Origin of the sequence: Caballeronia sp. LZ028, from assembly GCF_031451415.1 — a bacterium.
Lineage (GTDB): Bacteria > Pseudomonadota > Gammaproteobacteria > Burkholderiales > Burkholderiaceae > Caballeronia > Caballeronia zhejiangensis.
In genome coordinates, this window is the sequence record NZ_JARUXN010000003.1 from 301,163 (window position 1) to 358,833 (window position 57,671).

General features: G+C 64.0%; 44 protein-coding genes (2 of these 44 running past the window's edge). 28 read left to right on the forward strand and 16 right to left on the reverse strand.

Going from position 1 to position 57,671, the window contains the following annotated elements; genetic code table 11:
• Together QCE58_RS19005 and QCE58_RS19010 are read left to right on the forward strand one after the other, a co-directional pair.
• Positions 1 to 251 carry the 3' end of a lipocalin-like domain-containing protein gene (locus tag QCE58_RS19005; protein WP_250522225.1) on the forward strand. 835 nt of this gene lie to the left of the window's left edge, so the window shows 251 of its 1,086 coding nt (coding positions 836-1,086); its start codon lies beyond the left edge, outside the window; its stop codon occupies positions 249 to 251.
• Positions 252 to 537: 286 nt separating this feature from the next.
• Entirely contained in the window at positions 538 to 1,515 is a 978-nt protein-coding gene (locus tag QCE58_RS19010; RefSeq protein ID WP_081851927.1) for a M23 family metallopeptidase, read from the forward strand.
• Positions 1,516 to 1,518: 3 nt separating this feature from the next.
• Here the strand turns inward: QCE58_RS19010 and QCE58_RS19015 are convergent, their stop codons facing one another.
• Positions 1,519 to 2,664 carry a GGDEF domain-containing protein gene (locus tag QCE58_RS19015; RefSeq protein WP_250522226.1) on the reverse strand — a complete coding sequence of 382 codons (1,146 nt, stop codon included), beginning with the start codon at positions 2,662 to 2,664 and terminating at the stop codon, positions 1,519 to 1,521.
• 297 nt (positions 2,665 to 2,961) lie between these two features.
• On the opposite strand from QCE58_RS19015, the gene QCE58_RS19020 reads away from it, so the two are divergent.
• The 7 genes from QCE58_RS19020 (at position 2,962) to QCE58_RS19050 (ending at position 9,632) form a co-directional block, all read left to right on the forward strand.
• Positions 2,962 to 3,657 carry an RNA polymerase factor sigma-70 gene (locus QCE58_RS19020; RefSeq protein WP_250522227.1) on the forward strand — a complete coding sequence of 232 codons (696 nt, stop codon included), beginning with the start codon at positions 2,962 to 2,964 and terminating at the stop codon, positions 3,655 to 3,657.
• A 35-nt stretch (positions 3,658 to 3,692) separates the two neighbouring features.
• Complete coding sequence (locus QCE58_RS19025) at positions 3,693 to 3,938, forward strand: MbtH family NRPS accessory protein (protein WP_008347630.1); 246 nt, start codon at positions 3,693 to 3,695, stop codon at positions 3,936 to 3,938.
• Positions 3,938 to 4,936, forward strand: coding sequence for a TauD/TfdA family dioxygenase (locus QCE58_RS19030; RefSeq protein WP_250522228.1), 999 nt, complete (start codon positions 3,938 to 3,940; stop codon positions 4,934 to 4,936). The genes QCE58_RS19025 and QCE58_RS19030 overlap by 1 nt, the downstream gene beginning before the upstream one ends.
• Positions 4,933 to 5,748 carry an ABC transporter ATP-binding protein gene (locus QCE58_RS19035; RefSeq protein ID WP_008347635.1) on the forward strand — a complete coding sequence of 272 codons (816 nt, stop codon included), beginning with the start codon at positions 4,933 to 4,935 and terminating at the stop codon, positions 5,746 to 5,748. Before QCE58_RS19030 ends, QCE58_RS19035 begins: the two co-directional genes overlap by 4 nt.
• Positions 5,749 to 5,842: 94 nt before the next feature.
• Entirely contained in the window at positions 5,843 to 7,927 is a 2,085-nt protein-coding gene (gene fhuB / locus QCE58_RS19040; RefSeq protein WP_250522229.1) for a Fe(3+)-hydroxamate ABC transporter permease FhuB, read from the forward strand.
• Positions 7,924 to 8,682, forward strand: a complete 759-nt coding sequence (fhuF, locus tag QCE58_RS19045) for a siderophore-iron reductase FhuF (protein ID WP_250522230.1) — start codon at positions 7,924 to 7,926, stop codon at positions 8,680 to 8,682. The genes fhuB and fhuF overlap by 4 nt, the downstream gene beginning before the upstream one ends.
• Positions 8,679 to 9,632, forward strand: coding sequence for an iron-siderophore ABC transporter substrate-binding protein (locus QCE58_RS19050; RefSeq protein WP_051996440.1), 954 nt, complete (start codon positions 8,679 to 8,681; stop codon positions 9,630 to 9,632). The genes fhuF and QCE58_RS19050 overlap by 4 nt, the downstream gene beginning before the upstream one ends.
• Positions 9,633 to 9,662: 30 nt before the next feature.
• Here QCE58_RS19050 and QCE58_RS19055 read toward each other — a convergent pair whose 3' ends face one another.
• A complete protein-coding gene (locus QCE58_RS19055; protein ID WP_250522231.1) occupies positions 9,663 to 11,405 on the reverse strand; it encodes a cyclic peptide export ABC transporter in 1,743 nt (580 codons plus the stop codon).
• Positions 11,406 to 11,614: 209 nt separating this feature from the next.
• Here QCE58_RS19055 and QCE58_RS19060 point away from each other — a divergent pair, with 209 nt between their 5' ends.
• The 10 genes from QCE58_RS19060 (at position 11,615) to QCE58_RS19105 (ending at position 33,650) form a co-directional block, all read left to right on the forward strand.
• Positions 11,615 to 21,157 carry a non-ribosomal peptide synthetase gene (locus tag QCE58_RS19060; protein WP_309780058.1) on the forward strand — a complete coding sequence of 3,181 codons (9,543 nt, stop codon included), beginning with the start codon at positions 11,615 to 11,617 and terminating at the stop codon, positions 21,155 to 21,157.
• A 25-nt stretch (positions 21,158 to 21,182) separates the two neighbouring features.
• Positions 21,183 to 26,144 (forward strand): non-ribosomal peptide synthetase, encoded by a 4,962-nt coding sequence (locus tag QCE58_RS19065; protein ID WP_250522233.1) that lies wholly within the window; start codon positions 21,183 to 21,185, stop codon positions 26,142 to 26,144.
• Between the two features lie 13 nt (positions 26,145 to 26,157).
• Positions 26,158 to 27,504, forward strand: coding sequence for a lysine N(6)-hydroxylase/L-ornithine N(5)-oxygenase family protein (locus tag QCE58_RS19070; protein WP_250458679.1), 1,347 nt, complete (start codon positions 26,158 to 26,160; stop codon positions 27,502 to 27,504).
• Between the two features lie 38 nt (positions 27,505 to 27,542).
• Positions 27,543 to 28,403: a N(5)-hydroxyornithine transformylase PvdF gene (locus tag QCE58_RS19075; RefSeq protein ID WP_250437164.1), complete on the forward strand. Its 861-nt coding sequence runs from the start codon at positions 27,543 to 27,545 to the stop codon at positions 28,401 to 28,403.
• A gap of 738 nt (positions 28,404 to 29,141) precedes the next feature.
• On the forward strand, positions 29,142 to 30,089 hold the full coding sequence (locus QCE58_RS19080; RefSeq protein ID WP_250522235.1) for a GNAT family N-acetyltransferase: 948 nt from the start codon (positions 29,142 to 29,144) through the stop codon (positions 30,087 to 30,089).
• Positions 30,090 to 30,180: 91 nt separating this feature from the next.
• Positions 30,181 to 31,320, forward strand: a complete 1,140-nt coding sequence (locus QCE58_RS19085) for an iron-containing alcohol dehydrogenase (RefSeq protein ID WP_250522236.1) — start codon at positions 30,181 to 30,183, stop codon at positions 31,318 to 31,320.
• Between the two features lie 112 nt (positions 31,321 to 31,432).
• Positions 31,433 to 31,639, forward strand: coding sequence for a hypothetical protein (locus QCE58_RS19090; RefSeq protein WP_008347655.1), 207 nt, complete (start codon positions 31,433 to 31,435; stop codon positions 31,637 to 31,639).
• 132 nt (positions 31,640 to 31,771) lie between these two features.
• A complete protein-coding gene (locus QCE58_RS19095) occupies positions 31,772 to 32,683 on the forward strand; it encodes an urea transporter (protein ID WP_250522237.1) in 912 nt (303 codons plus the stop codon).
• Positions 32,661 to 33,437: a class II aldolase/adducin family protein gene (locus QCE58_RS19100; protein ID WP_250522238.1), complete on the forward strand. Its 777-nt coding sequence runs from the start codon at positions 32,661 to 32,663 to the stop codon at positions 33,435 to 33,437. Before QCE58_RS19095 ends, QCE58_RS19100 begins: the two co-directional genes overlap by 23 nt.
• A 27-nt stretch (positions 33,438 to 33,464) precedes the next feature.
• A complete protein-coding gene (locus QCE58_RS19105) occupies positions 33,465 to 33,650 on the forward strand; it encodes a 4-oxalocrotonate tautomerase (protein WP_008347661.1) in 186 nt (61 codons plus the stop codon).
• A gap of 42 nt (positions 33,651 to 33,692) precedes the next feature.
• On the opposite strand, the gene QCE58_RS19110 is transcribed toward QCE58_RS19105, so the two are convergent.
• The 5 genes from QCE58_RS19110 to QCE58_RS19130 form a co-directional block, all read right to left on the reverse strand.
• Positions 33,693 to 35,870, reverse strand: coding sequence for a malate synthase G (locus tag QCE58_RS19110; protein WP_250522239.1), 2,178 nt, complete (start codon positions 35,868 to 35,870; stop codon positions 33,693 to 33,695).
• A 250-nt stretch (positions 35,871 to 36,120) separates the two neighbouring features.
• Positions 36,121 to 38,352, reverse strand: coding sequence for a xanthine dehydrogenase family protein molybdopterin-binding subunit (locus QCE58_RS19115; protein ID WP_008347664.1), 2,232 nt, complete (start codon positions 38,350 to 38,352; stop codon positions 36,121 to 36,123).
• Positions 38,353 to 38,362: 10 nt separating this feature from the next.
• A complete protein-coding gene (locus tag QCE58_RS19120) occupies positions 38,363 to 39,370 on the reverse strand; it encodes a xanthine dehydrogenase family protein subunit M (protein ID WP_008347665.1) in 1,008 nt (335 codons plus the stop codon).
• A 10-nt stretch (positions 39,371 to 39,380) separates the two neighbouring features.
• The gene (locus QCE58_RS19125; protein ID WP_008347667.1) at positions 39,381 to 39,839 is read right to left on the reverse strand and encodes a (2Fe-2S)-binding protein; all 459 of its coding nucleotides are present in this window, start codon (positions 39,837 to 39,839) and stop codon (positions 39,381 to 39,383) included.
• A gap of 657 nt (positions 39,840 to 40,496) precedes the next feature.
• Positions 40,497 to 41,813 (reverse strand): MFS transporter, encoded by a 1,317-nt coding sequence (locus tag QCE58_RS19130; RefSeq protein ID WP_250522241.1) that lies wholly within the window; start codon positions 41,811 to 41,813, stop codon positions 40,497 to 40,499.
• Between the two features lie 180 nt (positions 41,814 to 41,993).
• On the opposite strand from QCE58_RS19130, the gene QCE58_RS19135 reads away from it, so the two are divergent.
• The 3 genes from QCE58_RS19135 (at position 41,994) to QCE58_RS19145 (ending at position 45,256) form a co-directional block, all read left to right on the forward strand.
• The gene (locus QCE58_RS19135; protein WP_008347672.1) at positions 41,994 to 42,890 is read left to right on the forward strand and encodes a LysR substrate-binding domain-containing protein; all 897 of its coding nucleotides are present in this window, start codon (positions 41,994 to 41,996) and stop codon (positions 42,888 to 42,890) included.
• A gap of 95 nt (positions 42,891 to 42,985) precedes the next feature.
• Entirely contained in the window at positions 42,986 to 44,179 is a 1,194-nt protein-coding gene (locus tag QCE58_RS19140; protein WP_250522242.1) for a M20 aminoacylase family protein, read from the forward strand.
• 9 nt (positions 44,180 to 44,188) lie between these two features.
• Positions 44,189 to 45,256, forward strand: a complete 1,068-nt coding sequence (locus tag QCE58_RS19145; protein ID WP_250522243.1) for a M14 family metallopeptidase — start codon at positions 44,189 to 44,191, stop codon at positions 45,254 to 45,256.
• Here QCE58_RS19145 and QCE58_RS19150 read toward each other — a convergent pair.
• Complete coding sequence (locus QCE58_RS19150; RefSeq protein ID WP_008347677.1) at positions 45,253 to 46,125, reverse strand: endonuclease/exonuclease/phosphatase family protein; 873 nt, start codon at positions 46,123 to 46,125, stop codon at positions 45,253 to 45,255. The genes QCE58_RS19145 and QCE58_RS19150 overlap by 4 nt on opposite strands.
• Positions 46,126 to 46,298: 173 nt before the next feature.
• Here QCE58_RS19150 and QCE58_RS19155 point away from each other — a divergent pair, with 173 nt between their 5' ends.
• Positions 46,299 to 46,784: a DUF4019 domain-containing protein gene (locus tag QCE58_RS19155; protein WP_175980585.1), complete on the forward strand. Its 486-nt coding sequence runs from the start codon at positions 46,299 to 46,301 to the stop codon at positions 46,782 to 46,784.
• A 7-nt stretch (positions 46,785 to 46,791) separates the two neighbouring features.
• Here the strand turns inward: QCE58_RS19155 and QCE58_RS19160 are convergent, their stop codons facing one another.
• Positions 46,792 to 47,097 carry a high-potential iron-sulfur protein gene (locus QCE58_RS19160; protein ID WP_250457178.1) on the reverse strand — a complete coding sequence of 102 codons (306 nt, stop codon included), beginning with the start codon at positions 47,095 to 47,097 and terminating at the stop codon, positions 46,792 to 46,794.
• A gap of 383 nt (positions 47,098 to 47,480) precedes the next feature.
• Between QCE58_RS19160 and QCE58_RS19165 the strand changes: the two genes are divergently transcribed.
• Positions 47,481 to 47,624 carry a type II toxin-antitoxin system ParD family antitoxin gene (locus QCE58_RS19165; protein ID WP_250437175.1) on the forward strand — a complete coding sequence of 48 codons (144 nt, stop codon included), beginning with the start codon at positions 47,481 to 47,483 and terminating at the stop codon, positions 47,622 to 47,624.
• The gene (locus tag QCE58_RS19170) at positions 47,621 to 47,920 is read left to right on the forward strand and encodes a type II toxin-antitoxin system RelE/ParE family toxin (RefSeq protein ID WP_250522244.1); all 300 of its coding nucleotides are present in this window, start codon (positions 47,621 to 47,623) and stop codon (positions 47,918 to 47,920) included. Before QCE58_RS19165 ends, QCE58_RS19170 begins: the two co-directional genes overlap by 4 nt.
• Before the next feature lie 82 nt (positions 47,921 to 48,002).
• Here the strand turns inward: QCE58_RS19170 and QCE58_RS19175 are convergent, their stop codons facing one another.
• Together QCE58_RS19175 and QCE58_RS19180 are read right to left on the reverse strand one after the other, a co-directional pair.
• Complete coding sequence (locus QCE58_RS19175) at positions 48,003 to 48,140, reverse strand: hypothetical protein (RefSeq protein ID WP_008347687.1); 138 nt, start codon at positions 48,138 to 48,140, stop codon at positions 48,003 to 48,005.
• 21 nt (positions 48,141 to 48,161) lie between these two features.
• On the reverse strand, positions 48,162 to 49,559 hold the full coding sequence (locus QCE58_RS19180; RefSeq protein ID WP_008347689.1) for an OFA family MFS transporter: 1,398 nt from the start codon (positions 49,557 to 49,559) through the stop codon (positions 48,162 to 48,164).
• 552 nt (positions 49,560 to 50,111) lie between these two features.
• On the opposite strand from QCE58_RS19180, the gene adh reads away from it, so the two are divergent.
• Together adh and QCE58_RS19190 are read left to right on the forward strand one after the other, a co-directional pair.
• Positions 50,112 to 51,632, forward strand: a complete 1,521-nt coding sequence (adh, locus tag QCE58_RS19185; RefSeq protein ID WP_250437177.1) for an aldehyde dehydrogenase — start codon at positions 50,112 to 50,114, stop codon at positions 51,630 to 51,632.
• Between the two features lie 56 nt (positions 51,633 to 51,688).
• Positions 51,689 to 52,078, forward strand: coding sequence for a DUF779 domain-containing protein (locus QCE58_RS19190; RefSeq protein ID WP_250522245.1), 390 nt, complete (start codon positions 51,689 to 51,691; stop codon positions 52,076 to 52,078).
• 3 nt (positions 52,079 to 52,081) lie between these two features.
• On the opposite strand, the gene QCE58_RS19195 is transcribed toward QCE58_RS19190, so the two are convergent.
• The 5 genes from QCE58_RS19195 to QCE58_RS19215 all read right to left on the reverse strand — a co-directional run bounded on the left by QCE58_RS19195 (position 52,082) and on the right by QCE58_RS19215 (position 56,753).
• Complete coding sequence (locus QCE58_RS19195) at positions 52,082 to 52,861, reverse strand: enoyl-CoA hydratase (RefSeq protein ID WP_250522246.1); 780 nt, start codon at positions 52,859 to 52,861, stop codon at positions 52,082 to 52,084.
• Between the two features lie 14 nt (positions 52,862 to 52,875).
• Positions 52,876 to 54,519 carry an acyl-CoA synthetase gene (locus tag QCE58_RS19200; RefSeq protein ID WP_250522247.1) on the reverse strand — a complete coding sequence of 548 codons (1,644 nt, stop codon included), beginning with the start codon at positions 54,517 to 54,519 and terminating at the stop codon, positions 52,876 to 52,878.
• Positions 54,520 to 54,639: 120 nt separating this feature from the next.
• On the reverse strand, positions 54,640 to 55,275 hold the full coding sequence (locus tag QCE58_RS19205) for a glutathione S-transferase family protein (protein WP_175980593.1): 636 nt from the start codon (positions 55,273 to 55,275) through the stop codon (positions 54,640 to 54,642).
• A 15-nt stretch (positions 55,276 to 55,290) separates the two neighbouring features.
• On the reverse strand, positions 55,291 to 55,917 hold the full coding sequence (locus QCE58_RS19210) for a glutathione S-transferase family protein (protein WP_250522248.1): 627 nt from the start codon (positions 55,915 to 55,917) through the stop codon (positions 55,291 to 55,293).
• 59 nt (positions 55,918 to 55,976) lie between these two features.
• Positions 55,977 to 56,753, reverse strand: a complete 777-nt coding sequence (locus QCE58_RS19215) for an NAD(P)H-dependent oxidoreductase (RefSeq protein ID WP_250457183.1) — start codon at positions 56,751 to 56,753, stop codon at positions 55,977 to 55,979.
• A 92-nt stretch (positions 56,754 to 56,845) separates the two neighbouring features.
• On the opposite strand from QCE58_RS19215, the gene QCE58_RS19220 reads away from it, so the two are divergent.
• Positions 56,846 to 57,671, forward strand: the 5' portion of a protein-coding gene (locus QCE58_RS19220) for a LysR family transcriptional regulator (protein ID WP_008347704.1). 71 nt of this gene lie beyond the right edge of the window; only the first 826 of its 897 coding nucleotides appear in the window; its start codon is at positions 56,846 to 56,848; the stop codon falls past the right edge of the window.

Consider the following 57,671-nt stretch of genomic DNA (forward strand, 5'->3'; position numbering starts at 1 on the left):
AATTCACGCCCGAGCGCGAGTGGCGCTCGCCACGCACGAACACGACGTATCCGGTGGCGATGAACCTGCGCGTCGGCGGAATGCGCTGGCGGCTGACTCCGCTCATCGACGATCAGGAACTCGACTCGCGCGATTCGACCGGCGCGCTGTACTGGGAAGGCGCGGTCACGCTCGACGGCGACGGCGGAAAAGGACGCGGATATCTCGAACTGACGGGATACGCAAAGACGATCGAGATCGAAAAGCGGTGAAGTGGCGGCATCCTCGTGCAACTGTAGCGAAACTTCGTACAAAAGCGTAAAAAGGGGCAGCTTAAGCTTCGTTTAAGAAAAGTCTCATAGTCTCGCTCGACACGCCTCCGCCGTCTCGCCTTTCCATGTCAGCGCGCCTTTTTGTCCAAAGATCCCCGACGATTTACCCGCTTTCGCGGCAGATCGAATGACGCGCGCGTTTTCCCGACGCTCGCGGCCCGCGCCGCGCCTTCTGATCCCTCGACCGATGCGCCCAAAGCGCGCGTCGCTCGATCCGCCTCCGCCGATGCCTTTATCTTCTTCCAACGCCTTGCCCGGCAAGGCAGGCCGACTGCTTTTCACTTGCGCGATCGGTTCCATCTGTACGGTCGTGATCTGCAACGCGCTGCATCGTCCGACCGCGCCTTCGGCCGATAAGGACTACACGCCCGCCGTATCGCTGCCCCAACGCGCCGCGCCGAAAACGCCGCCCGCGCCGACACGCACCACTGAAAGCGCGACCGTCGACGAGACGTTCTCCGATGCCGCGCAAAGCCTCGGCATCGACCAAGGGACGATCGCGACGCTCACCGAAGCGTTCGCGAGCAACGTCGACATGCGGCGCGATCTCAGAAAGGGCGACACGCTCAGCGTGGTCTATGACCGTCCGCAAGGCAGCGCAACCGCCGATGACCCGCCACTCGCCGTGCGTCTGACGACCGGATCGTCATCGCACGACGTGTTCCTTTATCGCGATCCGAACGGCGAAACGCGCTATTACGCGAAGGACGGCAAGAGCACAAAACCCGCGTTCTCGCGCTATCCGGTTGCGTTCACGCGGGTATCGTCGGACTTCTCGCTGCGAAGGTTCGATCCGGTCGTGCATCGCTGGCAAAGTCACGACGGCGTCGATCTCGCCGCGCCCATCGGGACGCCGGTGCACGCGACGGCGCAGGGCAAGGTGACGTTTGTCGGCAGGCAGACGGGTTACGGCAAGGTCGTCATGCTGGAAAATCCGCCGCCGTATTCGACCGTCTACGCGCATCTTTCGCGTTTCGCGAAAGGCATCAGGACTGGCGGAACGGTGCAGCGCGGGCAGGTGATCGGCTATGTCGGCGAAACGGGTTGGGCGACCGGACCGCATCTGCACTACGAAGTGCACGTCGATGACGTCGCGATGGATCCGCTCACCGTCGATCTTCCCGGCGACGATCGTCTGCACGGCGAAGAACGCCAGCGATTCGCGAGGGAAGCGGAAGCGCTGAGCGCCGAGCTCAACGGCTGACGTTCAGACGGCGAGACCGGCCGATTCCCGCACGCCCGCCAGAACGCGGCGGCTCTTGCCTGCGCGCTTGGCTTCGTAGAGCGCGTTGTCGGCGTCGCGCAGCACGCCGTCGAGTTCGTCGTGATGATGATCGAACATCGCGACGCCGATGCTCACGCCGATCTCCAGCATCGCGCCGGCATCGGTGACGAAGGGCTTCGACAACTCGCGCACGATGACATCCGCGAGCGCGAGCGGATCGGCCTGCGGCGGCGTGACGATCACGAACTCGTCGCCGCCGAGCCGCGCGACCAGCGATCCTTCGCCCGACAGATGCCGCAAACGGCGCGCGACCAGCGCGAGCAGCGTATCGCCGATTTCGTGGCCGTGGGCGTCGTTGATGGCCTTGAAGCCGTCGAGATCGAGATAGAGCAGGGCGGTGTGCTCTGGCGCGCTCGACCGGACCGCCCGGAAAAGACCCGCGCGGTTGAGGAGCCCGGTCAGTTCGTCGTGGCGCGCGCGGCGATCGTTTTCCTGTTCGGCTTTCATCGTGGAGACGAGCATGCCGTTCAGACGCCACGCGGCGGCGCTCATCGCAAAAAGATAAAACGGGATTTGCAAAAGCGTGAGCCAGAGCGTCGGCTCGCCCGAGAGCACCGCGCCGATGCAGCACGGCCCGAGCGACAAAAAGATCATCACCGCGACGAGACGCGGCGCGCCGAAATTGCGGAAGCAGATGCCGCCGACCATCGCGGCGGCGGACAGAAACGACAGCGTCGCGGCGACCCAGTCGCCCGACAGCACGGAGACCAGCGCGCCGTAGCCGACGGTTGCGCCCCAAAGCGGCGCGAGAAGCACGTAGGTATCCGTCAGCGTCGATTTGCGCTCGCGCGCGCGGCGTCGCGCGACGACGAGCACGACGAGCCGCACGAGACACACGGCGATTTCGAGCGCGAGCCAGATGTGGAAAGCGGGCGTCGGATGGCGGCCGTCCAGCACCCACGCGACGGCGACCGTGTTCAGCACGCCGCCCGCGAATATCGGCAGCGTGCCGAACAGGCTTCCGACGAGGGCGACGCGGATCGCGCGGGGAATGTCGGCTCCCGCGTGCAGCAACCACGTCGCCGCACGTCCGCGCGGCAGGGTGAACACCTCAGTTTGTTGTTCCATATCGGGCTTTTCGCGTCACGGTCGGGCCGGACCACACTGCGGATAACGGTCGTTCGCATCGAAACTTTAGTAGGCCACCGCTTAACAACGGCGTGCAATCGGTTGGGAACAGGCGATAAAAAATAGTTATTCGCGGCGTGTTCTTGACTTTTTGTCCGCTTCGCGCGCGCCCATATCCGCTCGGGGAATCCGTCCGAATCGCGCGAAACCTTACGACCTGCTGTCATGTAGGGCTTTATTGAGAACGATTCGCGTTTACGTTAGCTTCGCGACTCCTACGGAAGTGGAGCACGATTTATGGCTTACATGCACATACAGCCGGCATCGTCGAAGCGTTCTTCGACCTCGCCGCCGCCTTCGAATCTGCCTCTCGATGCTTACTGGCATCGGCGCGAACCCGCCGTCGCGCGTCCGGCGCCGCCCGAGCGCGAAGCCACCGGGCGCAGCCTGCTCGATCTCGCCATCGCCAACCGGCAGATGCTCGTGAACATGGCGCGCGGCGTCGTCGGTTGCGCGAGCCGTGCCGAGGACGTGGTGCATGACGTCTTCGTCAGTCTCATCGACTTGCCGCAGCAGGACGCCGTGCGTCAGCCGATGGGCTACATCGCGCGCATGGTGCGCAATGCGTCGATCGACGCGTGCAGGCGGCAAAGCCTCGAAAACATCTATCGCGCGGACGAGGAGGACGGCCTCGACGTGCCCTCGCACGAACTCTCGCCCGAAGCGCGCGCGCAGGCCCGCGATACGCTGCACCGCGTCTGCGATGCGCTCGCGCAGTTGCCCGAGCGCAATCGCGCCGCCTTCGAAATGGTGCGGCTGCGCGACGAGACGCTGCAAAGCGCGGCGCGCGCGCTGAACGTCTCGCAGACGCTCGTGCACTTCATGGTGCGCGACGCCCAGCAGCATTGCGCCGCTTGCGTCGACGCGCGCGAACGCAATGTCGCGTGTCCGGCGTTCGTCGGCGGTAAAAAAGCGCGCCGCTCATCCGTCTAGTCGATATAGGCCAACTCGCAGAGAGAGACATCACCATGTCGCAACAGCAGAACCACGCAGCCGACGATCTCGTCTACACGGTCGTCATCAACGACGAAGAGCAGTATTCGATCTGGCCGACGTTCCGCGACGTGCCCGCGGGCTGGCGCGAAGCCGGCAAGCGCGGCGCGAAGGCCGATTGCCTCGCGTACATCGAACAGGTCTGGACCGACATGCGCCCCGCGAGCCTGCGCCGTCACATGGACGCCATCGCCACACAAGCCCGCGCGAGCCTGAACTGATGAGCGCGCTCTCCGTGACCGCGCCCGCGCTCGCCGATCTGCGGATCGAGCCGGGCTTGCCGGTCGTCGTATCGCCGCGCGCGGGCGTCGATCTGTCGCTCGCCGATGCCGCGCCGCTGCTGCATTCGATCGTCGCGGAATCGCTCGAACGCGCGGGCGGCGTGCGCTTCACCGGCTTTCCCGTCGAGTCGATCGAGGCGTTCCAGCAATTCGCCGCGTCGTTCGGCGATCCGCTGATCGGCTACGAATTCGCCTCGACGCCGCGCAGCCAGGTCGAGGGCGCGGTGTACACGTCGACGGAATATCCGCCGCATCGCTCGATTCCGCTGCACAACGAGCAGTCGTACACGCGCGAATGGCCGATGCGCATCTGGTTCCACTGCGCGCTCGCGGCGCGTGCGGGCGGTGCGACGCCGATCGCCGACAGCCGCGCGGTGTATCGCGCGCTCGGTCCGGCGCTCGTCGAACGCTTCGCGAAGCGCGAGCTGCTGTACGTGCGCAACTTCGGGCAAGGACTCGATCTGCCGTGGCAGAACGCGTTCGGCACGGAAAATCCGCGCGAGGTCGAGCGCATCTGCGCGGCGCGCGGGATTGCGTGCGCGTGGCGCGACAGCGACGACGGCGAACTGCTGCTGCGCACGGAAGAGCGTTGTCAGGCGGTCGCGCGGCATCCGCGCACGGGCGACATGGTCTGGTTCAATCAGGCGAATCTCTTTCATCTTTCCGCGCTCGACGACGACATGCAGGAAGCGCTCGTCGATGCCGTCGGATTGGAAAACGTGCCGCGCAACGTCTTTTACGGCGACGGCGCGCCGCTCGAAGCCGATGCGCTCGCCGAGATCCGCGCGGTGCTCGACGAAAAGCGCATCGCATTTCCGTGGCTCACCGGCGACGTGCTGATGCTCGACAACATGCTGACCGCGCACGCGCGCGATCCGTTCGAAGGACCGCGCCGCGTCGTCGTGGCGATGGCGCAGAGTTACCGCGAGGCGCGATGACATTGTCCGTGGCGCTGCGCGCGCGTTCGTTGACGGTCGCCTATCGCGACGACGTCGTGCTGGAAAACCTCGACATCGATATCGCCGAAGGGCGCGTCACCGCGTTATGCGGACCGAACGGCTGCGGCAAGAGCACGTTGTTGCGCACGCTCGCCGGTTTGCAGGCGGCGCGCGCGGGATCGGTCGACGTGAACGGCAAGCCGCTCGCATCGATGCGCCGCCGCGCGCTCGCCCGCACGCTCACCATGCTCGCGCAGTTCAATCAGATTCCGGCGGGACTCACGGTGCGCGAACTCGTCGCCTACGGACGCTACGCGCACGGCGGCTGGATGCGCGGTCTCACGCGCGCGGACCACGCGGCGATCGATGCGGCGCTCGACGCGAGCGGACTCGTCGACGATGCCGCGCGCGATGTCGCCGCGCTTTCCGGCGGCGAGCGTCAGCGTGCGTGGATCGCGATGGCGCTCGCGCAGGAAGCGCCGATCGTGCTGCTCGACGAGCCGACGACGTACCTCGACATCCATCATCAGCTCGACATCCTGCGGGAATTGCGGCGGCTCAATCGCGAGCGCGGACTCACGATCGTCTGGGTGCTGCACGACCTGAATCAGGCGGCGGCGTTCTCCGACGAAATCGTGCTGATGCGCGCGGGGCGTATCGTCGCGCAAGGCTCGCCCGAAGCGATGATCGATCCGCGTCATTTGCTGGAGACTTTCGGCGTTCGCATGCTGCGCGTCACGCATCCGCAGACGGGCGCGCCGATGTGCGTGCCCGCTTACGATGGCGTCGAAGAACGGAGCATCGCCGCATGACGACGCTCGCGACTCGCCGCCGCCTGCATCGCGCGCATTCGTTCTGGGCGCGCGTGTCGCTCGTCATCGATCTGATCGCCGGACGCCGAACGACATGACGACGCTCGCCACGGCAAACGCATCGCGGCATCGCGTGGCCGCGCCGAATCGCGCGGGCGCGATCGCGTGTGCGTTGATCGCGCTGATTCTCGCGCTGGCCGCGCTGCGTCTCTATCCCGAACTGCGCGCGTGGCTCGATGCGCCATCGGGCACGGATGCCGCGCGTCTCGCGCATGTCTTTCTCTTCGATCTGGGCGCGCCGCGCGTGGCCGCCGCGCTCGTCGCGGGCGGCTGTCTCGCGGTCGCGGGCACGCTCTTTCAGGCGCTGACGCGCAATCCGCTCGCCGCGCCCGATCTGCTCGGCATCACCGGCGGCGCGCAGCTCGGGCTGCTCGCGGCGATGATCGCGCCGGAGGTGGTCGGCGCGGCGTCGGTGCCGTTGCTGTTCGTCTGCGGGCTCGCGGCGGCGGGTTGCGTCGCGGCCGCGGCGGGCGGCTGGCGCGCGACGCCCTTGCGCCTCGTGCTCGCGGGCAGCGTGTGCATGCTGCTTTTTTCCGCGATCTCGACGCTCTTGCTCGCGTTCTTCGAGCAGACGGTCGTCGGCGCGTCGCTGTGGGCGAGCGGCAGTCTGTATCAGCCCGGCGCGACGGGATTGATGTCGGCGCTGCGCTGGCTCGTGTTGCCGCTTCTCGCGCTGCCGTTCGTGATGCGCCCGCTCGATCCGTTCGCGCTCGGCGACGATGCCGCTGCCGCCGCCGGCGTGAACGTCGATGCGACGCGTCTCTTCGCGATGACGGTCGCGGTCGGCTTCGCGAGCGTCGCGGTGGCGATCGCGGGGCCGCTGTCGTACGTCGGGCTGATCGCGCCGAATCTGCTGCGTCACCTGCGCGGCGCCAAAGCGTCGAAGCTCGCGGCGCTCGTGCCGCTCTCCGCGCTCGCGGGCGGCGCGCTCGTGCTCGCGACCGACAGCGCCGTGCTCGCGCTCGATCTCGATTCGACCTTGTCGACGGGCGTCGCGATCGCATTTGTCGGCACGCCGCTGATGCTCGCGATGATCAGGAGCGGCGCGGCGTGGTCCGGCGCGCTGCACGCGGGCCAGGCGCGCGAATCGGCGCGGCGCGGCATGGGCGCGGTGCGGGCGTTGTCCGCGTGGCCGTCGCCTGCGCTCGCCGCTTTGCTCCTCGCCATCGGATGCGCGGTGCTCGCGATCGGCGCATCCATCGGTCCGACGATGCTCGGCCCCGCGCGCTGGATCGATGCGCTCGCGCACCGCGACGACATCGCCCGCATGCTGCTCGAACTGCGCGTGCCGCGTCTTTTGTGCGCGTTGCTCGCGGGCGCGCTGCTCGCATCGAGCGGCGTGCTGATGCAGAGCATCGTGCGCAATCCGCTCGCCGGACCGGAAGTGCTCGGCGTGACGCAAGGCGCGGGTCTCGCGACGCTCGCCGCGCTGATGATCTGGCCGCTCGCCGGGCATCTCTTTCTCGCGGCGGCCGCGTTGACCGGCGGCGGCGCGACGCTCGGCATCACGCTGCTTTTCAATCGGCGGCATCGATACGCGCCGCTCGCGGTGGCGCTGACGGGCATCGTCATCGGCACGTTATGCACGACGCTCGCGCAATGGCTCATCACGCAGCAGAGCGTGCAGCCGGCGCGTTTTGTCGTGTGGCTCGTCGGCGGCACGTATGGGCGAAGCTGGGGCGAAGTCGCGACGATCCTGCCGTGGTGCGCGCTCGCGCTGCCGGTGCTGGCGTTGCTCGCGCGTCCGCTCGATCTGCTCGCGCTCGGCGACGAACAGGCGCTGGCGCTCGGCCTGCCGATCGCGCTCCTGCGTCCGCTCGTGCTCACGGTCGCGACGCTCGCCGCGTGCGCGGCGGTGGCGGCGGTCGGGCCGGTCGGCTTCATCGGCCTGATGGCGCCGCATCTCGCGACGATGCTCGGCGCGCGCACGCACGGCACGCGGCTCTGGCTCGCGGCATTGCTGGGCGCGCTCGTGCTCGCCGCCGCCGATCTCGCCGCGCGCACCCTGCTCGCGCCGCGCGAGATTCCGGCGGGCGTTCTGACCGCGCTGATCGGCGCGCCTTACATGCTGGCGCTGCTCGTCATCGAAACGCGTCGCGAGAAGGGCCGCGCGCGATGACAGAGCAAGCGCGTTCCTTCGCTGTATTCGCGCCGCCCGAGCTTGCGCCGTATCTGCAGAACGTGTGGCTCGGCAAGCCGGACGACGATGCACAACGCATCGCGCTGACATCGCTCGCCGATCATCGCGATGCATTGCTCGCCGCGATGATCGCGCTCTATGGCGGCGATGCCGCGCTTCATGCGCGCGCGCTGCTGTCGCAATGGAGCAAGTACTACTTCGGCCTCGCGGCGCCCGCGGGCGTGGCGGCGGCGAGGCTGCTCGGGCGTCCGCTCGATATGTCGCCCGAACGCACGCATCTCGTGCTGAAAGAGGGCATGCCCGCCGCGCTTCATTTCGATGCCGATGCATTGCGCGCACCCGATGCCGATCCCGCGCGCCGCTATGCGAGTCTCGTCGCGCATCTGGACCGCGTGATCGGCATGATCGCGGGCATGACGAAGATCGCACCGCGCGTGCTGTGGAGCAACGCGGGCAACGTGCTGGACTATTTGCTCGCGAATTGCCGGTCGATTTTCAGCGATGCCGATATCGACGCGGCCTGGCTCTTTCGCGCCGGCGATGCGAATCCGCTGCGCACGCCGATCCGCGATGCGACGCCGCGATCGACGCTTCTGCCCAACCCGTTTCGCGCGCGCCGCGTATGCTGCGTGCGCTATGAGATTCCCGGAGAGACGCAACTGTGCGCAAGCTGCCCGCTGCTTTTGACGATGCGCGACGAAGAACTCGCTTTGCAAGACGCCATCTCTCGATAGCGCTTGGAGCGTGTCTGTGCATCGCGTTCTCCGGTCAGCGCGCGCTCGCCTGCGCGCCGCTCGCCGGCAATCCGACCGTGTCGCAATTCAGCAAGACGATGCCTGCGCGCCCGTTGCGCATCGTCGTGCTCGAATTCATGTTCGCCGAAGACGTGGCCGCGCTCGACATGACGCCCGTCGGTGTCGTCGATCCCGAGTATTACGACGGCTGGATCGGCTACGACAGCGCGCGCTTCGAAGGCGTGCCGGCGGTCGGCACGCGTCAGGAACCGAGTCTGGAAGCGATCGCATCGACGCGGCCGGATCTGATCATCGGCGTGGGTTATCGACATGCGCCGATTTTCGCGGCGCTGGATCGCATCGCGCCGACGGTGCTGTTTCAATTCAGCCCGGATGTGCAGAACGGCAAAGCCGACGGCGCGCGCACGCAGCTCGAATGGACGCGCAGCATCTTTCACACGATCGCGTGCATGACAGGACGCGAAGAGCAGGCGCGCATCGCCGATGCCAAGCTCGATGCGGGACTGGCTCGCGATGCCGCGCGTCTGAAGGAAGCGGGTTTGACGGGCACGCGCTTCGCGCTGTTGCAAGACCTCGGCCTGCCCGACCGATACTGGGCTTATACGGGTAACAGCACGGCGGCGGGCGTCGCGCGTGCGCTCGGCGTTCATCTGTGGCCTGAAAAGCCCACGCGCGAAGGCACCGTGTATGTGACGTCGGCGGACTTCCTGAAGCGGCCGGATGTGGCCGTGCTGTTCGTGACGACATCGAATGCGGCGACGTCCGTCGATGCCACACTCGATTCGCCGATATGGCGCTTCGTGCCCGCGAAGAAGGCACAGCGCGTGACGCTCGTCGAACCGAATATCTGGGGATTCGGCGGGCCGATGTCGGCGTTGAAGCTCGGCGACATGATTACCGAAAAGCTGCTTGCGTTGCCGAAGCATTGAAAAAACGGGGCCTTGCGCCCCGTTCATCGTTCAACCCGATGTGCCATTCGCCTGAACGTCGAGCGTTGCCGCTCTCACGCCGCCGCCGCGCGTCTCGTTCACGACCATTCCGTTCTCCAGCTTCAGCACGCGATCCGCGATGTAGAAATAGCGGTCGTCATGCGTCACGACGATGACAGTCTTGCCACGCGCACGCAACTCCGGCAACAACTGCTCGTAGAACACCGCTTTGAATGCCGGGTCCTGATCGGCGGCCCATTCATCGAAGAGATAGAGCGGACGGTCTTCGAGATACGCGACCACCAGCGCAAGCCGTTTGCGCTGACCTGTGGAAAGCGAGCGCGTCGAGAACGCGCCATCGACGACCTTCACCTTGTGGTCCAGCGACAGCTTCGCGACGAGCGCATTCGCGCGGGCATCCGCGGCCGCGCGCGATGCATCGTTCGGATCGACGATGCCGAGCAGCGCATCGAACAGATGGAAGTCGTTGAACACGGCAGTGAAACGCTCGCGATATGCAGCGCGATTCGTTGCATCGACCGCGACGCCATCGACTTCGATCACGCCCGATTCAGGCTCATAAAGCCCTGTAAGCACTTTCGCAAGCGTGGTCTTGCCGCTGCCGTTTCCGCCGACGATGAACACGAGTTCACCCGGCCTGAACGTCAGATCGACGGGACCGATGCGGAACATGCGCTCGTCGCGTTCATGGAAATACGAGTGCCCGACGCCGCGCATGGTGAGCGTGTGAAAGCCCGCATCATCGGCGGAGGAAACAGAAACAGAAGACACGCGCAGACTGCCGAACTCCGCCATCACCTTCTCGATGCGCGCCAGCGAAACGCGCGCCGCGTTCAGCGTGGGAATGTTGTTGAGCAGACCATCGAGCGGCACCAGCATGAACAGAAACACGACAACGTAGCCTGCTGTCGCGCCCGCATCCGCGCGCACGCCGAGCGATGGCCAGAACGCCGCAGCACCGAGAAAGCCGTAGAACAGAAAGATGATCCAGCCCACGCCGATCGCATAGGCGCTGAACGCGCGCCGCCGATGATCGCGCACTTCGCCGATTGCCGCGCCGAGTTGTCCATCGACGAACTGCTGCGAGCGCGCGCGATGCAGCTTCAATTCCTTCGCGCCCGCAAAGAGCGCGCCGAGATAGCCGAACAGCTTGTCCTGCGATTGCCCGGCCGCTTCGAGCGAAGCGATCGCGCGCTTGTCGCCGAGGTGATAGCCGAGCGATCCGGTGATGATCGCCGCGAGCGCGAGCAGGCAAACCGGCCACGACAGCCACGCGAGATAGCCGAGGCAGCCGAACACGATCGATCCGTGCATCACGATGTTCGGCAACGCGAAGAAGAGCATGGAGACATTGGTGGCGTCGTCGGTCAATACGGACTGAACGGGCGCCGCGCCGATGCGCTCGACATCGCGCAACTCCGCCGCCACCACGCGCCGCGCGACATGCTCGCGCAGTTGCGCCATCGTGTCCTGCGAGAGCCGCGCGAACAGCACGCCCGATACGACGCGCGTGAAGAGCGCGATGACCGCGCACAACGCAAAGCGCCAGGCGAGCGCGCCATCGGCGGATGAAGGCGTCGATAGCGCGCGATTGAGCGTCGCGACGAGCATCACGCTCGCGATGCCGTTCATCACGCAGGCGACGAGCGCCACCGCGAATGCGCCGCGCGAGCGCTTGAGCAGCGCGAGGATGAGGCGCGCAGCGGGCTTCTGCGTGGCGGAAGAATCTAAAGGCTCGTGGATAGCAGTCATTGGCAGGGCATCACTGAACTGAAGTCGGAAAGCGGCGCTGAACGCACCTCTACATAGAGACGTTTCAGCACGACGAATCTTTAGCGCATGAAAAGCGGTAAAAATTTTTTCGCGCGAATCGTCATCCCGAATGAAGCCGCATTTTCAGCGGCCCACGTTCGTGCCGCAGCTTTTCCCGATGCGGCCGGAACCCGAAGGAATTCATGCCGATGACGAGTTTTCCGACCGCGCTGCATCTTCGTATCAAGGCACTCGCGCGCCTTCAACCGGATGCGCCCGCCCTCGCATTCAATGCACATGACGACGCACGTCTCACACGCGGCGAACTGGATGCCCGCGCGTCGCGGCTCGCGGCGCGTCTGCGCGCTGCGGGCGTCGGCGCTGAAGTGCGCGTCGGCGTATGCGTCGAGCGTTCTTGTGAATTGTTCGTCGCGCTGCTTGCCGTGTTGAAGGCGGGCGGCGTATTCGTGCCGCTCGATCCGCATCATCCTGCCGCGCGTCTCGACTGGATCGCGAACGATGCGCGCCTCGCGCACGGCATCGTCGATCGACACGCCGACGATGCGATGCGCGCGCGCTTCACGCGATGCTTCGACGCAGAGCAAGACATCGCCGATGCGCCCGCGCTCAACGACGCTGCGCCCGTGCATCCGCGCGCAGCCGCGTACATGATTTACACGTCGGGATCGACGGGCGCGCCGAAGGCCGTCGTCGTCGAACATGGCCCGCTCGCCGCGCATTGCGATGCACTTGTGGCGGCGCTCGGCATCGGCGAGGGCGACAGCTTGCTGCACTTCGCATCGGTGAACTTCGATGCGGCGCACGAATGCTGGCTCGCGCCGCTGGCCGTGGGGGCGCGCGTCGTCATCACGGCGCCGCCGCCGTTCGCGCCCGAAGCAGCGCATACGTTGATCGAACGCGAACGCGTGAATGTGGCCGCGTTTCCGCCTGCTTATCTGCGCGAATTCGCTTCCGTTGCCGAGCGCAAAGGCGTGCCGGCCTCGTTGCGCGTGCTCGCGTTCGGCGGCGAGGCGCTGTCGCGTGAAGCGTTCGCGCGCGTGCGTCGTGTATTCGCGGCGCAGCGCCTCATCAACGGATATGGTCCGACGGAAGCCGTCATCTCGCCGATGCTCTGGCCCGTCGAGCCGCACGTCACGCCCGATCTCGACGATGCCGATGCGTATGCGTCGCTGCCCATCGGACGCGTGATCGGTCCGCGTGTCGCGCGCATCGACGATGGCGAGTTGCTGCTCGGCGGCGCGTGCATCGCGCGCGGCTATCACGGTCGCGCTGCGCTCACGGCGGAGCGTTTCGTGCCCGATGCTTCCGGCGAGCCGGGCGCGCGCATCTATCGCACGGGCGACCTCGCGCGCGAACGTGCCGATGGCGCTTACGACTATCTCGGCCGCATCGATGACCAAGTGCAGGTTCGCGGCGTGCGCGTCGAGCCTGCGGAAATCGCCGCGTGTTTGCGCGCGCATCCATCCATTCGCGACGCAGCCGTGCTCGCCGATTCGACGAACGGACGCGTGCAACTAACCGCCTGTTTCGCGCCCGCACATGAAGCTGTAAGCGATGCCGCGTTGAAGGCATATCTCGCGGAACATTTGCCCGCAGCCTGGCAGCCGCATCGGTATGTGAGGCTCGCGCGCCTGCCGTATACGTTGAACGGCAAGCTCGATCGCGATGCGTTGAAGAAGCAGGCGGATCGCGCAACGTCGATGTCGTGCGACGCGGATTACATCGAGCCGGCGACCGATACCGAACGCCGTCTCGCGCAAACGTGGCAGCGCATTCTCGACCATGCCGCGCCCATCGGACGTGCTGATCGCTTCTTCGGACGCGGCGGCGATTCGCTCGCGGCGATGCAGTTGCAGGCGGCGATCCGCATCGACTGGCGCGTGAATCTGCGGCTCGATACGATCTTCGGCGATCCGCCGCTGCAAGCACTGGCCGCATCGATCGATGCGAGCGAGAAGGAGGCGAGCGATCCGGTCATCGTGAGAAGCGTGGTTTCGTCGGATGCGCCTTATGTCGATCGCGCGGCATCGTTCGCGCAGCAGCGCTTCTGGGTGCTCGCGCAAACGCGCGACGCGGGCGCAGCGTATCACGTCGCGGGTCGTTGGGACATCAGCGGCAGGCTGGATGCAAACGCATTGCAACGCGCGCTGGATCATTTGATCGAACGCCACGAGGCATGGCGCACGACGCTCGTCGAGAACGAAGACGGCGTCGTCATGCAGCGCATTCACAAGTCCTTGCCGGTGACGATTCAGCGTGTGAATCACAGTTCGAATGCTGATGAAGAACGTCACGCGAGCGAAGCGTTCGACTTGTCGAATGGTCCGCTGTTGCGCGCGACGCTCGCATCGTCCGGCGATGAATCGCACCGGCTGATGCTGGCGGCGCACCACGCGATCACGGATGGCTATAGCTCGCGCATCGTCTTCGATGAACTCGCGCATGTTTATAGCGCGTACGCGCAAGGCCAAACGCCTTCGCTTGCCGCGTTGCCGATTCAATACGCGGATTACGCGCAGTGGCAGCGCGAACTCGTCGCGGGTGAAGAGGGCGCGCGTCAGCTTCGCTTCTGGCGCAAGGCGCTCGATGCCGCGCCTGAACCGCTCGCGCTTCCTTTGGATCGCGCGCGTCCAGCCGAACGCGATCATCGCGGGCAACGCGTAACGTTGCGCTTGTCCGCCGATACGTCGAACGCATTGCGTCAGCTTGCACGCACGAAGCACGCATCGCCGTTCGTGGTGTTGCTGAGCGCGTTCGACGCGTGGCTTCATCGGCTTACGGGCGCAAACGATTTCGTTGTTGCGACGCCGGTCGCGCATCGGCAGCGTCCCGAGACGGCGGCGCTCATCGGCCTGTGCCTGAACACGCTGGCGTTGCGTGCGCGCGTCGATGCGGCTCAAACGTTTTCCGATCTGATGGAAGCGACGCGCATTCATGCGCTCGATGCGTTCGCGCATCAGGACGTGCCGTTCGATCGCGTGCTCGATGCAGTGAAGCCGCCCGTCGCGCGTGGCGACGAGTGGCTGCGCGTGAAGCTCGCGCAGCAGTTCGATGCAGCGTTGACATCGACGTTGCCGAACGCATCGGCGATTGCAACGCCCGGCCCCGATCTCGCGGCGCGTTTCGATTTCGCGCTCGACTTCACCGACGATGTTCGCGGCATTGAACTCGTCGCGGCTTACGCGTGCGATTGCATCGATGAAGCCACCGCGCGCGCATGGCTTGCGAGCTTCGCGACGCTCGTCGCGGATGCGGTGCGCGATCCGTCGCGCCCGATCGCATCGCTCGATTGCGTGCCTCAGCGCGACGTGCAACGAGGCCGCGCACTGAATTTCGAAGCCGACGATATCCTCGCGTTGATCGCGCATCACGCAAGCGCCACGCCGCATCGCATCGCGCTTGCGGACGCGCATACGCAGATCAGTTACGCCGAACTCGACGACGCATCGAACCGCATCGCGCTCGCGTTGCGTCATAAAGGCGCGAAGGCGGAGCAGGCGGTCGCGGTGTGCATCGAACGTTCGGTGCGCTTCGTCGTTGCGTTGATCGGCGCGATGAAGTCGGGTGCTTATGCGGTGCCGCTCGATCCGTCGATGCCGCACGCGCGCATCGATGCCGCGATCGACGCATGCGGCGCGCGTTTCGCGCTCGTCGCGATGAACGACGACAACGCGCCGCGCGCGCTCGGCAATGCTCAACTGCTCGATGTCGATACGCTCGCGCACGATGCATCGCTCGCGAATGCCGCCGTGCAGCGCGTGCAGCTTGCGCCTGCGCAGACCGCTTATGTCATCTTCACGTCGGGCTCGACGGGCACGCCGAAGGGCGTAGCGGTGCCGCATCGCGCGCTCGCCGACTACGTGCAAGGCATGCTCGATGAACTCGCGTTCGCGCCTGGCGCATCGATGGCGATGGTCTCGACGGTCGCCGCCGATCTCGGTCATACGACGCTCTTCGGCGCATTGTGTTCGGGACGCACGCTGCATCTGTTGCCTGCTCGATGCGCGTTCGATCCGGATCGCTTTGCCGCAGAAATGCGCGTGCGCGAAGTGGGCGTGCTGAAGATCGTGCCGAGTCATCTGCACGCGCTGCTCGAAGCGCAGCATCCTGCCGATGTGTTGCCGTCGCATGCGCTCGTGACGGGCGGCGAGTCGTTGCCGTGGGCGCTGGTCGATCGCGTGAAGGCGTTGAAGCCTTCGTGCCGCGTCATCAATCACTATGGTCCGACGGAAGCGACTGTCGGCGCCATTGCGTGCGAAGCGTCTGCATTCGCCGACGATGAACGCAATGCGCAGAGCGTGCCGCTCGGACGCCCAATGCCCAATGCCGAGGCTTATGTTCTCGATACATCCGGCGCGTGCGTGCCGCCGGGCGGCATCGGCGAGTTGCATATCGGCGGGCCGGGCGTTGCGCGCGGTTATCTCGGACGCGCCGCGGCGACAGCGGAGCGCTTCATGCCGCACCCGTTCGTGCGCGGCGAACGCCTTTATCGGACCGGCGATCGCGTTCGTCTGCTCGCGGATGGACGTATCGCCTTCCTCGGCCGTCTCGACGATCAGGTGAAAATTCGCGGTTATCGTGTCGAGCCGGGCGAAGTGAGCGCGGCATTGCGCGCGATCGAAGGCGTGGCTCAGGCCGAAACATTGCCCGTCGATCGCGATGGGCGTCTTCAGCTTGTCTCGTTCGTGACCGGTTCCGCGCAAGACGATTCGACGTTGCGCGATGCGCTCGGCGCGCGCCTTCCCGACTACATGCTGCCCGCGACGATCGTCATGCTCCACGCGTTGCCGATGACCGCCAACGGCAAGATCGATCGTGCAGCATTGCGCAGCATCGCATCGAAGCCGGTCGAATCCGTCGTAACGAGCGATACGCCGCGCGGCGACACCGAGGAAGCCATCGCCTCAGTATGGCAGGACGTGTTGAAGGCGAAGCACGTCGGGCTCGATGACAACTTCTTCGAGCTTGGCGGCGATTCGATTCTCGTGCTGCAAGTAATCGCGCGTCTGCGCAAGCGAGGCCTTCGCGTCACGCCGAAACAGGTTTTCGATAACGCGACAGTTGCGCAACTCGCGCTAGTCGCGAAGCCTGTCGACACGAACGAAGCGAAAGCGCCTGTCGTCGCGACGAAACAGGCGGATGAAAGCGCAGCGTTGACGCCCGCGCAATTGCGCTTCTTCGCACTCGACATTCCGCAGCGCGGGCATTGGAATCAATCGGTGGAATTCGACGCGAATGCATCGTTCGATCTCGACGCCTTTGCGCGCGCGTTGGATGCGCTGCTTACGCATCACGCTATCTTCAGGCAACGCTTCGAGCGCGATGGCACGACTAACGCATGGCGCATCGTGCAGGCATCGAAGGCATTCGATACGCTGCCGCTCGCAGCCGTCGCCGCGAACGATGAAACGGATGCGCTTGCGCAGTTCGATGCGATTCAGCGCACGCTCGACATTTCGCACGGGCCGCTCGCATGCGCGCTCGTTGCATCGCTTGCGGACGGGCGCACGAAGCTCTATCTGGCAATTCATCATCTGATCGTCGATGGCGTGTCGTGGCGCATCCTGCTCGACGATCTGTCGAGCGCATATCAAGCGGCGCAGTCGCGCGGCACCGCGAGTCTTGCGCGTACCGGCGCGACGGCGTCGCAATGGGCCGCGCGCCTTGCGGCAGCCGCGCGTGACACACACTCTCCCTTCGCAGACGAGGCGAAATACTGGATCACCACACTCGCTGCGGGCGATGACCTGCGTCTCGATCATCCGCAAGCGAAGGCAACGAACGCAGACGCCGCGGTCATCGAACAGACGCTCGAAGTCGATCTCGCGCGTGCCGTGCTCGCCGATGCCAACCTCGCCTATCGCACGCAGACGATCGAACTGCTGATCGCGGCGCTTGCTCATGCGACCGGCGCGACGTGCCGCATGGAGCTGGAAGGACATGGCCGCGAACCGCTCTTCGACGATATCGACGCAAGCCGCACGCTCGGATGGCTGACGAGTCACTATCCGGTTTCGATTCCGGTGCTGGCATCGCCGATCGAAACGCTCGCAGCCGCGAAAGACACGCTGCGCGCAGTGCCGAACAAAGGTCTCGGCTTCGGCGTGCTGCGCCATTTCGGCGACGATGCGACGCGCGCTTCGCTCGAAGCATTGCCGCGGCCGCGCGTGACCTTCAACTACCTCGGTCAGTTCGATTCGCTCGATTCGCGCGACGCAGCGTTCACGCCGCGCTTCGGCGGCGCGGGTTGCGAGCGCGATCCTTCCGGTCCGCTCGGCAACGCGCTCGCGATTCACGCTTATGTCGCCGATGGAGCGGAGCGCACGCTCAGGCTGCATTGGGTCTACGGCGCGACGCAATTCGAACGCGCGACGATCGAGGCGCTTGCGCAGCGATTCGAGGGCACGCTCGCCGATATCGTCGCTGCATGCGCCGGGCGCATCGCGATGAAAGGCGCAGGCGCGACGCCGGGCGATTTCCCGCTCGCCCGCGACGGCGGTTTGACGCAAGCGGCGCTCGAACGCCTGCCTGTGGATCTGCGCAGCATCGCCGATATCTATCCCCTCTCGCCGATGCAGCAGGGCATCCTGTTCCACTCGCTGTTCGCGCCTGAGCAGTCGACGTATGTGAATCAGTTTGCCGCAACGTTGATCGCGCCCGATGTAGACCGCCTGCGCGCGGCCTTCGAGGCTTCCGTGCCGCGTCACGACATCCTGCGCACAGGCTTTACCGCCGATGAAGCCGCGCCGATGCAGATCGTGCATCGCCAGGCGCGCTTGCCTTTCGATGTGATCGACTGGCGCGAACGTAGCGATGCATCGGCCGCCTTTGAAACGTGGCTCGCCGACGATCGCGCGCGCGGCTTCGATCTTGCCGCGCCGCCCCTGATGCGCGTCACGCTGATTCGCGTCACCGACGATGAATGGCGCATCGTGTGGACGCGTCATCATCTGCTGCTCGATGGCTGGAGCACGGCCCGCATGTTCGCGGATGTCCTGCGCGACTACATCGAGCCGCCGCGCGCGCAGCCGTTCGTCGCGCACGCGAAGGCGCGTTATCGCGACTTCATCGAATGGCTCGCGACACGCGATGCGCAAGCCGACCAAGCGTTCTGGACCGACCGTCTCGCACGCCTCGGCGAACCGACGCGCATCGCGCAGCGCGAAGCGAGCAAGGCGCCGACACTCGACGATCATCGCTCGTGGCGCGCGTCGCTCGACCCTGCGATGACCGCGCGTCTCACCGACGCCGCGCGCCATCTGCGCGTGACGCTCAACACGCTCGTGCAAGGCGCGTGGGCGCTCGTGTTGCAGCGCATGACGCATCAGGCGAGCGTGGCGTACGGCGCGACGGTCGCAGGCCGCCCGGACTCCCTCGCCGATATCGACGGCGTACTGGGACTCTTCATCAACACGTTGCCGGTGATCGCCGAGCCGCTGCCGCAACGCGCCGCGTCCGCATGGCTGCGCGAATTGCAAGCGGATAACGCCGCAGCCCACGAACACGCTCACACGCCGCTCGCGGATATTCAACGCTGGGCAGGTCAAGGCGGCGGTGCGTTGTTCGACACGCTCGTCGTATTCGAGAACTATCCCGTCGATGAAGCATGGGCCGGCCGCGACGAACGCGCGCTAAAAATGCGCGCGTTGCGCAACATCGAAGCGACCGACTTCGCGTTGACGCTCGTCGTGGAGGCGGGCGAAGCTATCGTCATCGACTATGGATACGACGCGGCGCGTCTGGATGAATCGCGTGTGGCGGCACTGCATCGCGCGCTATCCACATGTCTCGACGCATTTGCGACGAACCCCGATGTGCCGCTCGGCACGATCGCGCTCGCGGATGACGTCGCGCGTTTCAATGCGACAGCGCGCGCATGGAGCGATATCGAAAGCCTGCCACTGCATCGGCAATTCGAACGCATGGCGAACGCCGCGCCCGATGCCATCGCGCTTGAGATGATCGCGGTCGACGGCATTGTGAATCGCATCACGTATGCGCAGTTGAACGAGCGCGCGAATCGCGTTGCCGCTGCGTTGCTTGCAGCGGGCGTCGCGCACGACACGGCGGTCGCGCTGTGCGTCGAGCGTTCGTTCGACATGGTCGTTGCACTGTTCGGCGTGTTGAAGGCGGGCGCGGCGTATCTGCCGATCGATCCGGATTACCCGGCGGATCGCATCGCCTATCTGCTCGACGATGCGAAACCCGCTGTCGTGTTGACGCAAACGCACTTGCGTGCGCGCGTGGAGTCGGTTGCTTCGACGGCGCGCGTGTTCGATGTCGATGCGCTCATGCAAGGCGACGCGACGCTCACTGCGTCCATCGACGTCACCGATGCGCATCTCGCGTATCTCATCTACACGTCCGGCTCGACCGGCAAGCCCAAAGGCGCGGGCAACACGCATGGCGCGCTGGCGAACCGTATTGCGTGGATGCAGGACGCCTATCGCCTGACGCGCGACGACGTCGTGCTTCACAAGACGCCGTTCGGTTTCGACGTTTCCGTATGGGAGTTCGTATGGCCGCTCGCGACGGGCGCGAAGCTCGCTATCGCCGCGCCCGGCGATCATCGCGATCCGGCGCGGCTCGTCGCAGCCATTGAGGCGCATCGCGTGAGCACGCTGCATTTCGTGCCGTCGATGCTCGCGGCGTTCGTCGCGCATATCGACGAGTTCGGCGATGCGAAGCGCTGCGCGAGCATCGAGCGAATCGTCGCGAGCGGTGAAGCGCTTGTGCCCGAGCTCGTCGCGCGCGTCGCGAGGCTCTTGCCGAACGCGCGGCTCTACAACCTCTATGGTCCGACCGAAGCCGCCATCGACGTATCGCACTGGACGTGCAGCGCGGACGATATCGAATCCGCTTCCGTACCTATCGGTCATCCGATCGCGAACCTGCAACTGCATGTGCTCGATGCAGCGCTGCATCCGGTGGCCGCGGGCGGCATCGGCGAACTCTATCTCGGCGGTGCGGGACTCGCGCGCGGCTATCTCGGACGGCCGTCGCTGACAGCGGAGCGCTTCGTGCCCGACCCGTTCGTCGCGGGCGCGCGACTGTATCGCACGGGCGATCTTGCGCGCCGCCGCGACGATGGCGCGCTCGACTATCTCGGCCGCATCGACACGCAAGTGAAGCTGCGCGGACAACGAATCGAGCCGGGCGAGATCGAAGCGCTGCTGCGCGCCGAGCCGGATGTGCGCGATGCGGTCGTGATCGTGCGCGACGAGCAGTTGATCGGCTACGTCTCATGCGCGGCATCGGAGACCTTCGATGAAAGCGCCGTGCTGAATTCGTTGCGTTCGCAACTACCTGCGTACATGGTGCCCGCGCGTGTGATGGCACTCGACGCGTTGCCGGTCACGCCGAATGGCAAATGCGACCGCAACGCGCTGCCGGCCCCGGCGCGAACGCAACGCATCGTGACGGCGGCGCGAACGCAGACGGAACGCGAACTCGCCGCAATCTGGCAGCGCGTGCTGCGAGTGGAGGCCATCGGCCGCGACGACGATTTCTTCACGCTCGGCGGCCACTCGCTGCTCGCGACGCAAGCGAACGCTCAGGCCAATCTGCACTGGTCGCTCACGTTGCCGCTGCGCACGCTGTTCGATGAACGCACGCTTGCGCGCTGCGCCGCCGCGATCGACGCCGCGCAGGCTTCACGCGATGAAAAGGGCGGCGCGCATGACGCCGCGAGCGTCATCGATGCCTTGCTCGATGAACTGGAGACGCAATGAAAACCGCAAGTCAAAGAGGACACGCATGACGCAGGCCAAACCCGATCTGCTTTCGCTCGCGACGCGCTTCGCGCAGTTGCCCGATGCGCAGCGCAAGGTGTTCGTCGCGCGACTCGCCGATGCAGGCATCGACTTTCGTACGCTGCCGATTCCGCCGCGCACGCGAGGCGATGCGTGCGAAGCGAGCGTGCCGGCATCGTTCGCGCAGACGCGTCTGTGGCTGCATGCGCGCATGATCGACGAGCCCGCGGCGTATCACATCACCGAGCGCCTTCAGCTCGATGGCGCACTCGATGCGAATGCGCTGCGCCTTTCATGCGATGCGTTGATCGCGCGTCACGAAGCGCTGCGTACTACGTTCAGCGAGGGCGCGGACGGCGTGCTGCAAACCGTGCACGCGCCCATGCGCTGTCCGTGGCATTCGGTGAACCTCGAGCATCTTCCGGTCGCCGAGCGTGAGGCACGCGCCACGGCGCTCGCGCTCACCGATGAATCGCGTCCCTTCGATCTCGCTCACGCCCCGCTCGTGCGCGCGCATCTGATCAGACTCGATGCGAACACGCACTGGCTTTCTCTGACGACGCATCACATCGTGTCGGACGGGTGGTCCGCCGATATCGCGCTTGCCGAGCTTGCTTCGTTCTATCGCGCGTATGCGTGCGGCGAAGCGGTGTCAGTTGCGCCGTTGCCCATTCAATACGCGGATTTCGCGCTTTGGCAGCGGCGCTGGCTCGATGCGGGCGAGCGCGAACGTCAACTGGACTTCTGGCGCGCACGGCTCGATCCATCGCGCGACGTATTCATGCTGCCCGGCGCGGCAGCGCGTCCCGGCGAGCGCAGCGCGTGCGGTGCGCGCCATCTTTTCACGCTCGATGCAGCGCTTGCGGCGCGATTGCGTGTCATCGCAAGCGAATATCGCGCGACGCCTTTCGCCGTTTTGCTCGCCGCGTTGAGCGCGCTCTTCGCGCGCGCATCGGGCGAGGCGCATATACAAATCGGCGTGCCCGCGGCGAACCGCGAGCGTGCTGAAACGGCAGGACTGGTCGGCTTCTTCGTCAACACGCTGACGCTCGCTTCGCGCGTCGATGCAACGCAGTCGTTCTCGATGCTCGTCGATACAACGCAAGCCGCGCTCGTCGATGCGCAGTCGCATCAGGATGTGCCGTTCGAGCAGGTCGTGGAAGCGCTCGGCGTCGTGCGCAGTGCGAGTCATCATCCGTTGTTTCAGGTCATGGCGGCATATGGCGCGCGCCGCATGTTGCCTTCGTTCGCCGATGTGCGCGTGACCGAATTACCTTCGGGCGCGCCGTTCGCGAAGTTCGATCTGACCGCGAACTTCGAGGAACGCGCGGACGGATCGCTTGCGGCCGCTTTCGTCTACGCGCTCGATCTCTTCGAAGCCGATGCCATTGAACGCCTCGCGCGCCGCTTCGTCGAGTTGTTGAGCAATGCACTCGACGCACCGCCAACGCTCGTCGGCGATCTGCAATGGTTGCCGCAAGACGAACGGATGCAGCTCGACGCATGGAATCGCCATGCGCCTGAACATGCGCCCGAATTCGTCTCGGTGCATGAACGTATCGCACGCCATGCGCGTGCGCGACCGGATGCGCGCGGCGTCGCGGATATGGAGCGCGCCTTCACGCGCAGCGAAGTGGATGCACGCGCGACGCGCATCGCGCAGCGTCTCATCGATGCGGGCGTGCGCGCTGAAATGCGTGTGGGCGTCGCGTTGAGCCGTTCGGTCGATCTGCTCGTCGGCCTGATCGCGGCGCTCAAGTCGGGCGGCGCATTCGTGCCGCTCGATCCGAGTCATCCGCGCGAACGTCTCGCGCAGATTCTCGACGATGCGCGCATCGAGCACATCATCACCGAGCGCGCGAGCATCGATGCGTTGCCCCTTCCAGCGAGCGCACGCGTCCTGCTTCTCGACGATGAAACCCTCTACGCCGACGATGCAACATCGCGCATCGCATTGCCCGATGTCGTCGCGGAGCAAGCGGCGTATGCGATCTACACGTCGGGTTCGACGGGCAAGCCCAAGGGCGTGATCGTCGATCATGGATCGTTCGCGCGCCATTGCGTCGCCATCGCGCAACGTTATGGCGCGACCGAGCGCGACACGTTCATGCTGTTCCAGTCGGTTAATTTCGACGGCGCGCACGAAGGCTGGTTCTCGCAGTACATCAGCGGCGCGGGGGTCGCGATCACCACCGATACGCTATGGCCACCCGCGCTGACCTGCAAGCTCATGCGCAGAGAGGGCGTGACGATGACCTACGTGCCGCCCGGTTGCGCGACGCAGCTTGCGGAATGGGCGCTCGTGCACGGCGCGCCGCCGACGTTGAAGTCGATCACGGTGGGCGGCGAAGCGACATCGCGTGAAGCCTTCGCGTTGATGCGCCGCGCGTTTCCTAATGCGCGCATCGTCAACGGATATGGTCCGACGGAGACCGTCATCACGCCGATGCTGTGGATGTTCAATCCCGGCGACGATCCCGCGAAGCTCGCGGATTGCGCCTATCTTCCGATCGGCACGCTTGTCGGCGCGCGCACCGCGCATGTGCTTGATGAGCGCTTGAATCCGCTGCCCGTCGGCGTGATCGGCGAACTGTATCTCGGCGGCGAAGGCGTGGGCGTCGCGCGCGGCTATCTCGATCGTCCTGCATTGACTGCCGAGCGCTTCGTGCCCGATCCGTATGGCGAGCCGGGCGCGCGTCTGTATCGCACCGGCGATCTCGTGCGGCGTCGCGCCGATGGCGTGTTCGATTTCATCGGCCGCGTCGATCATCAGGTGAAGCTGCGCGGCTTGCGTATCGAACTCGGCGAGATCGAAGCGCAACTCGCCGCACACGACGATGTGCGCGAAGCGTGCGCGGTCGTGCGTGGCAAGGGCGCGCACACCGCGCTCGTTGCCTATGTCGAATTGAAAGCCGATGCACGCGAACGCGCCGCGCTGGGCCGCGCCGCCGATGCCGCCGAACTCGATGCGCATCTGCGCCGCACGCTGCCCGATTACATGGTGCCGGCGCATATTGTCGTGCTCGATGCGTTGCCGCGCAACGCAAACAGCAAGGTCGATCGTGCGGTGCTTCCCGAACCGCCGAAGAAGGAGCGCATCCACGAAGCGCCCGCTGCGGGCACGGAAGCCGCGCTCGCCAAGATCTGGCGCGACGTGCTCGATGTCGAACGCGTGGGCCGCGGCGATCACTTCTTCGAACTGGGCGGGCATTCGCTCGCGGCCGTGCGTGTGGTGACGCGCATCGCCGAAATGCTCGGGCGCGATGTGCCCGTGCGCGCATTGTTCGAAACGCCGGTGTTGTCGCAGTACGCAAAACGCGTGTTGCAGGCGGGGCTGTGCGAGGGCGCATCCGATGCAGGCCAAAGCGTATTCGAGGCCGACGAACACGGCGTGTGGCCGCTTTCCGCGGCGCAACTCGGCCTCTGGTTCTTATGGCGCGCGCAGCCGAAAAGCGCCGCATACAACATTCCGGTCGCGTTGCGGCTGCACGGATCGCTCGATTCCGATGCGTTGCGCGAAGCGCTTGCGCAAGCTGCCGCGCGTCATCCGGCGTTGCGCACACGACTGGTCGAACGCGATGGCGCGTTGCCGGGTCAGCGCATCGTGCCGATGTGGCGCTTCGAGTTGCCTGTGATCGATGTTGCCGGCAGCATCGACGAAGCGAAGCGCATCACCGATGAAGACGCGCTCACGCCGTTCGATCTCGCCAGTGCGAAGCAACTCTGGCGCGCGCGTCTCGTGCGTCTCGCCGATGACGATCATGTGCTCTCGCTCGTCGTGCATCACATCGTCTCCGATGGCACTTCGATCGATCTCTGGCTCGACGATATCCGCGCAACGTATGTCGCTTTGCGCAAGGGCGCATCGGTTGCAAAGCGCGCATCGAATGCGCTGGTGCTGCCTTCATCGGCGACGGGCGCGCGGCTCGCGTACTGGCGCGATGCGCTGAAGGATCTGACGGCGATTGCATTGCCCGCGCCGTCAGCGGGCCGTATCGAGAATCCGCAATGGCTCGCGAGCCGCATCGGATTCGATCTCGATGATGCGCTCATCGAACGCGCCCGCGCGCTCGCCGTGGAATGCCATGCCACGCTGCCGATGCTGCTGCACGCCGCACTCAACGCGGCGTTGCATCGCGTGACCGGCGTGCGCGATCAGCCGGTCGGCGTGCTCGCATCGACACGCGAATCGACGGGCGACAGCGCGCGCGATGCACTCGGACTCTTCATCAACGCAGTCGTCGTGCGCACCCGCATGACGCATGACGATACGCCCGCGACTTTGCTCGCGACCGTGCGCGATGCGGCGCTCGCCGCCTACGCACACGCCGACGTGCCGTTCGCCGATGTCGTGTCCGCGTTGAACGCGCAGCGTTCCGGCGCGGGCAATCCGCTATTCCAGGTGATGTTCAACTATCTGCGCCCCGCCGCGATGGCGACGCGCGACTGGGCCGGCCTCGCGATCGAAGGTTTCGACGATGTGCGTCATCGCGTCGTGTTCGACCTCGAACTGGACGTGACGGAGTATCCGGATGGCCGCGTGAGTTGCGCGTTCTCTTATGCGAACGAGCGCGTGGATGGGGCGTTCGTCGAAACGCTCGTTACTCGTTTTCTCGCGACTGTAGAGCTGTTTGCGCACGCGCCGCATGAGGTATTCGACTCATGCGACGCCGCGTTCGAAAAGGCTGAAGGACTCGCGGCATCGATGGCATCGGATGAAGAGACCGATGAAGCGCGAGCGCTCGCGAGCCTATGGAGCGAACTCTTCGACGGCCAGACGCCCGCGCTGCACGACGATCTCTTCGCGGCGGGCGCGACGTCGTTCGCGGTCGTGCGTTTCGTCGATGCGGCGCGCAAAGCGGGCTTCGACATCGTTATTCATGACGTTTTCGCCACGCCGCATTTCGCCGGCCTCGGCGCGACGCTCGCACGCCGCGTCTCGCTTGCATCGATCAATGACATCTGAGAGACACAGGGAAATGAAAAAAGAAACCGTATTCGATCTGATCGGCGTGGGCTTTGGGCCGTCGAATCTGTCGCTTGCCGTGCGTCTTGCCGAAGAGCGCGGCGCGTCGAACATGACGCATTGCTATATCGAACGGCAAGCGGAATTCGGCTGGCATCGCGACATGCTGCTCGACGATTGCCGTATGCAGATTTCCTTCCTGAAGGATCTCGTCACGCAGCGCGATCCGACGAGCCGCTTCACGTTCATCAACTATCTGTTCGAGCGCGGACGTCTGAACGAATTCGTGAACCTGAAGAACTTCTATCCGACGCGCGTCGAGTTTCACGACTATCTGAGCTGGGTCGCGCAAGCCTTCGATGATCGCGTGCATTACGGGCAGAGCGTGACGGCGATCGAACCCGTGCTCGAAGCGAATGGCGATGTGAGCGCGCTGCGCGTCGTATCGCAGGAAGCGGATGGGCGCGAGTGGCGTCGCGTGACGAAGGCATTGTCGGTCGGCGTCGGCGGCGCGGCGCGTGTGCCTGAGCCGTTCGCATCGCTCGGGCCGCATAACGTGATTCATTCGTCGGCGTATCTGAGTTCGATCGAGCGCGTCGCGGGCGATGGTCGCAACGGCAAGAAGCGCATCGCGATCATCGGTGCGGGGCAGAGCGCGGCCGAAGTTTTCGCTGATGTCACGCGGCGTTTTCCGCATGTCGATGCGACGCTCGTGATTCGCGCGAGCGCGCTCAAACCGGCCGACGATACGCCCTTCGTCAACGAGATCTTCAGTCCGGAGTTCACCGATATCGTCTTTGCGCAATCGGAAGATGGGCGGCGCTCGCTGATCGAGCGTTTCCGCGATACGAATTACGCGGTCGTCGATCGTCCGTTGATCGAGCAGATCTACGAAATGCTCTATTTGCAGAAGGTTTCCGATGAAGCGCGACATCGTTTGCTGGCGAATACGCTCATCGAAAATGCGGCGCGTTGCGCGAATGGCGAGATCGAGTTGACGATGCGCGACGTGCTGACAGGTCACGCGCGCGCCGAGCGCTTCGATGCGCTCGTGCTCGCGACGGGTTATCGGCGCGACACGCATCTCGCGCTGCTCGACGGCCTTGCGCCGCATCTGGGCGACGCGCTCGCGCAGCGCAATGTCGGCCGCGATTATCGGCTTGTCACGCCTTCGAACTTCAGGCCGCGCATCTATTTGCAAGGCTGCTGCGAAGACAGCCACGGTCTTTCCGACACCTTGCTTTCGGTGTTGGCCGTGCGCTCGGACGAGATCGCGGCATCGCTTGCCGATGCCGGACAGGACCACGCCGTGAAGCAAGCGGCGGAGACGAGCGGCAGCCGCATGGCCGTCGCGCTTTGACGACTATTACTAGCGATGTTTGAAACGAGCGGCAATCAATGACGAAGCTAAAACTGGTCTACATCATGTCCTTGCGCAACGCGGCGGCGGATCGCGCGGGACAGCATATCGAATACAAGGGCGGCACGCGGTATATGAAGTCGCCGCTGGAGTATCTCGTCGAGCAACTCAATGGATCGCCGTTGGGCGATCTCTATTCGCTCGAAGGCGTGATCTACGACGATGACGAAGGCTCGCCGCGGGATCGCGAAAAACTGGCTGGATATGGTTTTCGTTATGCGCCGGGAGGGCAGTGGATTCATCCGCCGGGGCTCGCGGTGCGGGGCGTGCCGGTGACGAGTCTTCTTCATGCGATTCCTTCTTCTTATCGGCGGTTGGCTTTGGATGCGGTGAGCGAGCGGGCGGCGCAGAAGAGCGCGTTCGAGAAGCGTTTGCTGGAGAAGCTGCGTGCGCTCGATGCGGACTTCGTCGTGCTCGACGGGCTGCTCGTGATTCTCGATGAACTCGTTCGGCCCGGTGCGGAATATTGCCGGCGTATTGCGAATATTCATCCTGGGATTACGCGGCTTGGTTCGCCGTTTGAACGGCGAGGGGCTTATGCGACGCTCGATGCCTTGCATGGGGCGCGTGGCGAGCGCGTAGTCGATTGGAACGCGATGCGCGTTGAACCGGCGCCGGTGATCGACCGGACAGGCGCTTCGTTTCATTACGTCGATAACGGGATCGATTCTGGTGAAGTCATCTTTGATGTGCTTGGCACTAGCATCGATCCTTTAGATTCCATTCTCGAACTGCGCTGGAATAATTTTCAGCGGAGTCTGTTTCCTGCTTTGGACGGCGGGCTGCTTGCCATGGCCGGGGTGTTGGCGCCGGATCCCGATTACGTGTCGGTTTGTTAGCGTTGCCCCTTTGCGGGGCGGCACCTGCTTTCTTTGCTGTAGTCGCCGGATCCCGTATTCGCGTCGGTCTATTAGCGTTGCCCCTGTGCGGGGCGGCACTCACTTTCTTTGCTGCTGCAAAGAAAGTAAGCAAAGAATGCAGCTTTTCAAGCCCGCGGTCACACGCAATTTGGGTAGTTCTCTCGTCCTCGATGGCACTCGCCTAAAGAGTGCCCTCAAAGGACCAATCGGGCTTGGCTCGCGCACGGTCCGCCGCCCGAAAACGCTGAGGACACTGGTTCAGCACGAAAGAGCTTCGGCACAGCGCTACGCGCTGCCGCCAGGTATGCAAGGGAAACCAACGGGCGGCGAAGGCGGCGAGATCGAGGCGTTAGTAGGGAAGCACACGCGGTCCCGATTGACCGGTCGGCCGCGAAGCGGGCTGGAGCTATTTGGTGCTGAACCAGTTTGTTGTGTGGTGCGATGAGACGGACCGTGCGCGAGCCAAGCCCGGTTGGGCCTATGAGGGCACTCGTTAGGCAGCCCACGAACGACGAGAGGACTACCCAAATTGCGTGTGACCGCGGGCGTATCAGTAGCTGCTTTCTTTGCTTACTTTCTTTGCAGCAGCAAAGAAAGTGAGTGCCGCCCCGCACAGGGGCAGTGCTAATAGACCGACACGATTACAGGATTCCACGAAAGCACAAGCGAAACCAGAAGCGAAAGCCGAATACTTGAAGCAAATCCGGAGACTCACCGATGAACATACGTTTCGATCCCGAAGTAGCGGCGACTGTCGAACAATCGCCTGACCGCACGCTGACAGCGTGTCACACCGACGCGTTACTGACGGCCCTATGCGAAATCTACTGCAACGACCCTGAGCGCCGCACGGCAACGATCGCACTTCCACACGTTTCCAACAAAGCCCACCGCACAAGAACCTTCATCGCGCAAGCGCGAAACGAGAACCTGATCGACATCGCACAGCAGCACGAAGATCACCTTCTCCTGACGACATCACGCAAAACGTTCTGGCAAATCGCGCGCCCATGGCTCAAGGCGCCCGCATCGAGCGACACGCTGCTGCGCTATACACAAACCAACGGCGTCACACATCCGCAAAGACCAACGAACGCCGAAGGCACGATCTACGAACGTCACTTCCCGCAGATCGACATGACCTTCAGCCTGCGCACAGCTGACCCCGACGCCGATTCCGAAGTCTTCAGCGAATGGATGAATCTCGATCGCGTCGCATACTTCTGGGATCAGCGCGGCACGCGCGCCGAACACGCCGCTTATCTCGCGGAACGCCGCGAAGATCCGCACATGCATCCGATGATCGGCTATTTCGACGACAAGCCCTTCGGCTACTTCGAGTTCTATTGGGCGAAAGAAGATCGCCTGGGCCCGTTCTATGATGCAGGCGACTTCGATCGCGGACTGCATCTGCTTATCGGCGATGCGCAGTTCCAGAGCGCAGGCAAGCTCAAGGCATGGTGGAGCGGCGTGCTGCACTACATGTTCATCGACGATCCGCGCACGGAACGCCTCGTTGGCGAACCGCGCGTCGATCATGTGCGGCATATCGCTTACATGCATCGCATGGGCTTTTATACGCTGAAGGAATTCGACTTTCCGCACAAGCGCGCCGCGCTCACCGTGATGGAACGCGAAAAGTTCTTCGACGATTTTCGCTTTTGACCGGCGTCGAGGGAAAGTTGTACCGGTAACAGCGCGCTCTTATACTGACGTCACCGCGCTGCCTCCGACCCTAACTTTCCCTCAGACACCCATGCCCCTCATCAACTACATCACGCAGATTCAATTCGATTTCGGCGCGGTGCGCCTGCTTGCGGGCGAGTGCGAACGCATCGGCATTCATCGTCCGCTGATCGTGACCGATGCCGGCATCCGCGCGGCCGGCCTGCTCGACAAGGTGCTCGGCGCGCTCGGTTCATCGTCGGCCGTACCCGTGTTCGATTCGACGCCGCCCAATCCGAACGAAGCCGCCGTGCGCGAAGCCGTCGCGATGTACAAGGAGAATCAATGCGACGGCGTGATCGCGGCGGGCGGCGGTTCATCGATCGATCTCGCGAAGGGCGTGGCCGTGTGCGCGACGCACGACGGTCCGCTACAAGGCTTCGCGGTCATCGAAGGCGGCCTCGCGCGCATCACGGCGAAGACAGCCCCCGTCATCGCCATTCCGACGACCGCGGGCACCGGCAGCGAAGTGGGCCGCGGCGCGATCCTGATTCTCGACGATGGCCGCAAGGTCGGCGTGATCTCGCCGCACGTCGTGCCGAAGGTCGCGATCTGCGATCCGGAACTGACGCTCGGCCTGCCGCCGATGCTTACCGCCGCGACCGGCATGGATGCCATCGCGCATTGCCTCGAAACGTTCATGGCGCCCGCGTTCAACGCACCCGCCGATGGCATCGCGCTCGACGGATTGTGGCGCGCGTGGCGGCACATCGAGCGCGCGACGCGGCACGGCTCCGATCGCACCGCGCGCTGGAACATGATGAGCGCATCGATGCAGGGCGCGCTCGCGTTCCAGAAGGGCCTCGGTTGCGTGCATAGCCTGAGCCACTCGCTCGGCGGCATCAATCCGAAACTGCATCACGGCACGCTCAACGCAATCTTTTTGCCGGCGGTGATCGCGTTCAACAGCAGCGCGCCGACGATGCGCGAAGAAGGCAAGCTCGACCGCATCGCGCAGGCAATGGGCCTGAAGTCCGGCGATGAAGTCGGCGGTGCGCTGCGCTCGATGACCGCGACGCTCGGCCTGCCACGTGGCCTCGCTGAACTCGGCGTGACGCGCGAGATGTATCCGCGCATCATCGCGGGCGCGCTCAAGGATCACAGTCATAAGACGAATCCGCGCGAGGCGTCGAGCGCGGATTACGAGGCGATGCTCGAAACGTCGATGTGAAAAGGGCCGGAGCGCAACGACAGTAACGGCGCGTGATTTGCGGCATTGCAACAGTGAGATAGGGGAAAACCCTTAAGTCTGTTACAATGTCGCAAAGTTTGAGGAACAAATCATGCGCCGCCGCTACGAAGTGCTCGAAAAAATCGCTTTCGCCTTGCTTACGCTTTCCGCTGTCATGGACGCCAGCTACATCACCTGGGAAAAACATCCGAATTTCCGCGAAAACGTCACGGAGATCGTGAAGATCAGCGCCGATCTGTCTTTGGCGAACCCGGGTGTAGGCGATTCGACGCCGCTCGTCCCGATGGCGTTCAACTAAGTTTCGGTTTTACCCGGCGCGACACTCGTCGCGCCTTCTGCGTCAAGCCACATACAGGTTATTCGGCCCGCCGCCGCACGGCGTGCGCCGGCTGCTTTATGCTGGCGGCTTTCCATGCCGTCGCCGTCCAGCATGTCCACCGCTCTCCAATCGAACGCCGCCTTCGGCGATCAACTCCGCAGCTTCGCTCGCGCGATGGGACAGATCGTCCTTCAGCGCAACGCCGCGACCGGCGCGCTGCTGTTCCTCGCGGTGCTGAGCGCGAGTCCGCGCCTCGCGTGCGGCCTTCTGATCGGCACGCTGACGGGCAATGTCATCAGCGTGATCGTCGAAAACGACGACGCACCCGCGTTCCGAGAAGATCTCTACGGTTTCAACGGCGCGCTCGCGGCGCTCGCCGCATTCACGTTTCTCGACGATGCATCGCGCGCCGCGGCCGTCGCGATCGTCGCGGCGATGTTCGCCACTTTCCTCGCCAACGTGCTTTCGCGCGTGCTCTCGCGCTACCGGTTGCCGATCTTCTCCAGCCCCGCCATCATCGTGACGTGGTGCTGGCTGCCGCTTTTGAGCGAGCGCGGCGACACGGGCGCGATTCCCCAAGTCGCCGCCGGTTTCATTCCAATGCTTCAGGCCGCGTTCGCGGGTCTCGCGCCGATCACCTTCGCGACCGGCGCGCTCGCCGGCGCGTTGATCGCGGCGGGATTGTTCGCGTCGCGGCCCGCGCAGGCGGGCTGGGCGCTCGCGGGCAGTGCGCTCGGCGCCATGTTGCACGCACTCGGCGGTGCAAGCGATGCCGTCGTGCTCTCGGGCGCGTGCGGCTTCAATGCGGCGCTTGCGGCGCTCGCGGCCGCGAAGCTCGGCACGCGTTATGCGCTCGTCGCGATCGTCGCGGCGGTGCTGATCGAGCGCGTGATCGATTGCATCGGCATCGCTGCGTTGACCGCGCCGTTCGTGCTTGCGTCCTGGGCGGTGATTCTGCTCGAGCGGCGTCTGTCCGGATCATCCAAACAAGGAGACTCGCATGTCGTTCACCCACACGCCTGAGCGCAGAATCGCGGAAAGCGGGCCGCGATCGGCAGCCGAACAGGCCACGCGCGTCGATCTCGCGGCAGCGTATCGGCTGGTCGCGCTCAACGGCTGGGACGATATCGTCTACACGCACATTTCCGCGAGCGTGCCGGGCGAGCCGGGGCGCTTTCTCATCAATCCGTTCGGGCTTTCGTTCGATGAAGTCACGGCGAGCAATCTCGTGAAGATCGATATCGACGGCAACGTGATCGGCGAGCGCGCGCATCCGGTGAACGCGACGGGCTTCGCGCTGCACGGCGCCGTCCATGCCGCGCGGGAGGACGCCGTGTGCGTGATGCATCTTCACGTGCGCGAGGCGATCGCGGTATCGACGCAACCGCACGGCCTGCTGCCCGCATCGCAACACGCGATGCGCTTTCATGGGCATCTCGCGTATCACGATTACGAAGGGCTCGCGTTCTCGCCCGCGGAAGGCGAGCGGCTCGTAAACAGTCTCGGCGCGCATCGTGCGATGTTGCTGCGCAATCATGGACCGGTCACGCTCGGGCGCACGATCGCCGAGGCTTATGTGCTGATGGATATGCTCGTCAAGGCATGCGATATTCAGCTTCGCGCGCTTGCGGGCGTGGGCAAGATGATCGTGCCGACGCCGGAAGTCGTCACGCGCACCGCGGCGCAACTGCATGACGATGACGCCGTCGAAGGCGCGCTCGAATGGCCGGCGCTATTGCGCAAGCTCGATCGCATCGACGCGTCGTATCGCGACTAATACCGCTTTCAAAAGGAGATCAACGCAATGCCGACATTCAACATTCAACTGTTCGAAGGCCGCACGGTGGAAGAGAAGCGCAAGTTCGTCGAAGCGATCACGCGCACGACGTGCGAAACGCTCGGCTGCGAGCCGGGCTCGGTGGACATCATTCTGACGGACGTGAAACGCGAGAACTGGGCGACCGCGGGCAAACTCTGGTCGGAGCAGTGAAAGACAGCGCGCGCACGCCGATTCGTGCGCGCGCTTTGACCGTTACATCGATTCCTTCGCGGCGAGACGGAACTTGTGCAGCAGCGGTTCCGTATAGCCGCTCGGTTGCGTGCGTCCTTCGAAGACGAGCGCGCACGCGGCCTTGAATGCGAACGAACTGTCGAACGCGGGCGACATCGGGCGATAATACGGATCGGCTTCATTCTGCTTGTCGACGACGGCGGCCATGCGTTCGAGCGTCGCGCGAACCTGCTCTTCCGTGACGATGCCGTGACGCAGCCAGTTCGCGATATGCTGGCTCGAAATGCGCAGCGTCGCGCGGTCTTCCATCAGGCCGACATCGTGAATGTCCGGCACCTTCGAGCAACCGACGCCCTGATCGACCCAGCGCACCACATAACCCAGAATGCCCTGCGCGTTGTTTTCGATTTCGTTCCTGATGTCGTCTTCCGACCATGACGGCTTGTCGACGACGGGAATCGTCAGCAAGCCATCGAGCAACTCGTTCTTCTGACTTTCGTAGTCGACGCTTTCGAGTTCCTGCTGAACCTGTTGCACGTCGACCATGTGATAGTGCAGCGCGTGCAGCGTGGCCGCGGTGGGCGAGGGCACCCATGCGGTGTTGGCGCCTACCTTCGGATGCGCGATCTTCTGTTCGAGCATCGCGTGCATCAGATCGGGCATCGCCCACATGCCCTTGCCGATCTGCGCGCGACCGCGCAAGCCGGTGTTCAGGCCGACGAGCACATTGCTGCGTTCGTACGCGGCAATCCACTTAGAGGACTTCATGTCGCCCTTGCGCATCATCGGGCCGGCTTCCATCGACGAATGCATTTCGTCGCCGGTGCGGTCGAGGAAGCCCGTATTGATGAATGCGACGCGCGCGCCCGCCGCCGCGATACACGCCTTGAGGTTCACGCTCGTGCGTCGCTCTTCGTCCATGATGCCCATCTTGATCGTGTGACGCGGCAGGCCGAGCAGGTCTTCGACGCGCGTGAAGAGCTCGTCAGCGAACGCCACTTCGGCGGGGCCGTGCATCTTCGGCTTCACGATATAGATCGACCCCGTGCGCGAGTTCATCTTGTTCTTGAGATCGTGCATCGAGCCGAGCACGGTCATCACCGCATCGAGGATGCCTTCGGGAATCTCGTTGCCATCTCGGTCGAGCACCGCGGGATTCGTCATCAGATGGCCGACGTTGCGCACGAACAGCAGCGAACGTCCGTGCAGCTTGACGGTTCCGCCGTTCGGCGCGGCGTACTCGCGGTCCCGGTTCATCGCGCGCGTGAAGGTCTTGCCGTTCTTCGTGACCTGCTCGGCGAGATTGCCTTGCATCAGGCCGAGCCAGTTGCGATAGAGCTGCGTCTTGTCGGCGGCATCGACGGCCGCGACCGAATCTTCGCAATCGATGATCGTGCTCACGGCCGCTTCCATCAGCACGTCCTTCACGTGCGCCGCATCGGTCTTGCCGATGAAGTTGTCCGCGTCGATCTGAATCTCGAAGTGCAGGTCGTTGTGCTTGAGCAGAATCGCGGACGGCTCTTTCGCGTCGCCCTGAAAGCCCGCGAACTGCTCGGCGTTCGCAAGGCCGGTCTTGCCGCCGTCCTTCAGCGTGACGACGAGCTTGCCTTGCTCGACGCTGTATTTGGTCGCGTCGGCGTGCGAGCCGTGATCGAGCGGGGCGTTGTCGTCGAGGAACGCGCGCGCATAGGCGATCACTTTCGCGCCGCGCTTCGGATTGAACTGCGCCGTGCGCTCGGCGCCGTCGTTTTCGTCGATGGCATCCGTGCCGTAGAGCGCATCGTAGAGGCTGCCCCAACGCGCGTTGGCCGCGTTGAGCGCATAGCGCAGATTCGACAGCGGCACGACGAGTTGCGGGCCGGCCTGCTCGGCGATTTCGCGATCGACATTGGCGGTGCTGGCCTTCACATGCGCGGGCGCGGGCACGATATAGCCGATCTCTTCGAGAAACTTGCGATAGGCGCGTAGATCGCGCACGGGGCCGGGGTTGCTGCGATGCCAGTTGTCGAGCTCGGTCTGGAGGCGGTCGCGTTCGGCGAGCAGTGCGCGGTTCTTCGGCGCGAGATCGTGAACGATGGCATCGAATCCCTTCCAGAAGGACGCGCTATCGACGCCCGTGCCGGGGATGGCTTCTTCGTCGACGAACTTCGCGAGATTCGCGTCGACCTGCAGGCCGTGTTGTTTGATCATGTCGTTCATGGGCACTCCGGCTGAGATGGCTGCTACACAGGGGTTTGGGGAATGGGCTGGTGCCTATGGTAGCGCGTCTTGGGGGAGGGGCGAAGCGTGGGGGAGGTGCAATGCGCGTGCCTGGCCGGGCCGCCCGTTTAGCGTCCCGTGAGGGCGGGGTAGCCGTCGACGGATAGCGTTCTCAGTGCATCGGCCCGGCCTCCGCGCAAACAAACCGCGCGAAAAACCGGGCCGCTCGAACAGCGCGACGAGACCGACGCTACGCCTTCAACAAATCCTCGATCATCACCGGCAGCTTTCGCACACGCACGCCCGTCGCGTGATACACGGCACCCGTAATCGCCGCCGCGATGCCCGCCAGCCCGATCTCCGCGATGCCGCGCGCGCCCAGTTCGTTGAAGACCGTATCGGGATAATCGAGAAACGTGACGTCCATCTTCGGCGTATCCGCATTGGTCGCGACGACGTAATCCGCGAGGCTGCTGTTCACCGGCGCGCCGCTTCGCTCGTCGTATACCGTGTGCTCGAAAAGCGCCATGCCGACGCCCATCACGACCGCGCCTTCGATCTGATTACGCCCCGCGCGCGGATTCAGGATCTTGCCCGCATCGATCACGGTCACGACGCGGCTCACGCGCAGGCGCGCGGTCGCCGGCTCCCACGTCACCTCGGCGAAATGCGCGCCATACGAATGGATCGACCAGTCCTTCTTGAGCGGATCGTCGAAGCCGCCTTTCGCGCTGCCGCTGCCCGATGCCGCATGCAGTTTCGCCGCGTCGAGAATGCGCGCGAACGGCACGCCGCTTTCCGGCGCTTCGTTCTTGCGATGCACATGTCCGTTGCTCATCGCAAGCTCGTCGGCCTTCGCGCCCGCGAATGGCGATCCCTCGATCTTCGCGGCGCGCGCCAGCAGCGTCTTGATCGCCTCGCGCACCGCATCCGATACCGCCGGAATCACCGATGCCGTCGCCGCCGATCCGCCCGAAACAGGACCGAGCGGCAGCGCCGTATCGCCGAGGCCGACTTCGATCTTGTCGAGCGGGATGCCCGTATGTTCCGCGACGATCTGCGCGAGGATCGTGTACGTGCCCGTGCCGATATCCTGCGTGCCGCACGCGACGCGCGCGGTGCCGTCCGCACGAAGATCGACCGTCGCGTCCGCCGAGAAGCGCAGCCCCGGCCAACTGCACGCGCCCACGCCCCAGCCGAGCGTGAGGCCGTCGCGCTTCATCGAGCCTACGTCCGGCGTGCGCTTCGACCAGCCGAATTTCTCCGCACCGGTCTTCAGGCATTCGACGAAATGCCGCGACGAAAACGGCAAGCCGCTGCTTTCATCCACTTCGGGCTCGTTGCGCAGGCGCAGTTCGACCGGATCCATCTTCAACGCAATGGCCAGCTCGTCCATCGCCGATTCGAGCGCGAAGAGGCCGGGCACCGCGCCGGGTCCGCGCATCGACGTCGGCGAGCCGACATTGCGTTTCACCGTGCCGCCCGTCACGCGCAGATTGGGCGTGCTGTACATCGAAGGCGTCGCTTCGCCGCAATCTTCCGTGTAATCGTCGGCGATGGCCGCGTGATTCACGAAGTCATGCCGTAGCGACACGAGCTTGCCGTCCTGCGTCGCCGCGAGCCGCACGCGCTGCTGCGTGGTCGGCCTGTGCCCGACGTTCTGGAACATCATCTTGCGCGAGAGCACGAGCTTGACCGGGCGCTCCAGTTGGCGCGTCGCGGCCGCGGCGAGCAGCGAATGCGGCCACATCCACAGCTTGCCGCCGAAGCCCGAGCCGAGATAGCGCGAAATCACGCGCACTTTCTCTTTCGGCAGGCCCATCATCTGCATCAGCGTGCCCTGATGATTCGCGACCGCCTGGCTCGTTTCGTAGAAGGTGTAGCTCTCGCCGTTCCAGTGCGCGATGGTCGCGTGCAGCTCGATCGGATTATGCGTTTCGACGGGCGTCACGTACGTTTCATCGATCTTCACGGGCGCATCGTCGAACGCCTTGTCGGGATCGCCGCGTTCGCTGTGTGTGTCGAGCTTGTCGCCGGCATCGAGCTTTGCGCTTACATCGTGCGGCGTCTTGTCGTAACTGACCTTGACCGCGGCAGCCGCGGCGCTTGCCGCTTCGAACGTCTCCGCAACGACGAGCGCGACATACTGCCCGTAATAGCGAATGATGTCGTCTTCGAAAGGCGGACGGTTTTCATCGACGTAACCGGTATCGATCGAGTTGCCGGCGATGCGATAGAAGCGGCCGATATTGCCGCGATGAAGAATCAGCTTCACGCCGGGCATCGCTTGCGCGGCGGCGAATTCGAGCGACGTGATCCTGCCGCTCGCGATGGTGCTGCCGACCGGCACGGCATGGAGCATGCCGGGCAGATCGACGTCGGTCGTATAGGTCGCGCGGCCGCAAACCTTCAGCGGTCCGTCGATGCGCGACTGAGGCCGTCCGATGAATGCGGACGGTTTGATATCGGGCGCCGTGGACATGTCGCGATCCTCAGGAAGTTTGCGTGGTAACGAGCTTGAGCGTATGAACGATGCAGCGCTTGGACAACTCGACCTTGAAGCCGTTCTCGCTTTGCGGCTTCGCATCGGCGAGCGCAGCATCGGCAGCGCGTTTGAACGTGGCTTCATCGGGCGTCGCGTTCATCAGCTCCTTCTCCGCTTCACGCGAGCGCCACGGCTTCGTGCCGACGCCGCCGAGCGCGACGCGCGCATGCTCGATGCGCCCGTCCTTCACGCCGATCACGACACCCGCCGACGCCAGCGCGAACTCGTACGATGCGCGATCGCGCAGCTTCAGATAAGCCGAGCGCGCGCCGTCGACCGGCGGCGGCAACGTGACATGCGTGACGAGATCGCCGGCATCGAGCACGTTCTCGCGATCGGGCGTCGTGCCCGGCAACAGGAAGAACTCGTCGATGGGGATCGCGCGCTTGCCGCCCGTGCCTTCGACGTGGATCGTCGCTTCGAGCGCCTGCAACGCGACGCACATGTCCGACGGATTGCTCGCGATGCACGATTCGCTCGTGCCCATGATCGCCATCATGCGATTGAAGCCCTGAATCGCGGAGCAGCCGCTGCCGGGCTCGCGCTTGTTGCACGGCGAGGTCGTATCGCGGAAGTACACGCAACGCGTGCGCTGCAGGATGTTGCCGCCCGTCGTCGCCATGTTGCGCAACTGCACCGACGCGCCCGCGAGCACCGCTTGCGACAGCACCGCATAACGATCGCGGATCAGCGGATGATGCGCGAGATCGGAGTTGCGCGAAGTCGCGCCGATACGCACGCCGCCGTCCTTCGTTTCCTCGATCTTGTCGAGCGGCAAACGGCTGATATCGACGACGCGCATCGGCCGCTCGACGTTGAGCTTCATGAGATCGAGCAGCGTCGTGCCGCCCGCGAGAAAGCGCACTTCGGCGCCTTGCTGCGCGGTATGCGCGAGCGCGCCCGCATTGATCGCGTCGCGCATGTCGCGCGCGCGAGAGAGCTGGAACATATCCATGTCGCTCTCCTTATTTCGACGACGGCTTGTTCGCGCGCACCGACTGGATCGCGCTGACGATGTTCTGATACGCGCCGCAGCGGCACAGGTTGCCGCTCATCGCTTCGCGCACGTCGTCGTCGCTCGGGCCGATCGGTTCATCGAGCAGCGCGACCGCCGACATCAACTGGCCGGCCGTGCAGTAGCCGCACTGATAGCCGTCGCATTCGACGAACGCGGCCTGCAACGGATGCAGTGCCTCGATTTCGCCGATGCCTTCGATGGTCGTGACGGTGTCGCCCTCGCACGCGGCGGCGAAGCACAGACACGAGTTCACGCGGCGTCCGTTCACATGAACGGTGCATGCGCCGCATTGGCCGTGATCGCAGCCTTTCTTCGTGCCGGTCAAATGAAGATGCTCGCGCAATGCATCTAAAAGCGTGGTGCGGGGGTCGAGGGAAAGCGTTTCGCTGCGGCCGTTGACGGTCATGGTGAAGCAGACGGTCGAGTCGCCTGCGGGTGCGGCTTGAAGCGTCTTGTTCGGTGTATCGGCGTGCGTGGTTTTCGATTGGGGGATGGGACGTTGTGGCATCGGGCAATCTCCTGGAATTGCGCAGCAAGCTGCTGCACGAATGCGGCGATGAAGCGGCGGAACATGAGAGAGGCGAAGATGCGGCGAAGCGTGTCGCGCGCCGGTGGCGCGGAGGAACGGCGGCGAAAAGGGTCTGCGCGGCGGCGCAGGACTTTCGTGCGCCGGCAATGCGGCGAAAGACGACACTCAGCCAGTATAGGCATCCGCCGCGAAACTTTCTCGATCGAAAGCCCGCGCGGGCCGCGAGATTCTGAAGGGGCACGAAGCATGCCCGCAGCCGATGAAAGCCTTCAGTGCGAAATCAGGCCGCGCGCGAAAACGGAAAGGATGGACACGCCGACCGTCGTGAAGAGAACGAGCACGACGAGGATCACGATCATGCGGAGAATCATCTGCATCGCGTCGCTCCAAAAAAAATGGCCGCTTGCGCGGCCGGAAGGAGGGTGGGTCGGTCAGACTTCAGATTAAGCGCGCTTCCTTAAATCAGACTTAAGCGTGCGCGACTTCCATGCGGGCCGTCCATTCTCCTTCCTTTGGGAACGGGATGCAGCGAACTTACCGCAGCGCCTCGCTGTATCGGTCGCGCAGCGGGAAGATCGTCACGAGCGCGACCGCGCTGCCGAAGATCACGTAGTAGCAGATCGACAGCGGATCGCCCGTGGTCATCGTGAGCCATTGCACGATCGCGGGCGCGAAGCCGCCGAAGATCATCACCGCGACGTTGTAGCTCACCGAGATGCCGGTCGAACGCACGCTCGAAGGAAGCAGCTCGGAGATGAACGCCGGATAGCAGCCCTGAAAGATGCCGAGATAAGTCATCAAAAGCGCCTGACACACGATCAGCATCGGCAGGCTCGGATGCGCGGTGAGCACGGCGAAGATCGGATATGCGGTGACGAGCGACAGCGTGAGCGCGGTCGCCATCAGCTTCTTGCGGCCGATACGGTCGGAGAGCCGGCCGAATATCGGACAGCAGACGAGATAGACGAGCGCGCCGATCGTCGAGCTGATGAGGCCGTCGGTGAGCGCCATGTGCAGCACGCGCGTAGCGTGCGTCGGCAGATACAGCAGGAAGATGTACGTGCCGATGGTGCCGAACACCGTCAGGCCGAAGCCAGCGAGCACGGACATCCAGTGTTTCGTGGCGGTATCGCGGATCGGGCGTGTGCTCAGTTCGTTCTTTTGCGCCTTCTCGACGAAGACCGGCGATTCATCGAGCTTCGAGCGCAGATACAGGCCGACGGGCACGATCAGAAGACCGATCACGAACGGAATCCGCCAGCCCCAGCTATTCAGATGTTCGGGACTCAGCGTGCGCGTGAGCACGGCGCCGAAAAACGAGCCGGCGAGACTCGCGGCGGCCTGCGCGACCATCTGGAAGCTGCCGAAATAACCGCGCTTGTCGGCGGGCGCGTATTCGACGAGAAACGCCGTCGCGCAGCCGACTTCGCCGCCTGCGGAGAAGCCCTGAATCAGGCGGCCGAGCAGCATCAGCAAGGGCGCGGCGATGCCGATTGCCGCATACGTCGGCGCGAACGCGATGATCGCGATGCCGACCGCCATCAGCGAAATCGTGAGCGTGAGCGCTGATTTGCGTCCGACGCGATCCGCGACCGCGCCCAAGACGATGCCGCCGAGCGGACGCGTCAGAAAGCCGACGCCGAAAGTCGCCCAAGTCGCGAGTAGCGAAATAGTGGGATTCGTTGCGGGAAAGTACAGCTTGGCGATGATGACGGCGAAGAAGCCGTAAACCATGAAGTCGAACCATTCGAGCGCGTTGCCGATGGTCGATACGACGATCGCTCGTCGGCCGGAAAGATTCGATGCGGCGTTTTGTTCGGCCGCGTGCGCTGCAGGTAGTACGGTGCTCATCGAATGTACTCCATGAGGTTTTCTCGTTGACGACATCCGCTTCTCGGATGACTCGCTTCGAACGGAGCGAGCCGCTGCAACACGCAAACATTACGCCGAGTTGAAATAAGAAAATATAGAATTTCTGAACTGACACACAAGCAAACCTGATCGAACGATCCGGGATAACCCTCACGCACGATGAGCAATATCCGCTTTTTGCGCACGTTTATCGCTGTCGCGCGTTACGGTTCTTTCGCCGCCGCCGCGGAAAAAGTCGCGCTCACGCAGGCCGCCGTCAGCATGCAGATGCAGTCGCTCGAAGACGATCTGAAGCGGCCGCTGTTCGATCGCGTCGGGCGCACGAACCGGCTGACGAGCATCGGCAAGCAGGTGTTGCCGCAAGCGGAGCGCATCGTCGCGCTGTACGACAGCATGCGTCTCACCGGTCTCGATGATGAAATCGCCGGATCGGTTTCCATCGGCGCGGTCGATTCGGCGATGGGCGCGCTCGCATCCGTCGTCACCGAATTGAAAGGTCAGTATCCACGGCTCGATGTGCGGCTCTTCACCGGCAAGGCGCTCGCACTCGCGCCGCAAGTCGAGGCGGGCGAGATCGATGCGGCGGTGATCGTCGAGATGGCGGGCAAGACGCCGGCGAGCCTCAACTGGACGCCGCTCTATTCGGAACCGCTCGTCGCGATCGGTTCGCCGGGCGCCGTGGCCGCGAATGCCGCCGAGATGCTGGCGAGCCGTCCGTTTCTGCGCTTCGATCGCGCGCAGCGCACCGGCGCGCTGATCGATCGCGCGTTGAAGCACAACCGCCTCGCGGTGAACGAGTTCCTCGAACTCAATTCCCTCGAAGTGATCGTCGAGCTCGTGCGGCAGGATGCGGGCGTCTCGGTCGTGCCGTTGCTCGAATACGGCTCGTGGGCGAGCGATCCCGCATTGCGCGTGATATCGCTTGCGAAGAACACGCCGCGCCGTGTCGTCGGCATGCTGGAGCGCAAGATCCACGATCGTCACGCGGTGATGAGCATCGTGCAGGAACGCATACGGATGCGTTCGCACGGCGCGATCGAGCCGAGTGAAAGCTAAAGCTTTCCTTAAGTCACGGACAAGGAATATCAGCTTTCCCTGTGAATTGCGGCCATCGACAATGCTTCGGTCACTCAACAACGCAAGAGGAAAGCATGTCGATCATTCCCGAGATCGCGCAGTCGCGCGACGAGATTCAGGCCATTCGCCGCGATATCCACGCGCATCCCGAACTCTGCTATGAAGAAGCGCGCACGGCGGAGCTCGTCGCTCGGAAGCTCGAAAGCTGGGATATCGAAGTGACGTGCGGACTCGGCAAGACGGGCGTCGTCGGCGTGTTGAGGAAAGGCGCGAGCAAACGTGCGATCGGCCTGCGCGCCGACATGGACGCGTTGCCCATTCCCGAGCTGAACACGTTCGCGCACGCATCGCGCCACGAGAACAAGATGCATGCGTGCGGTCACGACGGACACACCGCGATGCTGCTCGGCGCGGCGCAATATCTCGCGAAGCATCGCGACTTCGACGGCACCGTCGTCTTCATCTTTCAGCCTGCCGAAGAAGGCGGCGGCGGCGCGAAAGCGATGATCGAAGATGGCTTGTTCGAGCGCTTTCCGGTCGATGCCGTGTTCGCGCTGCACAACTGGCCGGGCATGCCGGCGGGCGGATTCGGTGCGCGCGTCGGCGCGACGCAGGCATCGAGCAACGAGTTCGAGATTCGTATCGAAGGCGTGGGCGCGCATGCGGCGATTCCGCACGATGGCGTCGATCCCGTGTTCACCGCGCTGCAGATCGGCACGGGCCTGCAGAGCATCGTGACGCGCAACAAGCGGCCGATCGACGCCGCCGTGCTCTCGATCACGCGCATGCAGGCAGGCCACGCGGTCAACGCGATCCCGACGACCGCGACGCTCGCGGGGACCGTTCGCACGTTTTCCGTCGACGTGCTCGATCTCATCGAGACGCGCATGAAGGAGATCGTCGCGGCGACGGCGGCCGCGTATCGCTGCAAGGCCAAAGTCAGTTTCGTACGCAACTATCCGCCGACGGTGAACACGCAAGCGGAAACGGACTTCGCACTCGGCGTGATGCGCGATGTCGCCGGCGCGGACAAAGTGAACACGAACGTCGATCCGACGATGGGCGCGGAGGACTTCTCGTACATGCTGATGGAGCGTCCCGGTTGCTATGCGTATATCGGCAATGGACTGGGCGCGCATCGCGATCACGGTCACGGAATCGGACCCTGCATGCTGCATAACAGCAGCTACGATTTCAACGACGATGTACTCACGCTAGGCTCGACGTATTGGGTGCGGCTCGTCGAGAAGTTTCTCGCACGCGTCTGAGGAGGCGACATGTTTTCATCGACGTATCGCGAAGCGCGCCAGAGATTTCTCGATACCGCCGCCGCGCGAAAACTCGCTGTCGATACGCGCGTGCTCGAAGGCTTCGATGGTCTGGAAGGCGAGACGCTCGCAACCGATGTCGTTCGCATCGGTCCCAAAGATGCAAAGCGCCTGCTCGTGCTCACGTCCGGCACGCACGGCGTCGAAGGCTTTTGCGGCTCGGGCGCGCAGATCGCGTTGATGCGCGACGAAGTATTGCCGGCGTTGATGGACAAGCTCGACGTCGCAATGCTGCTCGTTCATGCGATCAATCCGTATGGCTTTTCCTATCTGAGCCGCACGACGGAGGGCAATGTCGATCTGAATCGCAACAGCGTGAATTTCGATGCGCCGTTGCCGCAGAATCCCGGCTACGCGGAACTGCACGACTTGCTGATTCCGACGAGCTGGCCGCCCGACGAAGCGAATATCGCGGCGATTCGCGCGTATATCGGCAGGCATGGACAATGGGCTTATCAGCAAGCGGTCACAACCGGTCAGTACACGCATGCGCAAGGCATGTTCTATGGCGGCGCGGAAACGGCGTGGAGCACGCGCACCAGGCGCAATCTGCTCGCGGAATACGGCGAGACGTGCACGGCGATCGGCTGGATCGATTTTCATACGGGACTCGGGCCGAGCGGCTTCGGCGCGAAGATATGCGTCGGCGATGTCGCGCGTGCGCGGCGCTGGTGGGGCGCGGACGTGACGAGTCCGTCGGATGGTACGTCGATCGCGGCCGATGTAGCCGGTCCGTTGCTCGATACGTTGCGGCAGACGTGCGCCCATGCGGCGATCGCATCGATCGCGATCGAGTACGGAACGGTGCCGCTCACCGACATGCTCGACATGCTGCGCGCGGACGTCTGGGTGCGTCATCATCCCGATGCGCCCGACGCATTGAAAGCCGGCATTCGCCGCCAGATTCGCGCGGCCTTCTACATCGACGACGATATCTGGCGCGGCATGATCGCGGGTCAGGCGCGCGCTGCCGTGTTGCAGGCGCTATACGGGTTGTCGCGCGAAGAGGGCGCTTAATGCAGTTCGAGCCACATCGGCTGATGATCCGATGAACGGCTCGACTGATCCGCTTCGCATCCGGCGATGCGCGCCTTCAGGTCTTCGCTCACGAAGATGAAGTCGCATGCGAACGGGCCATCGGGCCACTGGTCGCGATCGTACAGGCCGACGGTGGCCGCGCGCGGCTCGTTCGGATGCGCGCAAGTCCATGCATCGACGAACGCGGGCGCATCGGCAATCGGTTCGAGCATCGCGCGATACGCCGATCCATCGAACGCGCTGTTGAAGTCGCCGCAGACGATCGCGGACGCGGGCCGCGCGGTATCGGCGAACGGGCTCGCCTGACTCTCGGCCTTCGCGGGCTGACGCTCGTGCGCGCACGCTTCGGCGTGAAGCTCGCGCAGACGCGCGACTTGCGCGAGACGTTGCTTCTCCGAATAGAACTCGAGATGCGTGCTGACGATGCGCAACGGTCCGACGTCGGTCTCGATGACGGCTTCGAGCGCGACGCGAAGCATCGACGGCTTCGCGGGATCGGCAGGCCACGGCAGCGAATGGCGCAACACCTGGCGCACCGGCAGACGGCTCACGATCGCGTTGCCGAACTGACGGCGCGCGATGCCCGCACCGACTGGCGGAAGATCGGAGCCGATTCCGTCGATGACCGTCGCGCCGGGAATCAGCGCTTCGAGCTCGGCGAACTGGTCGGCGCCGGGGCCGCCTTTGAGTCCGCCGGCCTGCTCGCTTTCGTGAAAGCCGCGCGTCACTTCCTGCAGACAGAGGACGTCGAAGTCGTGCAGGGCTTTCGCCTCGGCGACGATGCGCGCGAGATCGACGCGGCCATCCACGCCGCGTCCCCATTGGATGTTCCAGTCGACGAGTCGCATGTTGAACCTCGACGGTAGCGTCGGATGTTGACGTTCGCTATTCCGGCAGCAAGGCGTGTGCTTGCCCGGCAACGGACGCCGGAACTGCCAAATTCTGAAAATAAGTATTTCTTACCGTAGGCAGCGTGGGCGGCGATACAATCGGCGCCAAAGAACCTCACGTCGTCCGAATCATGAAAGCAAGCATCCGTTTTTCGCTGGCTGCGTTCCTGCTGATATCGAGCAGCATTGCGTGCCACGCTCAGGAAACTCAATCTTCGACGACTCGTTCGCTCACGAAGGAGCAGCAGGCCGCGCTCGACAAACAGGATCAGGACATCGCGCAGGTTGCGTCGCAGATCATCGCGTTGATCGATCAAAACCGGGCGGGCGACGTGTGGGACCAAGCCTCGCCCATCGCAAAGCAGATCATTTCCCGCGACGACTTCATGAAGAAGGTCGCGCGCGACCGTTCGCCGCTCGGCGCGCCGGGACTGCGCATGCCGATGGGCGTCAAGCACTACCGTTATGACGGCACGGGCAACATGCCCGCGGGCGCGTACATCAACATTCTCTTCGACACTCAGTTCGGCCAGGCGAGTCAGTCGTCGCGAGAAATGGTGACCTTCATTCTCGACTCGGACAAGGTCTGGCGTTTCGTCGGCTATTCGGTGCGCTGAAGCCGCGTCACATGTTCGTCCACGACGCGCACCATCCTTTGCCGGCTACCAGCTTGTCGCCGAAGAGCGTGCAACCGCCCCAGGCATCGCTCGCTTTGCCCTGATACAGCGAGCAGTTCGCGCAGGTTTGATCGGCCGCGAAGTTCGGGTACTTCGCTTTGTCCACTTTCGCGGCGTTCTCCTTATAGCCGACGGCGACCGCCGCCGGATCGGATTCGCTTAAGTGCGGCGCATCGGCGCGTGCTCGCGAGAGCCATAGCGCCGTGCCCGCGCCGATGCTGACAACCATGAAGTTGCGGCGGGACGTGTTCATTGTGGTGGACCGGTTGTTCGTATGTGGGATGTCGTCGCGCGCTCTCGGGCGCTAGTCGAACGATACGCCCACGTTGGCGAATCGAACGAGCGGTCGGTTTCCTCGGTCATCGCGCCGCCAACGTCGTTCATTGCATCGCGCTAAACCTTTGCGGGCGCGTGCCGTAAATCAGCCAGAACGTAGTTGCAATCGTGTGGATCACCCCTGCGGCGCCCCGGCCGCGGATCAATTCGAAGGAGAACAACCGTGAGTGAACTCGACTGGATGATGGCCGGCGTTTATATGGCAGCGCTTGTGTGCGGCACGCTTTTCATGAGCGTCCTCGCGCGCCGCAGCTTGAACAAGGTGGAGGATCGCGGGCACTGAGCATTCCGGAAGCATCGGTGCACGACGTCCCCGTCGCTGGCGAACAGGAAGCGAAGCTCGATGCGTTGCGCTCGGCGCTCGAAGCCGGCGAGCGCTCCGGCCCCGCCAAGCCGCTGGATTTCGATGCCTTCATCGCTCGCAAGCGCAAGTCCGCTCGGTGAGGCAGTGCGTATTCACGCCTGCCGCCGTCCAGGATCTGGACGGCATCTGGGACTACACGTTCGAGAAGTGGGGGCCGGCTCAGGCGGAGCGCTATCTGCGCATGATTCAGGACACAGTCATCGGACTCGGTAAGGGCAGACAACGCAGCCTGTCCGCAGAACACGTTCGGCCCGGTTATCGCAAGGCGCTCGTCGGAATGCACGTGCTTTTCTTCAAGGAGGCCGCGGACACGATCCAGATCCTGCGCGTTCTCCATCAGATGGATTTGCCCGCTCATCTCGGCGAAGCCGAATAGCATTGACGTCAAGAAACAAAACGCGCGCCGTGAGCCGATTCAAACATCGGCCATCCGGCGCGCGTGGACTTCACCTACAGAATTACTGGAACAGCTTGACGGCCTGCGAGAGCGTATTGGTCACGCCCCATGCGAGCGGAATCAGCACGTAGGCCCAGAACACCAGGAGCAACCCCTTGTTCGACGGATGCACTTGCTGAGTTTCGATGCGGTCATTCATCGCGGATCTCCTCGTTGATTTCTAGATTGCGGTCTGCGCCGACGTGTTCATGTGATGCTTCTCATGCACGCGCGAGACGAGCAGATTGCAGACGAAGCCGATCACCAGCAGCGCCGCCATGATATGCAGCGTCATCGTGTACGCCTCTGCGCCCACGACGCCGTGCGAAACCTGGAACGCGCGCACGTAGTTGACGAGCACCGGACCCGCGACGCCCGCCGCCGCCCACGCGGTGAGAAGCCGGCCGTGAATGCCGCCGACGAAAGCCGTGCCGAACATGTCGGCGAGATACGCGGGAATCGTCGCGAAGCCGCCGCCGTACATCGAAAGGATGATGCCGTACGCCAACACGAAAAGCGCGATATTGCCGGAGCCCGCGAATTGCGGCACAAGGAAATACAGCACCGCGCCGAGCGTGAAGAACACGAAGTACGTATTCTTGCGGCCGATCCAGTCCGACGCCGACGCCCACGCGAATCGCCCGCCCATGTTGAAGAGCGACAGCAGCCCGACGAAGCCCGCCGCCGCGCCCGCCGTGATCGACGCCTTGAAGCTTTCCTGAATCATCACCGACGCCTGGCCGAGCACGCCGATGCCGGCCGTCACGTTCAGGAACAGCACGAGCCACAACAGATAGAACTGCGGCGTCTTCAGCGCCTGATCGATATGCACATGGTTCTTCGTGATCATCTTGTTGGACGTCGCGGGCGGCGTCCAGCCAGCCGGCTTCCAGTCCGCCGGCGGGATGCGGATCGCGAGCGCGCCGATCGTCATCGAGATGAAATAGAGCACGCCGAGCACGAGGAACGTCTCGGCAACGCCCGAGCTCGTCGCGCTCTTGAAGTGGTTCATCAGCGCGACGGAGCCGGGCGCCGCGATCATCGCGCCGCCGCCGAAGCCCATGATCGCCATGCCGGTCGCCATGCCGCGACGGTCCGGAAACCAGCGTATCAGCGTCGAAACCGGCGACACATAGCCGAGCCCGAGCCCGATGCCGCCGATCACGCCATAGCCGAGGTACAGCAGCCAGATCTGATGCAGATAGACGCCGAGCGCCGAGACGAGAAAGCCGCCGCCGAAGCAGCAGGCCGCGGTGAACATCGTGCGGCGCGGGCCGACTTTTTCCAGCCACTTGCCCGCGAATGCCGCCGACAAGCCCAGAAACACGATCGCGAGCGAGAAAATCCAGCCGAGCGTCGTCAGCGACCAGTCATCCGGCGCGGACTTCGTGATACCGATAACCTTCGTGAGCGGCGCATTGAACACCGAGAACGCATATGCCTGCCCGATGCACAGATGAACAGCCAGCGCGGCGGGCGGCACCATCCAGCGCGAAAATCCGGGCCGGGCGATGGTCGCCTCCTTGGAAAAGAAATTTGTCGGGCCGTGGGCGGCCCCTTGATTGATTGTGCTGTTCATTGTGGTCTCCGTGGCGCGTCATGCATGCACGTGCGCGCACATCGTTTACTTTGACGTGCCGTCCGGGGTCGCCGGACAGCAGCCCGCCGTGGTCATGCGCTCGGCGATACGGTCCGCATCGCGCGCTCGCAAGGCCATTTCGCGCCGCTCACATGCGATGGAACCACATATAGATGCGACGCTTTGCCACGGTTGGGCATGACCATAGACAACTGCGATGCCCTTTGCAATATGAACACTCGTGCCATAAGCGTTTGCCCGCAGCGTGTCTGTGGTTTGCGCCACGCTCCGCGCGCATTGCGGAGGCGATGACGTCCGTCGATGCCGCTGTACCGCATCGCTACAGAGCGGGGCAGGTGTTCTGAATGTGAACAGGTTCCATCGCCCTCGTACAAACCCTGACGATGTGCCGCGAAACCGCATGACGATGCGGCTCGCGCGGGCGTCGCATCGTGCCGCGCGCGATGGCATGGAACTCGCAAACAGAAGCGACCGGCGCCGGACATCGGCAGTGCCGGCCCGTTCACGTCGACATGCGAGGAGCACATAGAAATGAATCACGCGGAGATGCAGTTCCTGAGCACCGAATATCCGTACAAGAAGCAGTACGGCAACTTCATCGGTGGCAAGTGGGTGCCGCCGACGGGCGGTGAGTATTTCGACAATATTTCGCCGATCACCGGCGAGCCGTTCACGTCGATTCCGCGTTCGCGCGAAGCCGACATCGAAGCCGCGCTCGACGCAGCGCACGCAGCGAAGACGTCGTGGGGCAGAACCTCCGTCACCGATCGCGCGAATCTGCTGCTGAAGCTCGCCGATCGCATGGAGCAGAACCTGTCGCGTCTCGCGCTGGCCGAATCGATCGATAACGGCAAGCCGCTGCGCGAGACGATGGCCGCGGACATTCCGCTCGCGATCGATCACTTCCGCTATTTCGCGAGCGCCGCGCGTTCGCAGGAAGGCGGCATTTCGGAGATCGATCACGATACGGTCGCGTATCACTTCCACGAGCCGCTTGGCGTCGTCGGGCAAATCATTCCGTGGAATTTCCCGATCCTGATGGCCGTGTGGAAGCTCGCGCCCGCGCTCGCGGCCGGCAACTGCGTCGTGCTGAAGCCGGCCGAGCAGACGCCCGCGTCGATTCTCGTGCTGCTCGAAATCATCGAAGACATCTTGCCGCCGGGCGTGCTCAATGTCGTCAACGGCTTCGGTCTGGAAGCGGGCAAGCCCCTCGCATCGAACAAGCGCATCGCGAAGATCGCTTTCACCGGCGAGACCACGACGGGCCGACTCATCATGCAGTACGCGAGCCAGAACCTCATTCCGGTGACGCTGGAACTGGGCGGCAAGAGCCCGAACATCTTCTTCGAAGACGTGCTCAACGCCGACGACAGCTTCTTCGACAAGGCGCTCGAAGGCTTCACGATGTTCGCGCTGAATCAGGGCGAAGTGTGTACGTGCCCGTCGCGCGCGCTCGTGCAGGAATCGATTTACGAGCGCTTCATGGAACGTGCGCTCAAGCGCGTCGCGGCGATCGCGCAGGGCCATCCGCTCGATACGAAGACGATGATCGGCGCGCAGGCTTCGCAGGAGCAACTGGAGAAGATCCTGTCGTACATCGATCTCGGCAAGCAGGAAGGCGCGCAGTGCCTCTCCGGCGGCGAGCGCAACACCTTCGACGGCGAACTGAAGAACGGCTATTACGTCAAGCCGACGGTCTTCAAAGGCCACAACAAGATGCGTATCTTCCAGGAGGAAATCTTCGGGCCGGTGCTTTCGGTGACGACGTTCAAGACCGAGGAAGAAGCGCTCGAGATCGCGAACGACACGCTGTACGGTCTCGGCGCGGGCGTGTGGACGCGCGACGGCACGCGGGCGTATCGCTTCGGCCGCGCGATTCAGGCGGGACGCGTGTGGACCAACTGTTATCACGCGTATCCGGCGCACGCGGCGTTCGGCGGTTACAAGCAATCGGGCATCGGCCGTGAGAATCACAAGATGATGCTCGACCACTATCAGCAGACGAAGAACATGCTCGTCAGCTATAGCGACAAGCCGCTCGGCTTCTTCTAAAGCGTGTGAGGCCGCCGCTGCTTCCCGCAGCGGCCGATCAAACCGACGGGGACATCATGAGCGAACAGGAAGTGCAGCGCGTGACCGCGACGCCCGCCGCCATCGACTTGATCGAAAGGCTCAAGGCCGAGCATGGCGAGGTGCTGTTTCATCAATCCGGCGGATGCTGCGACGGCAGCGCGCCGATGTGCTTTCCAGTCAGCGAATTCATGGTCGGCGGCTCGGACGTGAAACTCGGCTCGATCGGCGGCGTGCCGTTCTACATGACCGAATCGCAGTACGAGTACTGGCAGCATACGCAGCTCATCATCGATGCCGTGCCGGGCAATGGCGGCATGTTTTCGCTGGAACGCCCGAGCGGTTTGCGCTTTCTTACGCGCTCGCGTCTGTATAGCGACGAAGAGAACGCGTGGCTCGACAGGCATCCGGTCGAGCACGTGAGCTGAGCGTCATTTCCAGCGCGGCGCGCGCTTTTCGATGAAGGCTTGCGTGCCTTCGAGCGTGGCGTCGTGCATCATGTTGCAGGCCATCGTTTCCGATGCGAGCGCGTATGCCGCTTCGACGCCGGTTTCGAGTTGCCGATAGAACAAGCCCTTGCCCGCCGCGACCGCTTCGCGCGGCTTGGCGGCGATGGTCGCGGCGAGCGTGCGCACGGTATCGTCGAGTTCGCCAGGCGATGCGACGCGATTCACGAGGCCGCGTTCGCGCGCGGTGGCCGCATCGATGAACTCGCCGGTGACGAGCATTTCGAACGCGGCCTTGCGCGATACGTTGCGAGACAGCGCCACGCTCGGCGTCGCGCAAAAGAGCCCGAGATTCACGCCCGATACCGCGAAACGCGCTTCGCTCGATGCGACCGCGAGATCGCACATCGCGACGAGCTGACAACCCGCCGCCGTCGCGATGCCTTGCACGCGCGCGATAACGGGCTGCGGCATGCGCTGGATCGTCAGCATGATGCGCGAGCAGTGCGCGAAAAGCTCGCGATAGTAATCGAGCGCGGGCTCCGCACGCATCTCTTTGAGATCGTGTCCGGCGCAAAACGCGCGGCCTTCTCCTGCGAGCACGACCACGCGCGCATCTGATTCGGCGATGTCCTTCAATGCGCGTTCGAGCGCTTCGAGCATCGATTCAGATAAGGCATTGAACGCATCGGGCCGATTCAGCGTGAGCCTGACGGCACCCTTGATGTCATACGCATCGCGTTCGATCAGAACGAGTTCGCTCATTGTCGTGGTCTCCATCAGACGTCGATCGCGGTGACGGACCCCGCGCGCTTGCGCAACTCGAACTTCTGGATCTTTCCCGTCGATGTCTTCGGCAGTTCGCAGAACTCGATCGCGCGCGGCACCTTGAAGCCGGCGAGATGCTTCTTGCAATGCGCGATCAACTCTTCCGCGCTCGCGTGCGCGCCGCTTTTCAGTTCGACGAAAGCGCAGGGCGTCTCGCCCCAGCGCGTATCGGGCTTCGCGACGACCGCGACGGCAAGCACCGCCGGATGCCGGTACAGCACGTCCTCCACTTCGATGCTCGATATGTTCTCGCCGCCCGAGATGATGATGTCCTTGCTGCGATCCTTGATGCGTACATAGCCGTCCGGATACGCGACGGCGAGATCGCCGGTATGGAACCAGCCGCCGCGAAACGCTTCTTCGGTCGCGGCCGCGTTCTTCAGATAACCCTTCATCGCGATGTTGCCGCGGAACATGATCTCGCCGATGGTCTCGCCATCGGAAGGCACGAGTTCCATCGATATCGGATCGCGCACCGTGACCGCATCCTGCAAGTGATAGCGCACGCCTTGCCGCGCATTCAATCGCGCGCGCTCGCCGATATCGAGCGCGCTCCATTCGGCCTGCTGCGGGCAGACCGTGGCCGGGCCATAAACTTCCGTGAGCCCGTAGACATGCGTCAGTTCGAAGCCCATGCGCTCCATGCCTTCGATCATCGCGGCGGGCGGCGCGGCGCCCGCGACCATCGCATGGACTTTCTGATCGAAGCCGGTCTTCATGTCGTCGGGCGCGTTGACGAGCAGGTTCTGCACGATCGGCGCGCCGCAATAATGCGTGACGCGCTCGCTGCGAATCAGATCGAAGATGGTCTTCGCATCGACGCGGCGCAGGCACACGTTCACGCCCGCGCGCGCGGCGACGGTCCACGGAAAGCACCAGCCGTTGCAATGGAACATGGGCAGCGTCCACAAGTACACCGCATGCTTCGGCATGTCCCATTCGAGGATATTGCTCACCGCATTCGTATACGCGCCGCGATGGTGATACACGACGCCCTTCGGATTGCCTGTCGTGCCCGACGTGTAATTCAGACAGATTGCGTTCCACTCGTCGGATGGCGGCGACCATTCGTATGCGGGATCGCCGCTCGCGAGCAGCGCGTCGTATTCGATTTCGCCGATGCGCTCGCCCGCGCCCGCGTACTGCGGATCGTCGACATCGATGACCAGCACGTCCTGCGGCACGTCTTTCAGCGCGCGGCGCATCACGTCCGAGAACTCGCGATCGACGAGCACCGCCTTCGCTTCGCCGTGCGTGAGCATGAACGCGAGCGTGGCGGCGTCGAGCCGCGTGTTGAGCGTGTTGAGCACGGCGCCCGTCATCGGCACGCCGAAGTGCGCTTCGACCATTTCGGGCGTGTTCGGCAGCATCGCGGCGACGGTATCGCCGAGGCCGATGCCGCGTGCCGCCAGCGCCGATGCGAGCCGCCGCGTGCGCGCGTAGGTGTCGGCCCAGTTGCGCCGGACATCGCCGTGCACGATAGCGGGAAGCGTCGGATATACGGACGCCGCGCGCTCGATGAACATGAGTGGCGTCAGCGCCGCGTAGTTGGCGGCAGTTTTGGGAAGGCCATCGTCGTACATGCTGGCGGTCATGATTGTCTCCTCGGGCGCGAATCTATCGGATGGCGTCAGTGGCGCTCACGTTTCTTAGAAGATCGTTATCACGCGCGCAACTTACGTTAGCCTGACGCTCCGACTCATGGTTTGCCCTGATCAGCCGAGATCGTCGAGCTTGACTTCGAAGCCCCGCTTCACGCCCGGGCGCGCGAAAAGCGCCTCGTACCAGCGCTTGACGTTAGGGTAATCATCGAGCGAAACCTGATGACGTTCATGCCGCCACGCCCAGCCGAGAATCGCGAAATCGGCGACGGACATATCGCCCGCGACGCATTCCACTTGCGCGAGGCGCTTGTCGAGCACGCCGTACAGGCGGCGCGTTTCGTCGGAATAGCGCTTCAAACCATAACGCCGGTCGCTTTCCGCTTCGACCATGCGGAAGTGATGCACCTGTCCTGGCATCGGGCCGAAGCCGCCCATCTGCCACATCAGCCATTCGAGCACGGGCACGCGATCGCGCAAACTCGCGGGCAGAAACTTGCCCGTCTTCTCGCCGAGATAGAGCAGGATCGCGCCGGACTCGAACACGCTGATCGGCTGGCCGTCGGGTCCGTCCGGATCGACGATCGCCGGAATGCGATTGTTCGGGCTGATGCGCAGAAACTCAGGCGTATGCTGCTCGCCCTTCGTGATGTTCACCGTTTTCACGGTGTACGGCAGTTGCATTTCCTCCAGCGCGACGCTGATCTTGCGTCCGTTGGGCGTGTTCCATGTATGCAGTTCGATGGTCATGGCAATCCGTCCCGTTCAGGTCAATGCAGGCGAGACGTGACGCGCGAAGCCCGGACGCTGCGTGATGCCCACATACCAGCGTTCGAGTTCGGGAAGCGCGGGGCGAACCAGCTCCGCGATGCCGAACCAGCGGCGCGCATACGCGGCGACGACGAGATCGGCGAGCGTGAACGTGTTGCCTTCGAGATAGTCGCGGCCCTTCAGATGCGCATCGATAACGCACCAGAGCTTTTCCACCTCGCTCGCGGCGGCAGCGAGTTGCTGCGCATCGCGATCCGCGGCGCTCGTGCGGATATAGCCCCAGAAAACCGGACGTTCGGCGGGCTGCAGGGTCGAAAGCGTCCAGTCGAGCCAGCGGTCCGCGCTCGCGCGCACTTTCGGCTCGGCGGGATAGAGCGTGCTGGCACCGCCGTATTGCATCGCGAGATAGCGAATGACCGAGTTCGACTCCCACAGCACGAAGTCGCCGTCGACGAGCGTGGGCACGCGGCCCATCGGGTTCATCGCGAGATAGTCGGGCTCGTTGTTGCGCCCGAATTGCAGGCCCGCGTCGATGCGCTCGTACGCGAGCCCCAGTTCATCGCAGCACCACAGCACTTTCTGCACATTGACCGAGTTGGCCCGGCCCCAGATCGTCAGCATTCGATGTCTTCCTCCATACTTGTCGAAGGATCCATCTTAGCTGTGTTTCGCGTTTTGCCTCAGTCGATGTGCGCCGCGAAACCGGTCTTTCCGGCTGCGAGTTCGTCGCGCAGCGTGAGCTGAGGAATCGCGTAGTCGCCGTGATTCTGCTTGCGGAATGCAATGGGCGCATCGTCCCAGAGACCGTCGAGACGCCGGCCGAGCGCATCGTATGTGGCTTGCAGGCGCGCTTCATCCATGCGATGCGTTTCATAGAGAACGAACGGCGGCAGCACATCGAAGCCTGGATAAAAAAGCATGCCGTGCTGGATGTGAAAGAGAATATCGTCGATGGGTCCGTTGATGCCGCGCGGACTGTAATGCGATTCCCAACCGCCCGTCGTGACGACGATCATCGCGCGCTTGCCCGCCATCAGACCTTCGCCGTAGCGGTCGCCCCAGTGCGTGTCCGAATGCTCGCCGACGCCGTAGCCGAAGCCGTACGCATAGACGCGCTCGACCCAGCCCTTCATGATCGCGGGCATCGAGAACCACCACATCGGAAATTGCAGGATCAGCGCGTCGGCCCAGCGCAGCTTGTCCTGCTCCAGCTCGATGTCGCGGCTTTGCAGGCCGTTTTCGAACGCGTGCTTCGAATCGAGGCTCGCGTGAAACGGCGTATCGGCCTTGCGGTCGCGCACGTCGTTCGCATCGAGCGGCGCCTTCCAGTTCATTGCATACAGGTCGGAGACTTGCACGCTATGGCCGTTCGCGCGCAAACGCTCGACGGTGAAATCATTGATGGCGCCGTTCAGCGAGCGGCGTTCCGGATGGGCATACACGATCAGCACATTCATGAGGCTTTCTCCACTTCGTTTCTGGAATGGAGACCAGCTTAAGAGCCTCTCGGGTATATTGGAAATGAATATCTGAAATTGCAGGAATTGCCATGACTAATACCTTGAGAAGGCTCGATCTGAACTTGCTTCTCACGCTCGACGTTTTGCTTGCCGAACAGAACGTCACGCGTGCAGCCGAGCGCCTTCATTTTTCGCAACCTTCCGTGAGCGTGCATCTGTCGAAGCTGCGCGACATCTTCGGCGATCCTCTGCTGTTGCCCGGCCCGCGTGGCATGCGCCCGACAGCGCGAGCGGAAAGTCTGCGCGAGCCGTTGCGCGAAGCGCTGGCATCGCTCGAACGCGCGGTGTCGCCGGAAGCCGCGTTCGATCCCGCCATCGCCGACAACACATGGCGCATCGCCGCCACTGACTACAGCGAATCGACCGTGCTGCTGCCTGCGTTGAGCGGCTTGCGCGCCGCCGCGCCGCACACGCGGATCGCCGTGCTGGAGATGTTGCCGCCGCGTCTTGCGAAGCAGGCGGAGAACGGCGAGATCGATCTCGCGTTTCACATCACATCGCCCGAGATGGCCAATTTTCATCAGCAAGCGCTCTTCACGGAAAGCTATGTGCTCGTGGGACGCAAGGATCATCCGCGATTGAAGCGGCGTCCGACGCTCGCGCAGTTCTGCGCACTGGAGCATGTGATCGTGTCGCCCGATGGCGGCGGATTCTTCGGCCCGACGGATGACACGCTCGCAACGTTCGGCATGAAGCGGCACGTCGCGCTGTCGGTGCCGCACTTCCTCTTCGTGCGCTCCGTGCTCGCGACGACCGATCTGGTTTCGATGCAACCGGCGAGGCTCGCGAAGCGCTGGCCGGAGTTGCGCATCGTCGCGCCGCCCGTCGACGTGCCCGGCTACGAGATGTCGATGT

Excerpts from the sequence above, each read along its gene's own strand:
- QCE58_RS19010 (WP_081851927.1), top strand. The coding sequence starts at position 538 with ATGCCTTTATCTTCTTCCAACGCCTTGCCCGGCAAGGCAGGCCGACTG.
- QCE58_RS19015 (WP_250522226.1), bottom strand. The coding sequence starts at position 2,664 with ATGGAACAACAAACTGAGGTGTTCACCCTGCCGCGCGGACGTGCGGCG.
- QCE58_RS19020 (WP_250522227.1), top strand. The coding sequence starts at position 2,962 with ATGGCTTACATGCACATACAGCCGGCATCGTCGAAGCGTTCTTCGACC.
- QCE58_RS19025 (WP_008347630.1), top strand. The coding sequence starts at position 3,693 with ATGTCGCAACAGCAGAACCACGCAGCCGACGATCTCGTCTACACGGTC.
- QCE58_RS19030 (WP_250522228.1), top strand. The coding sequence starts at position 3,938 with ATGAGCGCGCTCTCCGTGACCGCGCCCGCGCTCGCCGATCTGCGGATC.
- QCE58_RS19035 (WP_008347635.1), top strand. The coding sequence starts at position 4,933 with ATGACATTGTCCGTGGCGCTGCGCGCGCGTTCGTTGACGGTCGCCTAT.
- fhuB (WP_250522229.1), top strand. The coding sequence starts at position 5,843 with ATGACGACGCTCGCCACGGCAAACGCATCGCGGCATCGCGTGGCCGCG.
- fhuF (WP_250522230.1), top strand. The coding sequence starts at position 7,924 with ATGACAGAGCAAGCGCGTTCCTTCGCTGTATTCGCGCCGCCCGAGCTT.
- QCE58_RS19055 (WP_250522231.1), bottom strand. The coding sequence starts at position 11,405 with ATGACTGCTATCCACGAGCCTTTAGATTCTTCCGCCACGCAGAAGCCC.
- QCE58_RS19060 (WP_309780058.1), top strand. The coding sequence starts at position 11,615 with ATGACGAGTTTTCCGACCGCGCTGCATCTTCGTATCAAGGCACTCGCG.
- QCE58_RS19065 (WP_250522233.1), top strand. The coding sequence starts at position 21,183 with ATGACGCAGGCCAAACCCGATCTGCTTTCGCTCGCGACGCGCTTCGCG.
- QCE58_RS19070 (WP_250458679.1), top strand. The coding sequence starts at position 26,158 with ATGAAAAAAGAAACCGTATTCGATCTGATCGGCGTGGGCTTTGGGCCG.
- QCE58_RS19075 (WP_250437164.1), top strand. The coding sequence starts at position 27,543 with ATGACGAAGCTAAAACTGGTCTACATCATGTCCTTGCGCAACGCGGCG.
- QCE58_RS19080 (WP_250522235.1), top strand. The coding sequence starts at position 29,142 with ATGAACATACGTTTCGATCCCGAAGTAGCGGCGACTGTCGAACAATCG.
- QCE58_RS19085 (WP_250522236.1), top strand. The coding sequence starts at position 30,181 with ATGCCCCTCATCAACTACATCACGCAGATTCAATTCGATTTCGGCGCG.
- QCE58_RS19090 (WP_008347655.1), top strand. The coding sequence starts at position 31,433 with ATGCGCCGCCGCTACGAAGTGCTCGAAAAAATCGCTTTCGCCTTGCTT.
- QCE58_RS19095 (WP_250522237.1), top strand. The coding sequence starts at position 31,772 with ATGTCCACCGCTCTCCAATCGAACGCCGCCTTCGGCGATCAACTCCGC.
- QCE58_RS19100 (WP_250522238.1), top strand. The coding sequence starts at position 32,661 with ATGTCGTTCACCCACACGCCTGAGCGCAGAATCGCGGAAAGCGGGCCG.
- QCE58_RS19105 (WP_008347661.1), top strand. The coding sequence starts at position 33,465 with ATGCCGACATTCAACATTCAACTGTTCGAAGGCCGCACGGTGGAAGAG.
- QCE58_RS19110 (WP_250522239.1), bottom strand. The coding sequence starts at position 35,870 with ATGAACGACATGATCAAACAACACGGCCTGCAGGTCGACGCGAATCTC.
- QCE58_RS19115 (WP_008347664.1), bottom strand. The coding sequence starts at position 38,352 with ATGTCCACGGCGCCCGATATCAAACCGTCCGCATTCATCGGACGGCCT.
- QCE58_RS19120 (WP_008347665.1), bottom strand. The coding sequence starts at position 39,370 with ATGGATATGTTCCAGCTCTCTCGCGCGCGCGACATGCGCGACGCGATC.
- QCE58_RS19125 (WP_008347667.1), bottom strand. The coding sequence starts at position 39,839 with ATGACCGTCAACGGCCGCAGCGAAACGCTTTCCCTCGACCCCCGCACC.
- QCE58_RS19130 (WP_250522241.1), bottom strand. The coding sequence starts at position 41,813 with ATGAGCACCGTACTACCTGCAGCGCACGCGGCCGAACAAAACGCCGCA.
- QCE58_RS19135 (WP_008347672.1), top strand. The coding sequence starts at position 41,994 with ATGAGCAATATCCGCTTTTTGCGCACGTTTATCGCTGTCGCGCGTTAC.
- QCE58_RS19140 (WP_250522242.1), top strand. The coding sequence starts at position 42,986 with ATGTCGATCATTCCCGAGATCGCGCAGTCGCGCGACGAGATTCAGGCC.
- QCE58_RS19145 (WP_250522243.1), top strand. The coding sequence starts at position 44,189 with ATGTTTTCATCGACGTATCGCGAAGCGCGCCAGAGATTTCTCGATACC.
- QCE58_RS19150 (WP_008347677.1), bottom strand. The coding sequence starts at position 46,125 with ATGCGACTCGTCGACTGGAACATCCAATGGGGACGCGGCGTGGATGGC.
- QCE58_RS19155 (WP_175980585.1), top strand. The coding sequence starts at position 46,299 with ATGAAAGCAAGCATCCGTTTTTCGCTGGCTGCGTTCCTGCTGATATCG.
- QCE58_RS19160 (WP_250457178.1), bottom strand. The coding sequence starts at position 47,097 with ATGAACACGTCCCGCCGCAACTTCATGGTTGTCAGCATCGGCGCGGGC.
- QCE58_RS19175 (WP_008347687.1), bottom strand. The coding sequence starts at position 48,140 with ATGAATGACCGCATCGAAACTCAGCAAGTGCATCCGTCGAACAAGGGG.
- QCE58_RS19180 (WP_008347689.1), bottom strand. The coding sequence starts at position 49,559 with ATGAACAGCACAATCAATCAAGGGGCCGCCCACGGCCCGACAAATTTC.
- adh (WP_250437177.1), top strand. The coding sequence starts at position 50,112 with ATGAATCACGCGGAGATGCAGTTCCTGAGCACCGAATATCCGTACAAG.
- QCE58_RS19190 (WP_250522245.1), top strand. The coding sequence starts at position 51,689 with ATGAGCGAACAGGAAGTGCAGCGCGTGACCGCGACGCCCGCCGCCATC.
- QCE58_RS19195 (WP_250522246.1), bottom strand. The coding sequence starts at position 52,861 with ATGAGCGAACTCGTTCTGATCGAACGCGATGCGTATGACATCAAGGGT.
- QCE58_RS19200 (WP_250522247.1), bottom strand. The coding sequence starts at position 54,519 with ATGACCGCCAGCATGTACGACGATGGCCTTCCCAAAACTGCCGCCAAC.
- QCE58_RS19205 (WP_175980593.1), bottom strand. The coding sequence starts at position 55,275 with ATGACCATCGAACTGCATACATGGAACACGCCCAACGGACGCAAGATC.
- QCE58_RS19210 (WP_250522248.1), bottom strand. The coding sequence starts at position 55,917 with ATGCTGACGATCTGGGGCCGGGCCAACTCGGTCAATGTGCAGAAAGTG.
- QCE58_RS19215 (WP_250457183.1), bottom strand. The coding sequence starts at position 56,753 with ATGAATGTGCTGATCGTGTATGCCCATCCGGAACGCCGCTCGCTGAAC.